The following is a 52,615-nucleotide window of genomic DNA, read 5'->3' as shown; positions in this document are numbered from 1 at the left end:
TGCGGGTAGAAGCTTGGCTGCAAAACCGCGCATAAGCGGGCAAATCGGCTGTGAGCTAACTGGCCAGTCTGAATTCAGCGGTTTTGCAGAGGATCCCTAAGATAGATTTCCAAAAATTACTCCGATGAAGACAATGGCTTTGTTCGGGTGCGTAATTTCAACAATGTGCATCAATACAACTTGCGGCTGCGCGCTGCTCCTATCCATACCACGCGGTGGGTTGGGTCCAACACTATCAGTCGACGAAGAAGCTGATTGCGGCTCTGGGCCCTTTCGAGACCTGTAAAAAAGCGACTCTAAGCCTTAGCCTCCCTGCCCGGCCCCCTCAGCGGGGTGTGGATCAATATCCACCACCAGCCGATCGGGCTCGACCAGCGCATCGAGGTGCTTGCAGGCCCATTTGCTGTGGCCATCGATGCCGGCCACCGTGTGGCCGTCGGCAATCACATTGCCGTGCTCGACCAGGTAGACGCTGGTATTGAACACAAAGCGTGAGACTTCGGCGGGGTCCATCTCGGAGAACAGCAGCTGCACATCGGGCACGCCAAAGGTGGCGCCGCCCAGGCTGTCCATCAGCATCTCGCCGGGGCGGTTGCTGATGTTGAAAAAGCGCACATTGACGACGCCGTAGTAGACAAAGCCTTCGGCATGGGCCTGCAGATAGCGCTGCGGGTTCAGCAGGCAGCCGGCATTGGTCTGGCTGATGGCAGTGACGCCCCCGTTCTCGATCAGCACATGCATGACCGCTTGCAGGATCTCCAGCCGCTCGGGCACAGAAAGGCCTCTACCCATGAACTCGCTCACCAGCACGCAGTGCTGGCACTGGGCCAGCGCGCTTTCCTTTTCGGGCCAGTCCCAGGTCTGCTCCAGCGCGCTGGCGTAGTCGGTGGGCGCCATCGGCTCGCCTGCGCGGATGATTGCGACCTCGCTGGGCACACCCTTTTTGTCGCTGTAGTCCACACAGTAGTCGCGCAGCGCCAGCAAGATGGTGTCGCCATCTGCGACCAGGTCCACCGCCCCCAGGCGCTCGGCCAGCGCGGCGCGCAGGGTTTCGCCATCCAGCATCGCGGGGTGGGCGTAGAGAGCCTCAAAGGCCCACATATCGGGGGCCATGCGGAGCTCGGGATTCGGTGGTGCCATGGTGCGCTCTCGGGCAGTGAAGATAGCCTGCATCTTGCCATGGCGCGCCCAGGTCTTGTCACCTCGGCTTTACCGGACAGGCCTAAGATGGCGCCACTCAGTGGAGCAAAAAATGGATAACAGCGATCTGGAATATGTCGGCTTTTGGGCGCGCGTCGGGGCAGCTTTGATCGACACGGTGGTGTTGCTCGTCATCATCACACCGGCCCTGGTGGCGATATACGGCTGGGACTACTTCATGGCCGAAGGCCTGGTGCAGGGCCCCGCCGATGTGCTGATCAGCTGGGTGCTGCCCGCAGTGGCCTGCATCTGGCTGTGGCACAAGCTGCGGGCCACGCCGGGCAAGATGCTGATAGGGGCCGAGATAGTGGATGCCGAGACGGGAGAGGCGATGGGCCTGGGCCAATCGGTGGTCCGCTACCTCGGCTATTTTGTGTCCATCGTGCCGCTGTGCCTCGGCCTCATCTGGGTGGCCTTTGACCCGCGCAAGCAGGGCTGGCACGACAAGATCGCCGGCACCGTGGTGGTGCGCCGCAAGGGTGGGCGCACCCAGCCCGTGCAGTTCAAGGGATCACCTCGCGAGCAAGGCTGACCCGCATCTGGGGCCAGCCCCTGGTCTTAGTCCAGGTGGGTCAGCAGATGCAACCAGAAGCGCGCCCGCATCTCCAGGGTGGACACCAGGATGTGCTCATACACCGTGTGCGCGCCGTCGCCATCGGCTCCCAGGCCATCGAGTGATGGCACGCCCATGGCCGAGGTGAAGTTGGCATCGCTGCCGCCGCCGGTAGGGGGCGCTTCTTCCAGCGCAAAGCCGGCTTCGCGGGCTGATTGCTGGGCCTTGGCCAGCAGCGCTTCGGCGCGGGCGTCCTTGACCATCGGGGGGCGGTTCACTTCGACATCGATATCGAGCGTCATGCCCTCGCCCACGGGGCGCAGCGCACGCATCTTGCCCACCAGCTCATCGGCCGCCTGCAGATCGGGCAGGCGGAAATCGACCACGCATTTGCAGAAGGCCGGCACGGTGTTGGTGGTGGTGCCGCCTTCGATGGTGCCCACGCTCACGGTCACACCCCTCTGGTAGTCGGTCATCGCTTCGAGCGCCAGGATCTGGTGCGCCATCTCGCGGATCGCGCTGCGGCCCTTGTCATGGGCCACACCCGCATGCGATGCCAGGCCCTTGACGCCCAGGCGCAGCATGCCGGTGCCCTTGCGGGCGGTGACGCAGCGGCCACCGTTGGCGCGGGCAGGTTCGGCCACCAGGCAGTAGCGGGCATGGCGGGCAAAGGCCTCGATGTGCTTGCGCGATGCGTGGCTGCCGGTTTCCTCGTCGGGCACGACCAGCAGGTCCACCGGCAGCGGCGTGCTGCCCGGCGTGGCCACGGCGCTCATCGCGGTCAGTGCCAGGTAGATGCCAGCCTTCATGTCGTAGCCGCCGGGGCCATAGAGGCGGTCGCCTTCGATGCGGATCGGGTTGTCGGCCAGCATGCCGATGGGGTGCACGGTGTCCGAGTGGCCCAGGATCAGCAGGCCTTCACGGGTGTCGCCCTCGGCGCGGTTGGTGATGTGCAGCACGGGCAGCACCGGGCCCAGCCCTTGCTTGCCTTCGGCCTGGGTCTCGATCACCGTGGCGCGCAGGCCAGCGGCGGCGGCCTGGGCACGCATCATCTCGACCATGCGGGCGATCGAGGCGGGGTTGTTCGATGGCGATTCGCAGCGCATCCATTCCGAGATGCCATCCACCAGTTGTTGCGTTGTTGCTTGCATCGTTGTTCCTTGGGTCTTGTCGAAAAGTGATAGGAGATCAGGCGGTGACCCGGCCGGCCCAGGGGGCCAGCCAGTCCGCATCGGGCATGCGCCCTTCAAACCATAGGTGGGCGCAGACATGGCTCATGGCCTCGCCGTCATGGCCGATGCCGGCGACCTCATGCAGTTGCCAGGCCAGCGGCAGCCCCAGCCGGTCTGCCGCCTGCTGGCCCGCTGCGTAGTAGTGGTGGGCGCGGGCAAAGCGGTGCGGGCCCTGGCGCAGTGCGGCGGGCTCGGCCGGCAGGTTCGGGTCCTGGGTATCGGTGTCGCGGTCGCCCGCCAAAATGACCAGTGGGATGCGCAGCAGCTGGGCCAGCGCCCCATCGGCCAGGCCAATGCCGGCCAGGCCTTGCGGAAAGTCCTGCTGGGCATCGGGCAAGGTGTACCAGCCCGGGTTGCCCGCCGCCACGCCGGCAAAGCCGGCAGCACCCAAGGTGCTGGCCAGCCGGTGCACAAACTGGCCGCCGGCCGAATGGCCAAACAGGTAGAGCGGCTGCTGCTGCACCACCCCGGCATCGCGCAGCTGCTGGGCCAGGTTCATCACCGCCTGGTAGGCCCAGTAGTCACGCGGCTGCAGGTCGCCCTCTTCGCTCCAGACGCTGCCGTTGTTGTAGCTCTCCACGCCCGGCCAGTGCTCGTTGCCAAAGGTCGGCGCAATGATCTGCAGGCCGTAGCGGTCGGCCGCAGGCATCCAGAAGTCGCGGTAGTCGTCGCCATTGCGCAGCACGCCATGCTGCACCAGCACCACCGGTGCATCGGCGGCCAGGCCCTCGGGGCGGTAGCAGTTCAGGGTGATCGGCAGGTAGAGCGCGCCGTCGCCGGCTTGCCAGTCGATGGCAAAACGGCCGTGCTGCTGGGTAAAGCGTTGCCAGTCCATGCGGTGGTTTCCTCTGTGCGCGTCCAACGGGTCAGTCCAACAAATGGCAGGCGGTCACATGGCCGGCTGACGTCTCGCGCAGGCGGGGCACCTCCTGCTTGCAGCGCTCCATTGCATGCGGGCAGCGCGGGTGAAAGGTGCAGCCCGGTGGCGGGTTCAGCGGTGAGGGGATCTCGCCCTTGATCGGCGTGAAAACGCGCTTGCGCCGGCCCACATCGGGCACCTCGGCCAGCAGCGCCTGGGTGTAGGGGTGCTGGGCCTGGCCAAAGATCTCGGCCGTGGGCGCCATCTCCACAATCTTGCCCAGGTACATGATGGCCACCTTGTCGGAGATGTGGCGCACCACGCCCAGGTCATGGCTGATGAAGAGGTAGGTCAAGCCGCGCTGGGCGCGCAGGTCCATGAACAGGTTGATTACCTGGGCCTGGATGGACACATCGAGCGCGGCCACCGGCTCATCGCAGACCAGGAACTCCGGCGTCACCATCAGCGCACGGGCAATGCCGATGCGCTGGCGCTGGCCGCCCGAGATCTGGTGCGGCAGGCGCGCGCGGTACTCACTGGCCAGGCCCACCTCGGCCAGCGCGGCATCGACGCGGCCGGGCACCTCGGCCGCAGGGGCTAGCTTGTGCACATGCAGTGCCTCGCCCAGGATCTGGTGCAGCTTCTGGCGCGGGTTGAGCGAGGCCTGCGGGTCCTGGAACACCATTTGCACGCCCAGGGTGTAGGCGAGCTTGTCCTGGCCGCCCAGGCCGCTCACATCCTGGCCCTTGTAGAGCAGTTGGCCTTCGGTGGCGGGGTGCAGGCCGGCCACCACGCGGCCCAGCGTGGATTTGCCGCAACCGGATTCGCCCACCAGGCCCAGCACCTCGCCCTTGGCGATCTGCAGGTTGACGCCGTTGACGGCATGCACAGTGCGCGTCTGCGCGGGCTGCCGGGCGACGGCGCCGACGATTTTCTGCAGCAGATCGGGCGCGCTGACAAAGCGCTTGTGCACATCGCGCAGTTCAATCACAGGGGTAGTCATCGCGGTCATGCGGCAGGTGCCTCCAGCGGTACAAAGCAGCGGAATGCGCGGCCGGGAATGGTAGTGACGGGGGGCTGCTCATCAACGCAACGCGGGGTGGCGCGGCCGCAGCGCGGCGCAAAGGCGCAGCCGGGCACGCGGCCCGACAGGCTGGGCGCCATGCCATTGATCTGCGTAAGCCGCTCGCCCGGTGTGGCCTGGGCCGGCAGCGAATTGAGCAGGCCCTGGGTGTAGGGGTGGCGCGGTGCATCGAGCACCTCGGCGACGGTGCCGGTCTCGACAATGCGGCCGCCATACATCACGGCCACCCGGTCGGCCAGCTCGGCGATCACGCCCAGGTCGTGGGTGATCCAGATCAGTGCCGTGCCCTGGGCCTGGCAGATCTGCTGCATGCGGTAGAGGATCTGGCCCTGGATGGTGACATCCAGCGCCGTCGTGGGCTCGTCGCAGATGATCAGGTCGGGGCGGTTGAGCATCGCAATCGCAATCGCCACGCGCTGGCGCATGCCGCCCGAGAACTCATGCGGGTAGCTGCGCAGGCGCTTCTCCGGCGCGGGGATGCCGACCATCGCCAGCGCCTCCACGCAGCGCTGCAAGGCCTGCGCCTTGGGCAGCTTCTGGTGCGCGTCGATGGCTTCGAGCATCTGCTCTTCGATGCGCAGCACCGGGTTGAGCGTCATCAGCGGGTCCTGGAAGATCATCGCGATGCGGTCGCCGCGCAGCTTGCGCATGGACTCGGCTGACAACTCGCGCAGGTCCTGGCCCTTGAACAGCACCCGGCCTTGGGTGACTTCACCGGGGGCATCGATCATGCCGAAGATGGAGAAACCGGTGACCGACTTGCCCGAGCCGGATTCACCGACCAGGCCCAGAATCTCACCCGCCTCCAGGCGGATATCGATGTCGCTGACGGCGGGCCAGGCGCCCTCTTCGGTGTGGAACACCGTCTGCAGATCTTGTACTTCAAGCAAAGGGATAGTCATTACTTCCTCGGGTCCAGAGCTTCACGCAGGCGGTCGCCGATCAGGTTGATCGACAGGATCAGGGCCAGCAGCGCCAGGCCGGGGAACATGCTGATCCAGTAGTCACCCGACATCAGGTACTGAAAGCCGTTGGCAATCAGCAGGCCCAGGGAGGGTTCGGTAATCGGCACCCCCACTCCCAGGAAGGACAGGGTGGCTTCGAGCACGATGGCATTGGCAATCTGGATGGTGGCGAACACCATCACCGGGCCCATGCAGTTGGGCAGCAGGTGGCGCGTCATGATGCGCCAGCCGGGAAAGCCCAGGTTCTTGGCCGCCTCGATGTATTCCTTCTTGCGCTCCTGCAAGGCACGGCCGCGCATGATGCGGGCGTAATGCGCCCACTGCACCATCACGATGGCGATCACCACCTTGTCCACGCCCCGGCCCAGAATGGCCAGCAGCACCAGCGCCACCAGGATGGTGGGAAAGCCGAGGATGAAGTCGACGATGCGCATCAGCACGGTATCGACCCAGCCGCCAAAATAGGCCGCGACCAGGCCGACGAGACTGCCGATGATGGTGGCGAGCACCACGGCGCTCAGGCCCACCATCAGGCTGATGCGCAGGCCGTGCAGGATGGCCGAGAGCATGTCACGGCCCTGGTCGTCGGTGCCCAGCCAGTAGGTCATGCCCGAAGCAGCTTCGGACATCGGCTTGAGGCGGCCGTCCATCAGGTCGAGCGCGCCCAGGTCATAGGGGTTTTGTGGCGACAGAAACGGCGCCAGCAGCACCACGGCCAGCAGCAGCACGAGGGCGATCACAGCCCCTTTGACGGACGGTTTGCTGCGCAGTTTCTTCAAAATGGCACGCCGCTGGGGCGTGTCTTGCAGGGGCTGAGCCCGCTTGCTGGGATCGATGGTCATCAGGGGTTTGTCGGGCTGCATCATGGGGCCTCCTGCAGCTGTACGCGCGGATCGAGCACCGCATAGGCCAGGTCCACCAGGAGGTTGATCATCACGAAGATGAAGGTGACCAGCATCACATAGGCCACCACCACCGGGCGGTCGAGCTTGTAGATGCTGTCAATCAAAAGCTTGCCCATGCCGGGCCAGGCGAACACGGTCTCGGTGATGGTCGAGTAGGCGATCAGGGTGCCGAACTCCATGCCGATCACGGTGACCACGGGGATCAGGATGTTGCGCAGGATGTGGCGGGTCAGGATGCGGCGCTCGCTGATGCCCTTGGCGCGCGCGAACTTCACATACTCCTGGGTCTTGGCCTCCATCACGCCGGTGGCGGTGAGCCGCAGCACCAGCGCGATATTGCCCAGCGCCAGGTTGATGGCCGGCAGCATCACATGGCTCCAGCCATCGGCGGTGAACAGCGACAGCGGCACGCCCAGCACATTGACCGTGTCACCCCGGCCCGAAGAGGGCAGCCACTGCAGCCAGACGGCGAACATCAGTATCAGCATCATGCCCTGCCAGAAGTTGGGCAGCGAAAAGCCCAGCACCGAGCCGCCCATCAGGCCCCGGCCCAGCGGCCTGTCGTTGAACAGGCCGGCAATCAGGCCCAGCGGAATGCCGAGCAGGCAGGTCAGGCCGATGGCGACCACGACCAGCTCGAAGGTGGCCGGAAAGCGCTGCACGATCAGCTCGATCGCGGGGATGCCATGCACAAAGGAGGTGCCCAGGTCACCCTGGAAGGCGCGGGTGAGAAAACTCCAGTACTGCAGCCAGACCGGCAGGTCCAGCCCCAGGCGCTTGATCATCGCCTGGCGGTCTGCATCGCTGGCCTCGGCGCTCACCAGCAGCTCGATGGGGTCGCCCACCGCGTAGACCGCCATGAACACCACCAGCGAGACCGCCAGCAGCACCAGAAAACTTTGCACCATGCGGCGCAGGATATAGACGATCACATTACGTCCTCAAAATTAGAATGCCATGCGCTGTCACCTGCATGGTTGCCGCCCTCTGTGGAGTCTTTTCATCGTGGGGCGTACAAAATCACAAAGCCCGCATGGCCCCACCACTGGAGCTGGATGCGGGCCCTGCCAGGGACCGGGCCTGTTTGGCGCCCGGTGTGGCACCAGCTGTCTATTTCGGTTTGACCGACATCGCCAGCGTGTACTGGTCGCGTCGGCCTTCGTAGCTCAACCCTTTCTTGAATGCCCAGATGCTGCTCTCGAAGTGCAGCGGAATCAGCGGTACGTTGGCCAGCGCAATCTGCGTGGCCTGCTGGTAGGCGGCCTTGCGCGCGCTCGCATCCATCTGCGCCATTGCGGGCACAAACACCTGGTCAAACGCGGGCAGGCTAAAGCCGCCGTAGTTGCTGGTGCCCAGGCCCTTGTCCTTGTCGGTGGTGGCCACCCAGTACTGGAACAGGCCCGAGGCCTCGCCGTTCTCCGACGGCCAGCCGCCCATCGCAAAGCTGAACTCGCGCTTGGCCCGCTTGGGGAAATAGATGGCAGCGGCTTGCGCATCCACCGTGGTCTTGATGCCAATGCGCGTCAGGTACTGGGCCACCGCCTGCGCGATCTGGCCGTCGTTGATGTAGCGGTCGTTGGTGGTGGTCAAGGTCAGCTCAAAGCCTTGCGGGTAACCGGCCTCGGCCAGCAGCTTCTTGGCGCCTTCGGGATCGAACTTGATCTCGGCGGGCTTGTCGAGGCTGCCGAACATGCCCGTTGGCATGTACTGGTTGGCCACGGTGGCCATGCCATCCATCAGCCGCTGCACGATGGCCTTGCGGTCAATGGCCATGTTGATGGCCTGGCGCACGCGCAAATCCTGCAGCGGGTTCTTGCCATCGGCGGCCTTGGCAAACGGGCTTTGTGCGCGGCCGGCGTCCGGCTGGAAGAAGATCAGGCGGGTGGACGGCGTCGCGACAAAGTCGAGCTTGCTGTTGTCCTTGATGCGTGGCAGGTCGCGCGCAGCCGGGCTTTCGATGACATCGTAGTCCCCGGACATCAGCCCGGTCAGGCGCGGGCCGGCATTGGGCACCGGCACCATCTTGACGCTCTTCCAGTGCGGCTTGCTGCCCCAGTAGGCTTCGTTGCGCTCCATCTCGATACCGGTTCCCTTGACATAGGACTTGAGCTTGTACGGGCCCGTGCCGATGGACAGCTTGCCGGTGTTGAAATCGGCCACCGTGGGCCAGGGCGAAGTGACGCCGCAGCCCTCCTTGGGGGCAAAGCGCAGCTTGTCGAACTTGGCGATGCCGCTCCAGATGATGGGCAGCGAACGCGCCAGCTCATTGGGCATCGTCGGGATGGGCCGCTCGCTCTTGATGATGACGGTGTAGTCATCGGGCGTCTGCACATCGCTGAAGCTCTGGGCCGGCTCCATGTAGGAGCGCGAGACATTGGTCTCGTTGTTCAGCACGCGGCACAGGGTGAACAGCACGTCCTTGGAGGTGAAGGGCTCGCCATTGGAGAACTTCACGCCCTGGCGCAGTTTGAGCTCCCAGGTGTTGTCATCGACGGCGCGCCAGGACTGGGCCAGGCCCGGGATCAGCTCCATCTGCGCATTGCGGTTGATCAGCGACTCGAAGATATGGGCCGAGAACGCGTCGTTGGTGGTGACCTTGTGGTAATGCGGGTCAGCGGCGGTGGGCTCGGAGGCGAGGCCGATGGTCAGCGACTGGGCGGCCGCCATGCCCGCAGGCAGAGCGAGCGCAGCCAGACTGGCCAGCGACAAGGGTGTGCGGCGCGAGATCTTCTTGGTAGACACAGGTCGTTCCTCCTTGGTTAAAAGCCTCGTAGGGCAATGCAAGTGCCGTGCCACTACGTATTTCTCATCGCCCACGCCGGGGTGCAGGACCCCGGCTGCCGCAAGCACTTTGCTTACTTGGCGGGCTTGACCGATGTGGCCAGCGTGTACTGGTCGCGGCGGCCTTCGTAGCTCAGCTCTTTCTTGAAGGCCCAGATGCTGCTCTCGAAGTGCAGCGGGATCAGCGGCACGTTGTCCAGCGCGATCTGCGTGGCCTGCTCCAGCATGGCCTTGCGCTTGACCGGGTCCACCGTCTTCGCAGCCGGGATGTAGACCTTGTCGAAATCGGTGTTGCTGAAAGCGCCGTAGTTGCTGGTGCCCAGGCCCTTGGGCGAATCGGTGCTGGTCACCCACAGCTGGAACAGGCCCGAGGCTTCGCCGTTTTCCGACGGCCAGCCACCCATCGGGAAGCTGAACTCACGCTTGGCGCGCTTGGGGAAGTAGATCGAGGCGGTCATCGCATCGACCTTGGTCTTGATGCCGATGCGGGTCAGGTACTGCGCGACGGCCTGCGAGATCTGCGCATCGTTCATGTAGCGGTCGTTCGTCGACGACAAGGTCATCTCGAAGCCATTGGGGTAGCCGGCTTCGGCCAGCAGCTTCTTGGCGCCTTCGGGGTCGAACTTGATCTCGGGGGCCTTGGCCAGGCCGCCAAACATGCCATCGGGCATGTACTGGTAGGCGGGGGTGGCCATGCCGTCCATCAAGCGCTGCACGATGGCCTTGCGGTCGATCGCCATGTTGATGGCCTTGCGCACGCGCAGGTCCTGCAGCGGATTCTTGCCGTCGGGGGCGGTCACGAACGGCGACTTGTCGCGGCCGATATCGGGCTGGAAGAACACCAGGCGGGTGGACGGCGTGGCCACAAAGGCCAGCTTCTTGTCTTCCTTGATGCGGGCCAGGTCGCGGGCGGCCGGGTTCTCGATCAGGTCGTAGTCACCGGACATCAGGCCGGTCAGGCGCGGGCCGGCGTTGGGCACGGCCACCATCTTGACGGTCTGCCAGGCAGGCTTGGGACCCCAGTAGCCGTCATTGCGCTCCAAGGTGATGGCATTGCCCTTCACATAGGACTTGAGCTTGAAGGGGCCCGTGCCAATCGCCATCTTGCCGCTGTTGAAGTCGGCCACCGTGGGCCATGGGCCTTTGTAGCCGCAGCCTTCCTTGGGGGCGAACTTGAGCTTGTCGTGCTTGATGATGCTGCTGGAGATGATGGGCAGGTTGCGCGCAAACTCGGCCGGAATCAGTGGCACGGGCTCGGCGGTCTTGACGATCACGGTCAGGTCATCGGGGGTCTGCACATCGGTGATCAGCTTGGTCGTATCCATGTACGACTGCGAGACATTGGTCTCGTTGTTCAACGTGCGGCAGATGGTGAACAGCACGTCCTGCGAGGTGAAGGGCGCACCGTTGGAGAACTTCACATCCTTGCGCAGCTTGAACTCCCAGGTCAGGTCGTCCAGGTTCTTCCACGAGGTGGCCAGCGAGGGCACCAGCTCCATGCTGGCGGTACGGCCCACCAGCGAGTCATAGACATGCGCCGAGAACGAGTCGTTCGTCGTCATCTTGTGGTAGTGGGGATCGGCCGCTGTGGGCTCGGAGGCCAGCGCAATGGTCAGGTGTTGGGCGTGGGCTGCGCCAATGAGCGAGGCACCCACCAGCGCCAGGGCGCGCTTGTTCAATGCGAAATTCATGTCTGTCCTTGGGATCTTGGCTAGCGCTGCCAGCAGGCAGCGCTTTCGAACCGGGAAGCAAGACCATCGCGCACCAGCGCGCGCCATCGTCCGCAGCCGGAAAGCCTGCGAATTCTCACACGAAATGACATCTGCTCACGCTCACGCAGCCCGTGAAAAGTGGGCATTTACCCCAATAAAACAAGGAGATGGGCGATCTTTTGCTGACATTGTTCGTGCAGCACACAATGTTATGCAAGCTGCGCAACAATGCGATCCCTGCGGGTGGGAAAATCCAGCACGCGCACTGCCCTCTGATCGGTACGATGCGCATCCACCCGCCCCCTGCCAATACGCTTTCCAACCCCTATGCGCCGCCGCCTTTTTTTGGCCTCCAGCCTGTTTGCCGCCAGCCTGCTGGCCGCCTGCTCCTTGCTTGCCCCACCCAGCTACACCCTGTCTGCCGCTGAGCTGCAGACCATCGTGGCCAAGTCCTTCCCCCGCTCCTATCCGCTGCTCGGCCTCTTGCAGCTCGATGTGCAGGCGCCCAGCCTGCAGCTGCTGCCCGAGACCAACCGCATCCAGGCGACGATGCGCGCCGAGATGTCGGGCAAGGTGCTGCCCCACCGCCTGGACGGCACCATGGTGCTGGACTTTGCACTGCGCTACTCGCCGGCCGACCACAGCCTGCGTGCCACCCAGGTGCAGGTGCAGTCGCTGCAGATGACCGGCCTGCCCGAGGCGATGGAGGTGATGCTGCAGGCCTACGCGCCGCGCGCGGCCGAGCATGCGATGGAGGATGTGGTGGTGCACACCTTGCGCCAGGAGGACCTGGAGCGCCTGGACAATGCCGCCGAGCTGCCTGCCACCTTCCAGGTGACGGCCGAGGGCCTGCGCATCGAATTTGTGAAGCCCCAGGACGCGAAGTAGGCCGACAGGCCCGCGCCCAATCTGCTTTATGCTGCTGGCAAGGCGCATACCTGCAAGCCGCCTGCATATCGTCTGGAGATTCCCATGAGCACCCTCGCCGATTTCAGTATTACCCGCAAATGGCCGGCCACCCGGCCTGATCTGCTGCAGCTGTATTCGCTGCCCACGCCCAATGGCGTCAAGGTCTCCATCCTGCTCGAAGAGCTGGGCATGCCCTATGAAGTGCACAAGATCAGCTTCGAGAGCAACGACCAGACCTCGCCGGAATTTGTCGGCACCTTCCCGAACAACAAGATCCCGGCCATCATCGACCCCAATGGTCCCGGCGGCCAGGCGATTGCACTGTTCGAGTCCGGCGCCATCATGGTCTACCTGGCCGAGAAGACCGGCATGTTCCTGCCGCAGGACCCCGTCAAGCGCTACGAGACCCTGCAGTGGCTGATGTTCCAGATGGGCGGCATCGGCCCGATGTTTGGCCAGGTCGGTTTCTTCAACATCTTTGCCGGCAAGGATTTTGAGGACAAGCGCCCCCTGACCCGCTATGTGGACGAATCCAAGCGCCTGCTGACCGTGCTGAACAAGCACCTGGCCGGCAAGGAATGGGTGGCCGGTGACACCTACACGATTGCCGATATCGCCATCTTCCCCTGGATTCGAAACATGATCGTGCGCTACAACGCCGAGGCCCTGATCGGCTGGGGCCAGTACCCCGAAGTCAGCCGCGTGCTCAGCCACTGGCTGCAGCGCCCGGCCGTGCAGCGCGGTTTGCTGATCCCCTGATCGGCTGAATCTTTAAGCAAAAAATGCCAGCCCGAGGGCTGGCATTTTGCTGGGTGGCCGATGCTTAGAGGGCGGCGCTGACGATGATTTCGACCAGCAACTCTGGGCGCGCCAGCTTGGCTTCGCAGGTCGCGCGGGTGGGCATATTGGCCTTGTCGGCCCATTCGCCCCAGACCTGGTTCATGCCGGCAAAATCCTTGTCGATGTCCTTGAGCCAGATCTGCACGGTGAGCAGGCGCGACTTGCTGGTGCCGGCTGTTTTCAAGTAGCCGTCGATCTTGGCCAGCACGTCGCGGGTCTGGGCGCCAATGTCGCCCGAGATGTCGCCAGCGGTGACGCCGGCCACATAGACCACGCCGCCGTGTACAACGATGCGGCTGAGGCGTTCATTGCTGTCGATACGTTGGATGTCGTTGCTCATCATTTACTCCCTGAGATAAAAATACGACCGCCGCGCTGCTAGGCAGCGGCAAAACGGTCCACACGAAACGCCGAAATCGGCAAGCTGCTGGTGCCCTTAGTCACCAGCTCGGCCACAATGCAGCCGGTCATCGGACTGAGCTCAAAGCCATGGGCAGAGAAGCCAAAGGCATGCACCAGGTTATCAGCACTGGCACTGGGGCTGATGACCGGAATCTCGTCGGGCATAAAGCCCTCGATACCGGTCCAGGCCCGTGCAATGCTCACATCGCGCAGATGCGGGAACAGGTCGATCACCGTCTGCGCGCTCTTGGGCATGCGGTTGAGGTCGACCATCGCATGGCGTTGGCTGGCATCGGCCTCGCAGCGCAGGCCGCCGCCAATCAACACCGTGCCATTGTCGAACTGCTTGAACGACAGCGGCCGGCCCATGGCGCCCAGCACCGGTTTGACAAAGGGCGCCACGCGCTGGGTCACCATCAGCATCAGACCGCCCGCCACCATCGGCACCGGGTCGCCCACCTGCGCGGCAAAATCTGCCGCCCAGGCACCCGCGGTGTTGACCAGCCAGGGCGCATGGAACGCGCCCTGCGCGGTGCTCGCCTGCCACATTCCGGCCTGGTGGTCCACCTGCAACACTGGGGCCTGCTCGACGATCTGCACGCCCAGCTTCTCTGCCGCCAGGCGGTAGGCCGTCGCCACCTTGTAGGGCAGCGCATAGCCATCGCGGTCGGCCCAGATGCCGCCCACCACATGGGGCGAGATGCTGGGCACCAACTCGCGCACCTGCTGCTGGTCCACCCATTGCTCATGGAAAAAGCCCAGGCCGTTGAGCATGGCCACGCGCGCCTTGGCCTTGATCTCGTCGGCCTCGTTCTCGGCGACCTGCAGCTGGCCCGAGGGCACAAAGCCGCCATCGCTGCCGATGATGTCGGCCAGGCGATGCCAGAGCTGCTCGCGTGCCGCCAGCGCCAGCGGGATCTCGGCCACATGGCGGCCCAAGGTGCGCACGCCGCCGGCATTGACGCCCGAGGCATGGCGGCCGCAGTACTCGGCCTCGATCAGGCGCACACGCAGGCCTGCCTTGGCCAACTGGAAGGCGCTGGACAGGCCCTGCAGGCCGCCCCCGATCACCAGCACATCGCTGCTGCCCGATGCCGGGTTTACCAGGGCAACCATGTCACACGCCTGCGGCCAGCTGGGCCAGCGACAGCGATTTGAGTGGCGGACGGATGCGGTAGTAGCCCACCTCCTGCGGCGGCAAATTGGCTTCCTTGGCGATGATCTCGGTCACCGTCAAACCGCATTGGCGGCCCTGGCAGGGGCCCATGCCACAGCGGCTGAAGGACTTGGTCTGGTTCGGGCCCACGCAGCCCAGCTGCACCTGCTCGCGGATCGCGCCTGCGGTTACCTCTTCGCAGCGGCAGACCACGACCTCGTCGGCCGGAATGCGGAACTCGTCCTTGGGCCGGTACTGCTGGTTCAGGAAGGGGCGGATGCGCAGATGCTGGGCGATCTGGGCGCGCTGCTGGGCACCGTCTTCGCTGGTGCCAAAGCCCAGGCTGTTGGCCACGCCAATACCGGCGAGCGCGCCCTGCATCTCGGCCACCAGCGCGCCGCCAATGCCGGCGCCGTCACCGGCGATATAGATGCCCGGCAGGCTGGTCTGGCCCCAGCTGTCGAGCACCGGCAGCCAGCACAGCTGCTCATCGTCCCAATGGTGCTCGGCGCGCAAGGACCAGGACACCTGGGTGTTGGGCACCACGCCCTGGTGCAGCAGCACCAGCTCGCAGTCGATCTGCTGGGAGTGGCCCGCGCTGGTAAAGCGCACCTGGCGCACCGCGTCTTCGCCCTCGATGCGCAAGCCGCCCACATCCTTGAAGAACGGAATGCCGGCCGACTTGATCTCGCGCAGCAGCCCCAGGCCCTTGCGCACATAGCCCCAGCCGGCCAGCAGCGACGAGGCATGGCGGATCGCCAGGCGCCAGTCGGTGCCCGCAGACGTATCGAGCACCGCACGGATCTCGACGCCCGCGCGCAGGTACTGCGCCGCCAGCAGGTAGAGCAAGGGGCCGCAGCCGGCCAGCACCACCGGTACCTGGGGCACGACGGCGGCGTTCTTGAGCAAAATCTGGCCGGCACCGGCGGTCATCACCCCGGGCAGGGTCCAGCCCGGCACGGGGAAGGGCCGCTCCATCGCGCCAGTGGCGATCACCAGCGACTTGGTCTCGATGCGTGTGGTGCGGTCATTGCGCAGCACATGCACGGTCTTCTCAGGGTCGATCTGCCAGACCGAAGCGCCGGCCCAGTGGGTCAGGCCACTGGCGCGGACCTGTTCGGCCAGCGATTTGCCGTAGACATAGTCCGCGCCCAGGATGCGCTCGCGCTGGGCATCGGTCTGGGTGATGCTGCGGTAGATCTGGCCGCCCACCTGGGGTTGTTCGTCCAGCAGCAGCACATCCAGGCCGCGCCGCTGGGCCGCCAGGGCCGCTGCCATGCCGGCCGGGCCGGCGCCAATCACGACCAGGTCACGCAGCTGGCTGGGCGCATCGTTCAAAGGGATAGCGGGATTAGACATGCTTGGCCTCCTGCGCATCCAGCACGCTGGGCGCCGCCTGCATGGTGGTCACCTCCATGCCGTCTTCGGGGGTGATCAGGCAGGCCTGCTGGTTGGGCCGGCCGTTGACGTCGACCATGCACTCAAAGCACACGCCCATCATGCAGTAAGGCGCGCGGGCGCCCTGGCCCACGGGCGAGACGCGCACCGCGGTGATGCCGGCTGCCAGCAGGCCAGCGGCCAGGCTGCTGGCGGGCGACATGCGTACCACCGCGCCGTTGACCAGCACCGACACCGTGCCAGCGGCCCCGGCCTGGTGGCCAGGGAGGTATTTGAAAAGGGCTTTAGATGCCATAGGGTTTCACTTCCGTTTCCGGCGTAAATCGTGTCGCGGGGAATGCCTCGATGGCGGCCGGCCGCAGGCCCGTGGCCACCCAGGGGGCGATGCAAAAGACGTGCTGGGCCGCCAGCGTGACGCCGCTGTGGCAGGTCACCGCAAAGGCGCCAGGGTGGCTGTCCGACTCCTGGTACATCGGAAAGCCATCGGGCGACATCACCCGCAGCGCCGCCCAGGTGCGCACCACGCGGGCGTTGGCCAGCACCGGGAAGCACTTGACCGCACGCGCGGCAATCCTGGCGTTCACCGGCACGCGCACCATGTCGTCAAAGCCCAGCTCCTCCATCGAGTCGCCAATCTGCACCGTGCCCTCATCGGTCTGGCGCACATAGTTGGTGGGGTGCGTCAAGAAGGGCTGAACCCGTTCGGTGATGAAGACCTGGCCCTTGTTGGGCCGCACCGGCACAAACATGCCCACCATGGCCGACAGCTGTTGCGTCGCGTGGCCGGCGGCAATCACGATGCGCGGCGCCTGCCAGGCACGCTCGCCGGCGCTGACGTGGAAGATGCCACCGTCTTTGCGGATCGCATCGACCTGCATGCGGTTGTGGATACGCGCGCCCTTGGCGATATTGGCGCTGTAGAGCGCGCGCAGCAGCTTCAAGGGGTTGCAGTGGCCGTCCATCGCCGAATAGGTGGCGCCCGCGACCTCGGGGCCCAGCCCCGGCAGGTGCTCGGCCGCCTCGTCGCGGCTGAGCACCGTGCTGCGGTAGGCGGGGTCGCCCACCTCAGACTCGAGCCAGCGCAGTTTGTCCACGCGCTGGGCCATCTCTTCCTCGCTCAGGCAGATGTGCAGGCCTCCGGGCTGCATCAGCTCGACGTCGATGCCGGTCTGCGCCTGCAGTTCATCGCGCAGCGCAGGCCACTGGCGGGCCGAGCCAAAGCTCCAGCGGGCGTAGTCGGCCATGCCGAAGCCCTTGCCCTGCACCCAGACCAGGCCGAAGTTGCCGCGTGAGGGACGAATCGTGTCGTCCGCACCATCGAGGATCGTGACCGACAGGCCCTGGCGCAGCAACCCGTAAGCCACGGAACTGCCAACCAAGCCTCCTCCAATCACAATGACATCGCTGCTATGTGTGTTGTTGTTCATTTTTTGCTCTCTCAACCTTTGCCAATCAGTACCTTCTCCAGGCCGACGAGCTTGTCCAGGATGACCATCAGCACCAGCGTGCCGACGATCAGCACAGTGGAGACCGAGGTCACCAGCGGATCAATGGTCTGGGCGATGTGGTTGTACATGGCCACGGGAAGGGTCATCGTGCCGGGCGTGGCCACGAACACCGTCATCGTCAGTTCGTCAAAACTCTGGATGAAGGACAGCATCCAGCCGCCGGCGATACCGGCCATCAGCATCGGCACGGTGATGCGCAGAAAGACGGTGCTGCGCGATGCGCCCAGCGACAGGCCGGCATGCTCGATCTCGCGGTTCATGCCGGTGGCAGCCGACAGCACCATGCGCAGCGCATAGGGCATGATGCAGATCACGTGGGTAAACATGAGCCAGAAGAACGAACCCGAGAGCCCCGCGATGTTGAAAAAGCGCAGGAAGGCCGCGCCCAGCACGACGTGGGGAATCATCAGCGGCGACATGAAAAAGGCCATCAGCACCTCGCGGCCGGCAAAGCGGTAGCGGGTGATGGCCAGCGCCGCCGGTACCGCCAGCGCGATCGCGATCGAGGCGGCAGCCAGGCCCAGCTTGGCCGAGAACCAGAAGGCCGACTTGATCTCGGTGGCATCGAGGATGGCACGGAACCAGCGCAGCGACAGGCCATCGGTGGGGAAGGAGATGAAGCCCTTGTCGGTAAAGGCCACCGCCACCACCACGGCCAGCGGCGCCAGGATGAAGGTGATGAAAAGCGCGTGGTAGACCAGCGCCAGAGGACTGTTTTTTTGCATGGCTCAACCCTCGAAAACAGCTTTGAAGCGGCGCTCGATCCAGCGATTGCAGCCCACGATGATGATGATGTTGGCGACCAGCAGTACCACGGCAATGGCAGCGCCCAGCGGCCAGTTCAGGGTGTTGAGGAACTCGTCATAGGCGGCCGTGGCCACCACCTTCAGGCGCCGCCCGCCCAGCAGTGCAGGTGTGGCAAAGGCCGATGCCGACAGCGCGAAGACGATGATGCTGCCCGAGAGGATGCCGGGCAGCAGCTGGGGCAGCACGACACGGCGGAACACGGTGCGCTGGCTGGCACCCAGTGACAGGCCGGCGTTCTCGACCTGGGGGTCGAGCTTTTGCAGCGAGGCCCAGACGGAGATCACCATGAACGGCACCATCACATGCACCATGGCAATCGTCACGCCCGTCATCGTGAAGGCCAGGCGCAGTGGTTCGTCGATGATGTTGAACAGCATCAGGCCCTTGTTGATCAGGCCGTTGTTGCCCATCAGGATGGACCAGCCCAGGGTGCGCACCACCACCGAGATCAGCAGGGGCGCGAGGATGATCAGCAGAAACACACCACGCCAGCGGCCCCGCATGCGCGAGATGATGAGGGTCTCGGGCACGCCCAGCACCACGCACAGCACGGTAACGATGGCCGACATCAGCGCAGTGCGGCCAAAGATCTCCAGGTAGTAGCTGTCGCTGAAGATCTCCAGGTAGTTCTTGAGCGAGTAGACGCTCTGGATGCCTTCCATGCCATTGAAGACATTGAGCGACAGGATGGCGGTCAAGGCCAGCGGCGCCAGCAGCATGGTCACAAAGACCAGCAGGCCGGGGCCGGACATGGCCCAGGGTTTCCAGCGGTTCTTGCTATCCACGGCTGGCCTCCTGCTGGGTCAGCACGCGCACATCGTCGGGGGCCCAGTTCAGCGTGACCTCGTCGCCCTCATGCAGCGCGGCACGCCGCGCATTGGGCAGGCTGATATGGATGTCGCCCAGCGCGGTGCCGACATTGACCACCCACTGGCTGCCCAAAAACAGCAAGGTCTTGATGGTGCCGGGCAGGCCGCCCTGGCCGGCCGGGGCCACCACGATGCGCTCGGGCCGCAGGTAGACCACGACCGGGCCACTGTCCACCGGGCTGGGCGCGCCCAGCACCATGTCGCCAATCTTCACGGTCTCGCGGCTGTGGGCCTGGCCTTCGAAGCGGTTGGTCTTGCCCAGGAACACCGAGGCAAAGTCACAGCTGGGCTTGTCATAGATCTGCTGGGGCGAATCGACCTGGGCGATCTGGCCGTTGTGCATCACCGCGATGCGGTCGCTCATCGTCATCGCCTCGACCTGGTCGTGCGTCACCAAGATGGTGGTGATGCCCAGCTGGCGCTGGATGGCGCGCATCTCGACGTGCATTTCCTGGCGCAGCTTGGCGTCCAGGTTGGACATGGGTTCATCGAGCAGCAGCACCTCGGGCTGGATCGCCAAGGCGCGGGCAATGGCCACGCGCTGGCGCTGGCCACCGGAGAGTTCACGCGGGTAACGGGCGCCGAGCCCATGCAGGCGCACCAGCGCCAGCGCATCCTGAATCCGCTGCTGCACGACATCGCGGCTGAGCTTGCGCATCTCCAGGCCAAAGGAGATGTTCTGCTCGACCGTCATGTGGGGAAAGAGCGCATAGCTCTGGAACACCACGCCCATGCCGCGCTGCTCGGGGCGCAGCTGGGTGATGTCCTTGCCGTCCAGCACAATGCGGCCCTGGCTGGGGTCCAGAAAGCCGGCGATCATCTGCAAGGTGGTTGTCTTGCCGCAGCCCGAAGGGCCCAGCAGCGACACAAACTCACCGCGCTCGACGTCCAGGTGGAAGTCCTTGACGGCAACAAAATCCCCGAACCTCTTGGCAAGGCCCTCGATACGTAGAAAACTCATGTGAAACTCCGGGGCCTGCGGCCCGCGTGGGGCGGCGCGGCAGGCCTGTGTAGGGCGGCTGGCGGCTTAGCACCTATCCATAGCGAAGATGTCGAGGCACCCTTAGCGTTCGACAGTGCGGTTCCAGCGATTGGTCCATTCGGAACGCTTGACGTTGACGATCTTGTAGTCCACGGTCTTCAGCTGGGCGATCTGCTCGGGGCCATAAGGCACTTGCTTGGCGACCTTGTCGTCCAACTTGACCTTGCTGTTCATGGGGCCCCAGGCCTGGGTCTCGGCGAGCGCCGTTTGCGATTCAGGCGTGTAGAGGAACTGCACGAACTTCTGCGCACCGGCCTTGGGCTGCTTCTTGGCAACGGGGCAGACGGAGGTGAACAGCGCAAACGCGCCTTCCTTGGGGTAGACGAACTTCACGGGAAAGCCGGTATCGGCCAGCGCCTTGACGCGGCCGCTGCCCCAGACGCCGATGACGGCATCGCCGTTCTGAAACAGCTCGGTCATCTTGCCCGGCGACGGCTCCCAGGCCAGCACATTGGGGCCCACTTCCTTGATCAGCGCCTGGAAACCGGGGTCGATATTGCTCGCGCTGCCGCCGTTCATCTCGGCAAACATCAGCAAGGTCTGCAGACCGTAGCCGTTGTTGATCGGCGGGATCACGGTCTTGCTCTTGAACTTCTTGTCCTTGAGGTCGTTCCACGACGTGGGTGCGGCCCAGCCGGCCTTCTTGAAGGCCTCTTCGTTGTAGAACAGGCCGGTGGCGATGACGCCCAGGTTCAGCGACTTGTTGCCCGCGGTCTTGGCCATCGGGTAGAGGTCGTTGTAGACCGGTGCGGATTCGATGTCGCCGCAGAAACCGAACTGCACCGCCTGCTCCATCGGGCCGTCATCCATCAGCGCCACGTCGTACTGCGGGTTGTTCTTTTCGGCCTGCAGCTTGGCCAGGGTGTCGGTGGAGTTGCCAGGCACATAGATGACCTTGTTGCCGGTCAGCTTCTCATAGGCGGGAATGATCTTTTGCTTGAAGGCGGTCTCGGTCGAGCCGCCATAGCCACCGACATAGATGTCTTCAGCATGGGCGATGCCAGTGGTGGCAGCAAAGGCAGCAGCCAGGGAGAGAGCCAGACGGGATGCGGTCATCGAAATTACCTCCAGAAAGTAGCGTGAAACCAAGTGGAATTCAATCTGTCTGGTCACCAATGATAGGCATCTGCAGGCAAAATTGAATCGGTGAATTCCTGCTTCAATGCCTTTATGAGATGGAAATTTCTTAATCAATAAGCCATTGAAATATTTACAAAATTAGTAATTTTGTAGACTATTCGATTGCATTAGGCCATTAACTCATGTCTTTACAACATGGATAAGAAAATCACACTGCGGCATCTGGAGGCCTTTCGGGCGCTGATGCTGCGCCGCTCGGTCACCGCAGCGGCCCAGTCGCTGGAGGTGACCCAGCCCGTGGTGACACGGCTGATTGCCGAGTTCGAGGCGCGCATCGGCATGCCGCTGTTCGAGCGCGTCAAAAGCCGGCTGCAGCCGACCTCGGCGGCGACCTTGCTGCTCGAAGACGTGCACCAGGCGCTGATGGGCATCGAGCGCATCCGCAACATCTCGGAGAACGTACGCTTTCGGCGCCTGCAGCGGCTGGAGGTGACGGCCGCGCCGGCGATGGCGACCTCGTTCCTGCCCAGCGCCATTGCCAAGTTCAGCGCCCAGTTCCCCGAGACCCTGGTCACCTTGCACATGCAGGCTTCGCCGGCCGCGCTGGACATGGTGCAGGCCGAGCGCTGCGATATCGGCTTTGTGATGCTCTCGCCCGACCACACCCGCTTCAAGGGGCTGGAGACCTTGGTGATCGGCAAATTGGTCGTCGCCGTGCCTGCCGGCCACAAGCTGGCGCGCAAGACCAGCCTGTCACCGATCGACTTTGTCGACGAGCCCTTGGTGTCGCTGCCCACGATGATGGAGACCCGCACCAAGCTCGACAGCCTGTTCCTCGTCAACCGGGTGCAGCGCCGCGTGAACATCGAGACCCAGATCTCGTACGCCGCCATCAAGCTGGTCGAGGCCGGCGCCGGCCTGGCGATCATCGACCCGCTGACGGCCTGCAGCTACCACGGCCCGGATGTGAAGTTTGTGCTGTTCGAGCCCGCCGTCCCTTGCGAGTACTCGATGGTGGTCTCCAACCGCCATGCCTCCACCCTGGTGCTCAAGCCCTTCATCGACCTGGCTAAGGCAGAGATCAAGCGCATGCTGCCCAAACGCTGGATCCTATAAGAACCTGTTCAAAGCGGCGCTTCACTCCGGCGTAATGCCCGCTGCCTTGATCACCTGCCCCCATTTGGTGGTCTCGGCCGCCTGGAACTGCGCCAGCTCGGCCTGGCTCGTCGTCCAGGGCTCGGATCCCGACATCTCGAAGAAGGACTTGGCAGCCGCACTGCCCACCGCCTGGCCCAGCAGCTGGTTGAGCTTGGCGCTGACGGCAGCGGGCACATTCGCTGGGGCATAGGCGGCAAACCAGTAGCCCATGTCATAGCCCTTCACACCGGCCTCGGCAATGGTGGGCACATCGGGCAGCTGGGCGCTGCGCTTTTGTGTGGAATAGCCCAGTGCGCGCAGCTTGCCCGCCTTGATTTGCGGCACGCCGGTGGAGACGTCGGTGATCATCAGATTGATCTGGCCGCCCAGCAGGTCGGTGATGGCCAAGGGGTTGCTCTTGTAGGGCACATGCAGGATGTCCACATGGGCCAGCTGCTTGAGCATCTCGCCGGCGACGCGGCTCGACGAGCTGCCGCTGCCAAAGCTGAGCTTGCCCGGGTTGGCCTTGGCGTAGGCGAGCAGATCGCCCACCGACTGGTGGGGCGCATTGGCCGGCACCACCAGCACCTGGCCGCCCTTGCCCAGACCGGTGATCGGCGTGAAGTCCTTGACCGGGTCATAGGACAGCTTGCGGTAGAGGTGGATATTGGCCGCATGCGTGGTGTTGGTGGTGATCAGCACCGTGTAGCCATCGGCCGGGGCCTTGGCCACCGCCTGCGCGGCGATCATGCCGCTGGCACCGGCCTTGTTCTCGACGATCACCGGCTGGCGCGTCTGCTCGGTCACCGCCTGGCCCAGCGCGCGCGCCAGCTGGTCGGTGGCACTGCCTGCGGCAAAGGGCACGACAAAGGTGATGGGCTTGGACGGGTAGTCGCCCTGCGCAAAGGCCAGGGGGCTGATGGCCAGCGCCGTGGCACAGGCCAGCAGGTGGCGGCGGGTGGAAAATGTCATCTCTTGTCTCCGGTTGGTTTTTTATTCAGGGGTGGATGGGGGTTCCGCATCGGCCGGACCCACCAGATGGGCCTGCAAATGCAGCGGCAGCGCGATCGGCATCTGCAGCACGCGAAAGCACAGGGTCTTGCCATGGCTGTCGAGGTTCAGCGCGTCGTTGACGCCGCCGTCCAGCACCTCGTCCAGCACCAGGTTCATCGCCTGCAGCTGGGGCAGCAGGTAGCGCTGCACACGGCTGGGCTGGCGGTCGGCAAACAGCGCGGCCACGGCCGCTTCGCTGACCTGCTCACAGATAACCTCCCACAGCGCGGGATGCCAGGCAATCACGCTGATGTTGGAGCGGTTGCCCTTGTCGCCGGTGCGCCCATGGGCCAGGCGGTACAGCGGGGTGGTAATGCTGTCGGTCATGCGGCGGCCTCCTCTTGCGCAGCCCAGGTAAAGCCCGTGGTAATCAGTGCCTGGGGCACCAGGCAGGACACCATGCCCAGGCGCTGGCGCATATGGCTGCGCACGCCACCGCCACCGGCGGGCCCGCAGCAGTACAGCGCATTGATCTCGCGCGGCAGGCGCGCTGCAGTGGCCTTGTCGGCATGCTGCCAGGCCATGCGCAGGCGCACATCCTGCGATGCGGCTGACAGGTCGGCACCGGCCAGCCAATCGCTGGCATCGTTGCCCCAGACGCTGGTGACACCGATCAGGTCGCTGCGCAGTGGCGCAATGCCCTCAAGGCGCTGGGCAACGGTCTGCGCCGCCAGGCGCGCACGCTCGGCCGCACGGGGGCCGGCATAGGAAATCTCGGCCTCGGCAAACCAGCCCGAGGCATAGCAGGTGTTGACCTTGAGCGCCTCGGGGCGCGGGTGGCCGATGACGCCCTCCAGGCGCACGCGGTTCTCGCCCTCGGCCCGCACCTGGGCCTGGCTGATGTCGGCCACCACATCGGGGGTCAGGTAGCAGCAGGGGTCGTGGATCTCGTAGAGCAACTGTTCCTTGACGGTGGCGGTCGTGATGCAGCCGCCCGTGCCCTCGGGTTTGAAGATGCTGCAGTTGCCGCTGTCGTCGATCTCCGCGATCGGGTAGCCCAGCCGGTCCATGCCTGGCACCTCTTTGTAGCCCGGGTCGGCAAAATAGCCGCCGCTCACCTGGGTGCCGCATTCGAGCAGGTGGCCGGCCATCGTCGCGCGGGCAAGGCGGTCCCAGTCATCCCAGGCCCAGCCAAAATGCGCCATCGCCGGGCCCAGCACCAATGATGGATCAGCCACCCGGCCGCAGACCACGATATCGGCGCCCGCCTGCAGCGCCTCGGCAATCGGCCGCGCGCCGATATAGGCATTGGCGCTGACCAGCGGCTGCTCGGGCATCTGCGCACCCAGCGCCTGGGCCAGCATGGGCCGGTGGGCCGGGCCGCTCAGGTCATCGCCCTGCACCACGGCGATACGGGGCGCGCGCAGGCCCAGGCTGCGCGCCAGCGCGGCAATGGCGCGGGCGGCGCCTTGCGGGTTGGCCGCGCCAAAATTGCTGACGATGCGGATGCGGTGCGCCAGGCAATCAGCCAGCACCGGGCGCAGCAGCTCCACCAGCAAGGGCTCGTAGCCGGCCTCGGGGTCGTCGCGCCGGGCCAGCTGGGCCAGCGCCAGGGTGCGCTCGGCCAGTGTTTCAAAAATCAGAAACGCGGGCTGCTGCAAGGCCACCAGCGCCTGCACCACCGGCGCTGCCGCATCCACCCGGTCGCCTGAAAAGCCAGCCGCGCAGCCAATCAGCATGGCTGCGGGCGGTGTCTTGTCTGTCTGCATAGCATCTCCTGCAGCCCACTATAGAAAAGAGGCTCTATGTTGTGAAATCGATAATTGAGATCGATTAATCTGTAATACAAATGAATCTATCCCAGCGCGACATCCAGGCCTTTTTGGCGCTGGCCAGCCAGAAGAACTTCACCCGAGCCGCCAGCCTGTGCCACCTGTCCCAGCCGGCTTTCAGCGCCCTCATCCGCGCGCTGGAGACCACCGTGGGCCTGCGCCTGTTCGAGCGCAGCACGCGGCATGTGCTGCTGACGCCCGAGGGCGAGCAGTTTCTGTTATCGGCCCAGCGCATCGCAGCCGAATTTGCCGCCTGTGAAAAAGCGATGCGCGCTACCGCCCAGCTTGTCCAGGGCCGGGTCGCCGTCGCGCTGCTCCCGTCGCTGGCCGCTGGCTGGCTGCCGCCGGTGCTGCGCAGCTTTGCCGGCCAGCACCCCGGTGTGCAGCTGCAGGTCTTCGATGTGCTGTCCGAGCCCTGCATTGCCGCGGTGGCCAATGGCGATGCCGACTTCGCACTGGCCGCCATCCGCGCCGACACGCCCGATCTGCGCGCCGAGCCCTTTTGCAGCGACCGCTTTCACCTGGTCTGCCCGGCCAACCACCCGCTGGCCGCGCTGGACGAGGTGCAGCTGCCCGATCTGGCGGCCTGGCCCTTTGTGCACCTGGCCCGGCACAGCAGCGTGCGCCAGTACCTCGATGCCGCCTTTTTCCCGCAGACCATGCAGACCCTGGTGGAGGTCGAGCAGCTGGCCACCGTGATGGGCCTGGTCAAGGCCGGTCTGGGCATCAGCGTGGTGCCGGCCCTGGCCTTGTTTCACTTTGCGCAGCCTGGCCTGGTCACCCGGCCGCTGCATCTGCCCGGCATGGACCGCCAGATCTACCTGGTGCGCAGGCGCGAGCCGCAGCTGTCGGTGGCGGCCCAGGCACTGTACCAATTAATGCAACAAAAACGCCCAGATTTCTCCCATATTGCTTGAGGCCCTCTACACTCCAGCGCTGATGTCCTTGCCTACGATGCCCCCGTTCGCACCGCCTGCACCCGCGATGCCGCTGCCCTACCTGGCGCTGCGCACGCGGGTCGTGTCGCTGTTGGCATGGGCTGCGCTGTTTGCGCTGCTGGCCTGCGCCATGCGCATGCTGCTGAACTACCCCCTGTGCGTCAACGACGAGAAGAACTGGATCGGCATCGCCCAGCAGCTCGACCAGGGCGTGGCCTGGCCGGTCTCGGGGCCTGCCTTTGTCAACACGCTGCGCCAGGCGGCCTGGGTGACCGGCTCCAGCCACGCCGAGGTGATGCCCTGGATGGGGGTCTGCGGCGTATTTATCGTTGTTGGGGGTCTGAGCTGGGGCTACTACCGCCTGGGGCTCAAGACCTTGGTGCCGGTGTTTGCAACGCTGGCGCTGTCGAGCTATTTCTGGGCGCCCTTGCTTGAGGCTCGCCCGCAGCAATGGGGGCAGCTGGCGGTATTTCTGGGCACCATCTCGGCCTGGCGCTGGCTACAGCACCGGGGCGGCCTGGCCTTTTTTGTCGCGCTGCCTGCCGTCGCCTTTACCCATATCCTGAGTCACGCGGTGCTGGTCTTTCTGTGCCTGGTGCTGGTGGCCACCCATGGCATTGCCCAGCGCCGCTGGAGCCTGCGCCACCTGGCCATCGCTCTGCTGTGCATCGCCAGCTTTGCGGTCTATGCCTGGCCCGGCGGTCCTTACACCGATATGCTGCGCGACCTGCGCCAGGCCCATTTCCAGCACTGGCCGCTGAGCCTGCCAGCCTCCTTGGCCCTGCTGGTGGCCGTGGCCGCCATGGCCTGGGCCAGCCGCCGCTGGTGGCATGGCGACATCCGCTGGCCCGCTGCAGCCCTGACCGGCTTGCTGCGCCACCAGCGTGCTGCCGGATGGTCGCTGTGCATCGCAGCGCTGCTGGTGCTCACGATGCAGGCCTATCTGCTGCCACCGGCGGCATGGGCGCCCTATGGCGGCTCCTGGATCCGGTTTATCGTGTTCCAGTCCGGCAACCTGCTGCTCGCGGGTTTTTTGCTGGTCGGTGCCGGGCGCTGGCTGGGGGGCTTTCACCACCAGCGGATCGATCCGGGCATGGCCCGTTTTCTGGTCTGTGTGCTGGGGGGCGTTGCGCTGCTGGGCCTGCTGGCCGTTGCCGCGTCGTGGTGGCTGCTGGACACCAACTGGATGCTGCGCGTGCTGAACTACGGCATCTTCTTTGCCGCCGCACCTGCGGCACTGGGCATGGAGCATGTCACCCGCCACTGGCCGCGCTGGCGCCGGGGCTTGCTGCTGGGCGCGGGCATGGCCGCCAGTGTGCTGGCAGTGGTGCGCCCGCCCATGCTGCTGGGCTGCTGAGCCAGCCGCCCTGGCAAGAACCTATGCGCTAGACAAGCGCTGGCCAAATGCTGGCTAGGCGCTACGCATGAACAAATGCCCCCCTACCAGGGCGTGGCGTGCACCGGCCCAGGCAGCCATCTCATCGCCCCGCAAGAGCAAGGCATGGCGGCCCAGCTGCAGATGGCGGACACCACGCCGCGCCAGCCAGCGTTGCCACCAGCCCGCAGGCGGCGCTGGCAGTGGCTCGGCACCCGTCTCGCTCAGCAGATCGGCGGCAGAGCGGATGGACAGGGCGCTAAGCGCCTGCTCAGCGGCGAGCCGCTGGACCAGCGCGATCACCTCGGACCAGCCCAGGTCGGCCAGCGACACCTGCGCCAAGCCGCCCAGAGCCTGCAGATCGGGACTGCGCTGGCCGCTGGCATCGACGCAGAGCAGCAGGCTCTCGGGGTGGGCGGCCTGCCACTGCTGCAGCAGCGGCCATTGCGCGGCCTGCTGCACCACCGCAACCTGTAAGGGCCTGGCCGCTGCGGCCGCCTGGGGCTGGGCAGGTGCCCGCTCACTGGCGGGCAGAATGCTGTCGTAGACCTCGGCAATGCGCCGCTCGCACTGGCCAATGGTGAAATAGGCGTCAGCCGCCTGCTGCGCCGCCAGACCACGCCCGGCCAGCTGTGCCTTGGCGGCCAGCGCCTGGCGCATGGCCTCTTTCCAGGCCTGCACCTGGTCGGGGGCATAGCACTGGCCGCTGCCCGACTGCCCCACCACCCAGGACATGCCCGAGCCATCCAAGTCGGAGGCAATGCAGGGCTTGCCATGCTGCATGGCTTCGATCAGTACCAGGCCAAAGGCCTCGGTGCGCTCACGCGAGGCCAGCGCAAAGATATCGCAGCTGTTGAACAGCGCATGCTTTTGCGCCTCACTGACCTGGCCGAGCAGCTGGACGTTGGCGCAGCCTTGCTGGGCGCGCTCGCGCGCAATCAGCGCTTCGAGTTCCTTGCGCTGCTCACCTTCACCGGCAATGATCAGCTGCACATCGGCAAAGCCGGCCACGGCCGAGATGAGGGTGTCAAAGCCCTTGTAGTAGGTCAGCCGGCCGACCGACAGCACGCGCAGCCGGGCATCGCCCCAGAGCTGCAGGTGTGGGGCCTCGGCCTGCGCCTGCTCCAGCACCCCCTGGCCCAGCGGCTTCAGGCCCAGCGGGATCGCCAAGGTCTTGAACAGCCAGCGCTGCAGCGGAACGCTGGCGGCCATGTAAGGCGGCGAGGTGGCGAGGATGGCCGCGCTTTGCCGCAGCAGCTTGGTCTCGAAGGGCCGGTAGACCTGGTAGCACAGCTGCAGCAGGCTATCCCATTTGGAGATCAGCACATCCGAGTGCCAGTGCGTGACCCAGGCCACCCGGCGCGCGGCGGGCATGATGAGCGCCCAGAACGCCGCATTGTTGGGCATGTGCAGATGCAGCACATCGGGTTGGAAGCCGCGAATGGCCCGGTGCAGCGCCAGCGGAAAGCCCAGCGCAATCGGCGCGAACACCAGGGTGATCTGCACCGGCACGCGGATGAGCCAGGGCGGGTCCTCGGGCAGCGGATCGCCATGCACGACCGCGCGGGCGTCGATGCCGTTGGCGCGTTGCTGCTCGATCAGATCGGCCAGAAACGATTCCATGCCGCCCCGGTACGGCGGGTAGAACTTGCCCACATGCAGCACGCGCTGCGGCGTATGGCCCGCCTGTGCATGCAAGGGCGCAGCCTGGGGCCGGCCCAGCCAATGGCGCAGCATGTTATTGGCCGCCGTGCAATTGCTGCAGCAGGCGCTGGTAGACCGGGTTGGCCGGGTCCATGGCGCTGGCGCGTTGCAGGTTGGCAATGGCCTGGGCCCGGTCGCCCTGCTCGCGGTAGGCCAGGGCCTTGCCGTAGTAGGCGGGGGGGTTGGGCTGGCGCGAGAGCGATGCATCAAAGATCTGCAAGGCCTGCGCAAAATCGCGCTTGCCAATGAACGCAATGCCCAGGCCCACCTCCAGGCGGGTGTTGCCCGGCGACATCTGCAGCAGGCGCTGGTAGTTCGCAATGGCCACGTCGTAGTGGCCCGAGGGGATGGCAACCTCGGCCTGCTCCAGCAAGATCTTGGGCAGCAGGACGTCTTCGGGCTTCATCGCCAGGGCCTTGGCATAGCTTTGGAACGCCGGCTCCATCTGCTGCGTCATCTTGTAGGCCGTGGCCTGGTGGTAGGCCAGCGCCGCATTGTCAAAGCCTTGCTTTTGGGCGCTGTCAAACGCGGCCAGCGCCTCGGGGTAGCGCTTGAGCAGCTCCAGGGTCATGCCGCGGTTGAACTGTGCCGAGCCCAGGGGTTCTTGCAGCGCAACCGCTTTGTCAAAGTCCTGCAGCGCCTGCTCGTAGATCAGGTTTTCCAGCAGCGACGCACCCCGGTTGATAAAGGGGCGCCAGCGGCCAAAGGCGTTGAAGGGGGCCTGCTCGTCCACCTTCTGGGCGGCATCGCTCCAGGCGCTGTACTCAGACTTGAGGCTCAGGCTGCGCTCCGTGGCCAGGGCCGTCAGCACCAGGCCAGCGGCGCAGGCGATGGCCACCATCAGCTTGCGCGGAAACAGCAGCAGCACCAGCGCGAGCAAGGCCGGCAGCAGCATCGCCCAGATATAGCTGCGGTAGAGCACAAAGGGGTCTTGCAACCAGCTGGTGACAAACTCGGTGCTGAACAGCAGCGCCGTGCAAAGCAGCACCAGGCCCACCAGGCCCCAGGCATCACGTTTGCGCAGCAGCAGGACCGCGCTGCCAATCACCAGTGCCACATAGCCCAGGCCACCCAGCAGATGGGGCAGGCTGACAAAGCTCAGCGGGAAGACCGGGCGCAGGTCCAGCGCCATCCACTGCACATTGGGCAGCAGCCACAGCAGGCCGTACTGGAAAAACAGCTTGCCCTGGTTGAGCAGGCTGAGCGGGTAGATCGACGAGGTGATGCCTGGCTGCAGTTGCTCGAGCTGGCGCACATAGGCCCAGGAGGTGTCATCGGTGGCGACAGCGCCGACAAAGGCGCCCAGCTGCGTCCACAGCAGCGCGGTGAACAGGCCGATCAGCACGGCAATCGCCACGGCGATCGCCAGCAGCTTCTTCCACGACGGCCGTTTGACAAACACATACAGCGGCAAGGCGAGTGCCGGCAGCACCACCGCATGCTCTTTGCTCATCAACGCGCAGAGCAGGAAAACCACGGCCAGCGCCGCCCATTGCAGCCCCGCACCCGCCAAGGCGCGGATATACGCCCAGCAGGCCAGCGCGGAAAACAGGGTCATCATCACCATGCTGCGCTGGATCAGATAACCGACGGCATATACGCCCACCGGGTGCACGGCAAACAGCGCCACTGCGGCAAATATCGCCATCCGGATATTGGTGTCAAAACCCGGCTCTGCCCGCGCCTCGTCCGAAAACTGGGTGTGTTTGAACAGTGCCGACACCAGCAGCCATATTGCATAGCAAGTGGCCAGGTGCAGCACGATATTGACGACCCGCTGCACGGCCATACTCTCGCCAAAGAGCGACTGCACCCAGACAAAGCTGCCATAGGACAGCATGCGCACCTTGGGCTCGAGCAAGCTGCCATAACGGCCAAAAATGGTGCCGTCCGACAGCCGGCCATCGTCGAACACCAGGCCGTTGTGCAGGCCCAGGCCATAAATCGTGAGGACGGCGGCCAGGAGCGCCAGCACGCCCAACGACCAGAAAATTTTTGATTTTTGCATCGGCTAGTTGGCTTGAGAAAATGCCCTCGCCCTGCGTTTTCAGGGCCCGGACCACACCTGCAGCAGGTGCGCGAGCCATTCTAGAGGACTATTTACCCTCTGTATAAAGCGCTCGGGGCGCTGAGCCAACAGGTCGGCCAGAGCGGCCCCCGATAATCGGCCCAGGATTTATTGCAAATCTTTGTGCCCATAGGCACAAAACCCTGGCTTGGGCCCTTTTTTGGGGTGTAGGCGGCAGGTTTCGGGCCGCTTGTCATACACGGTGCAGCGCCGCGCCACCGGGTCGAGAAACTGGCAGTCGCCACTGGCGCGGCGCGCCATCGTGAAGATATTGTGCTTGGGGTTGTAGTGGTCGATCAGCCGGGCCTTGAGCAGGCGCTTGGCGATCAGCTTGTGCGCGATGTTGTCCACTTCAAAGGCGTCCACCAGGCCCAGGCGCACCAGATCGGGCAGTTGCACCTCCAGCGGCATCGTGCAGCAGTTGGCCGCGCAGCTGTCGCACAGACCGGCCTTGTACTTGGTCCAGGTCTCCAGGCGGTCAACATCAACAATTCGGATCGGGGATTTCATGGCGGGGCGCTGCGCAAGCGGCCTGGCAGGAGTGGCCGCTTATTTTGAAGGGCGCCAGTATCGCGCCAAAAGGATGCCGTGGGAGCGCACTGGGGCTTGGCGAGCCGGGCAGAGGTTCAACCGTGCTTGAGCCACACCGCGCCATCGCGCTCTTCGACCGCCACCGCATCCAGGCTGGCGCCCCGGCAGGGGCCGCCCACGCATTTGCCGGTATCGGGCTGGTAGATGGCGCCGTGGTAGGGGCAGAGGATGAACTGGCGGCCGCTCTCCAGAATGTCGCCATCAAAGTCCATGGGCACGCTGGCGTGCTGGCACTCGTTGATCCAGCCGTGCAGCTGGCCCTGCCAGCGGATCACAAAGGCCTTCTGGCCGTTGGGCAGCTGAAAGAAAAAGGGCTTGCCGTTGTCCTGCAGGTCGGCGCTGGCACCCAGGGGTTCGGTGCCGTCAAACAAGATCGTGGGCGTGGGGGCGGTGGGCTCGGTCATGGCGGGCGCGTAGTCTTTATGGTCAAAAACAAAAGGCAGCCGCCCCGTGCGCATCGGCACGCGGCGGCTGCCCGGGGGCTGGCTGTATTTATGCGCTGGCAGCCGTGGTGGGCATGCAGGCAATCACCTGCGCCACAGCGGCGGTCAGCTTCTTGGCATAAGGCACATGCAGGAACTCATTGGGTCCGTGTGCATTGCTCTTGGGGCCCAGCACGCCGCAGACCATCATCTGCGCCTTGGGGAAGCCGGCGCTGAGCATACCCATCAGCGGGATCGAGCCGCCCTGACCGATAAAGCCGCAGTCGGCGCCAAAGTGCGCGCGGCTCGATTGGTTGAGCGCGTTCAGGAACCAGTCGCTGGTGTTGGGCGCATTCCAGCCATTGGCGCCGCTGGCCCCTTCCCAGGTGACCTTGGCTTGGTAGGGTGCATTGTCTTCGAGCAAGGTCTTGAGCTCTTGCATGCACTGCGTGGCATCGACCAGCGGGGGCAGACGCAAGCTCAGCTTGAACGCGGTATAGGGGCGCAGCACATTGCCGGCATCCTGCAGCGCAGGCAGCCCTTCGGCGCCGGTGACGGACAAGGTCGGCTCCCAGGTGCGCTTGAGCAGCGCCTGCGTGGGGTCGGTGGTGGTGGGCAGCGCAAACAGGCTCGAGCCATTGCAGTCAAAATGCGCCCAGGGGAAACGCTTGTACAGCTCGTCACCCAGAATGCCGGCCGTGGCCTGCGCCTGGGCCAGGCGCTCAGCCGGTACCGCGCAGTGAAAGCTGTCTGGCAGCAGGCGGCCGGTCTTGCTGTCTTCGAGGCGGTCGAGCACCTGGCGCATGATGCGGAAAGACGAGGGCACAACGCCCGAGGCATCGCCCGAGTGCACGCCTTCGGTGAGGATCTCCACCTTCAAGGTGCCCGCCACCATGCCGCGCAGGCTGGTGGTCAGCCACAGCTGGTCGTAGTTGCCCGCGCCGCTATCGAGGCAGATGACCAGGCCCACATCGCCCAGGCGGGGCTTGAGCATGTCGATATAGACCGGCAGGTCGCCCGAGCCACTTTCCTCGCAGGTCTCGATCAGGCCGACAATGCGCGGGTGCGGCACATTCTGGCGCTTGAGCTCCTGGATGGCGGCCACGCTGGCGTAGGTGGCATAGCCGTCATCGGCGCCGCCCCGGCCATAGAGCTTTCCGTCTTCGTATTTGGGGGTCCAGGGGCCCAGGTCATTGCGCCAGCCGGAGAACTCGGGCTGCTTGTCCAGGTGGCCATACATCAGCACGGTCTGCGTGCTCTGGGCCTGGGTGGCAGGCACTTCAAAGAACAGCACCGGCGTGCGGCCCGGCACGCGCACCACTTCCAGGGTCAGCCCCTCGACCTTCTGCGCCTCGATCCAGGTGGCGGCATTGCGCACCACCGTGTCGATGAAACCATGCTGCTCCCAGTTGCCATCAAAGCCCGGCGACTTGGCGGGGATGGCGATGTAGTCGGTCAGCTGGCGAAGGATATCGCGGTCCCACTGCTGGCTGATGTGGCTCAAGGCCGCATCGGCTTGCAGATGGGCGGCGTCTAGGCGGGCGTTCATGGGTGAATCTCCTGGAGGTGCTGCCACGACAAGGGCAGCCGCAGGCATAAGCGTACCAGCGCCAGCGCCGCCCGGCTATCGCCTCGGGCAAAGCCCTGCTGCCGCCATCCAGCGCAGGGCCCGGCCGGGCAAGGCCCGCAGTGCGGCTCAGGCGTGCTCGAAGTGGAACACCGCCGTGCCCGCGCGGGCATTGGGCAGCCAGCGCCGCACCTCACCATTTTGCAGGCCAAAGCTGTCCAGAATACGCAGCTTGTTCTTGAGCGCCAGCACCTCGAAATCCTTGAAGGTGCCCACACGGATATTGGGCGTGTCGTACCACTGGTAAGGCAGGCGCTTGGTCACCGGCATGCGGCCTTGCAGGATGGACAAGCGATTGGGCCAGTGCGCAAAGTTGGGAAAGGCGACGACGCCCTGCTTGCCGATGCGCGCGGTCTCGCGCAGCATCACCTCGGCATTGCGCAGATGCTGCAAGGTGTCGATTTGCAGCACCATATCAAAGCTGTTGTCCTCGAAGATAGCCAGGCCGTCTTCCAGGTTCAGCTGCAGCACATTCACGCCCCGGCGCACGCAGGCGAGCACATTGGCATCGTCAAACTCGATGCCATAGCCGCTGCACTGGCGCTCGCGCTGCAGGTAGGCCAGCAAGCTGCCATCGCCGCAGCCCAGGTCCAGCACGCGTGCGCCCAGCGGCACCAGGTTGGCAATGGCTTGAAAGGTGGAAGAAGCTTCGGTCATGCGGCCTCCTGGGCGCTGGGCTGGCCAGCCGTCAGTTCGCGGGCCATGTTCTCGAAATAGGAGCGCATCACGCCCATGTAGCGCGCGTCGTCCAGTAAAAAGGCGTCATGCCCATGGGGCGCGTCAATCTCGGCGTAGCTGACGGTGCGGCGGTTGTCGAGCAAGGCCTTGACGATCTCGCGGCTGCGCGCCGGCGAAAAGCGCCAATCGGTGCTGAAGCTCACCAGCATGAAGCGGGCCTTGGCGCCGGCCAGCGCCTGGGTCAGGTCGCCGCCAAAAGGCTTGGCCGGGTCAAAGTAGTCGAGCGCACGGGTGATCAGCAAATAGGTATTGGCGTCGAAGTAGTCGCTGAACTTGTCGCCCTGGTAGCGCAGATAGCTCTCGATCTGGAACTCCACATCCTGGGTGCTGTATTTGAGATCCATGCCTTCGCGCAGCTGGCGGCCGAACTTCTGGTTCATCACATCGTCACTCAGGTAGGTGATGTGGCCGATCATGCGGGCAATGCGCAGGCCGCGCTTGGGGATCACGCCGTGGCGGTAGAAGTGGCCGCCGTGGAAGTCCGGGTCGGTCACGATGGCGCGGCGGGCCACCTCGTTGAACGCAATGTTCTCGGCCGACAGACAGGGCGCGCTGGCCACCACCACCGCATGGCGCATGCGGTCGGGGTACTGCAAGGTCCAGGACAGTGCCTGCATGCCGCCCAGGCTGCCGCCCAGCACGGCGGCCAGTTGCGTTATGCCCAGGCGGTCGAGAAGCAGCGCCTGGGCATTGACCCAGTCCTCCACCGTCACCACCGGGAAATCGGCGCCATAGACCTGGTCCATGTCCTTGTCTGCATCCGGATTGCGGTGCATGGGCCCAGTGGAGCCAAAGCAGGAGCCCAGGTTGTTGACGCCGATGACAAAGAACTGGTTGGTATCGACCGGCTTGCCCGGGCCGATCATGTTGTCCCACCAGCCCTCGCTCTTGGGCTGGCCCTCGTAGTAGCCGGCCACATGGTGCGAGGCGTTGAGCGCATGGCACACCAGGATGGCGTTGGAGCGGTCGGCATTGAGCTGGCCGTAGGTCTCGTAGGCCAGGTGGTAGTCGCGGATGGAGGCGCCACTTTGGAGCGGGAGCGCCTCCGGGAAATGCATTGATTGGGGTGTCGCAACGAATGACATAAAAAACCCGGCAACGCTAAAAACGAGGCCGGGTCGATGGAATGCAGTCGCCTACCGAGTCTTTAGCTGGATTTATAAAGCGCCCGCAAGCTGAAGCAAATCGGCGCCGTGAAATCTCAGTGTACTGCAAATCGGCCGCGCATGGGCTGCATCAACTGCCGCCCAGGTAGAGCCGGTTGGAGCTTTTGACCTCTTCCATCACCGCGTAGGTGCGGGTCTCGCGCACGCCGGGCAGCTGCCACAAAACCTCGCCGGCAAAGTGGCGGTAGTGGTTCATGTCGGCCACGCGGATCTTGACCAGGTAGTCAAAGCCGCCAGCCACCATATGGCACTCCATGATCTCGGGCCGCACCTGCACCGCCGCCTTGAACTCGTCAAACACATTGGGGGTCGTGCGGTCGAGCAGCACCTCGATGAAGACCAGCATCGCCGCGCCCAGCTTTTGCGGGTTCAAGCGCGCCTCGTAGCCGGTGATATAGCCTTCCTTGGTCAGGCGCTGCACGCGGGCCAGCACCGCCGTGGCCGACAGCGACACCGCCTCGGCCAGCTTCAGGTTGGAGATGCGGCCGTCGCGCTGCAGCACAGCCAGAATACGCAGATCGATGCGGTCCAGGTCCTCCGGTGGGTCGATGATGGCGGTCATGGGCTGAATTTTTCACTAAGAATGGGCCACATTATGGAGAGAAATTCAAACCATAAACGATCACACTGGCGGCATTCACTATCTACTTGCTAACCGAGCCCGCCATGACTGCCAACGCCGTTGTTGACAACCAGCCCACCACCACCTCGTCCCTTTCGGCCGCAGACAGCAGCCCATCTGGCGCAAGCGCTCCTGTTTTTAATGAGCTGGTGTCGGCACTGCAGCCCGCCTCGGCGCTGCGCGCGGCCATCACCGCCGCCTACCGCAAGCCCGAGCCCGAGGCCCTGCAAGCGCTGCTGCCCCAGGCTACACCGCCCGCCGCCATCGCCCAGGCGGGCGACGCGCTGGCGCTGCAGCTGGCCCGCAGCCTGCGCGAGCGCAAGGCCGACAGCGGCCGCTCCGGCCTGGTGCAAGGCCTGCTGCAGGAGTTTGCGCTGTCGTCGCAAGAAGGCATTGCGCTGATGTGCCTGGCCGAGGCGCTGCTGCGCATCCCGGACACGGCCACCCGCGATGTGCTGATCCGCGACAAGATCGCCCACGGCCAGTGGAAGGCCCATGTGGGCAAGAGCCCGTCGATGTTCGTCAACGCCGCCGCCTGGGGCCTGGTGCTGACCGGCAAGCTGGTCGCCACGCACAGCGAAGGCTCGCTGGGCCAGTCGCTCACCCGCCTCATTGGCCGGGGCGGCGAGCCGCTGATCCGCAAGGGTGTGGACATGGCCATGCGCATGATGGGCGAGCAGTTCGTCACCGGCGAGACGATTGGCGAGGCGCTGAAGAACGCCGAGCGCCTGGAGGCCAAGGGCTTCCGCTACTCCTACGACATGCTGGGCGAAGCGGCGATGACCAGCGATGACGCCAAGCGCTACCTGCGCGACTATGAAAACGCCATCCATGCGATCGGCAAGGCCAGCCATGGCCGGGGCGTCTACGAAGGCCCGGGCATCTCGATCAAGCTGTCGGCGCTGCACCCGCGCTACAGCCGCGCCCAGTACGACCGCGTGATGACCGAGCTCTACCCGGTGGTGCTGCAGCTGGCCGTGCTGGCCAAGGGCTACAACATCGGCCTCAATATCGATGCCGAAGAAGCCGACCGCCTGGAGCTGTCGCTGGACCTGCTGGAAAAGCTCTGCTTTGCGCCCGAGCTGGCCGGCTTTGCCGGCATCGGCTTTGTCGTGCAGGCCTACCAAAAGCGCTGCCCCTATGTGCTGGACTTCATCATCGACCTGGCCCGCCGCAGCCAGCACCGGCTGATGGTGCGCCTGGTCAAGGGCGCCTACTGGGACAGCGAGATCAAGCGCGCCCAGATCGACGGCCTGGAAGGCTACCCGGTCTACACCCGCAAGGCCTATACCGATGTGTCCTACCTGGCCTGCGCGCGCCAGCTGCTGGCCGCACCCGATGCGGTCTACCCCCAGTTCGCCACGCACAACGCCCACACCTTGGCCACCATCTACCACCTGGCCGACCCGGCCCGCTACCAGCCCGGGCAGTACGAGTTCCAGTGCCTGCACGGCATGGGCGAGCCGCTGTACGAGCAGGTCGTGGGCCGCAACGCCAGCGAGAACCTGGGCCGCCCCTGCCGCATCTATGCACCCGTGGGCACGCATGAAACCCTGCTGGCCTACCTGGTGCGCCGCCTGCTGGAGAACGGCGCCAACACCAGCTTTGTGAACCGCATCGCCGACCAGGACATCCCCCTGGCCAAGCTGGTGGAAAACCCCGTGACCACCGCCCAGCAGTGGGCGCAGAGCGAAGGCCAACTGGGCCTGCCCAACCCGCACATTGCCCAGCCGCGCGCGCTGTATGGCGCAAGCCGCAGCAATTCGGCAGGGCTCGACCTGTCCAACGACGACCGCCTGCGCGCGCTGCAGAACGAGCTGCAGGCCAGCGCCCAGATGGCCTGGCATGCCCAGCCGATGCTGGCCGATGGCGCGCCCGCATCCACCCAGGCCAGCGAGCCGGTGCTGAACCCGGCTGACCACGGCGACCAGGTCGGCAGCGTCACGCAGGCGTCGACCGAGCAGGTGGAATTTGCGCTGGCCGCCGCCCAGGCCGCCGCTGCCCGCTGGAAGGCCACCCCGCCCGCCCAGCGCGCCGACTGCCTGGCCCAGGCCGGTGACCTGCTCGAAGCGCATATGCCCACCTTGATGGGCGTGCTGGTGCGCGAGGCCGGCAAGACCTGCTCCAACGCGATTGCCGAAGTGCGTGAGGCCGTGGACTTTCTGCGCTTTTACGCCGCCCAGGTGCGCAGCTGGGGCCAGGCGGATTACCAGGCGCTGGGCCCGGTGGTCTGCATCAGCCCCTGGAACTTCCCGCTGGCCATCTTCAGCGGCCAGATTGCCGCCGCGCTGGCTGCCGGCAACACCGTGCTGGCCAAGCCGGCCGAGCAGACCCCGCTGATCGCGGCTGCCGCCGTGCAGGCGCTGTGGCAGGCCGGCGTGCCGCGCGATGTGCTGCAGCTGCTGCCGGGCACCGGCGAGACCGTGGGCGCCCGCCTGGTGGCCGACCACCGCGTGCAGGCCGTCATGTTCACCGGCTCGACCGAAGTGGCCCGCATTCTGCAAAAGACGCTGGCCCAGCGCCTCGACGCCCAAGGCCAGCCCGTCACCCTGGTGGCCGAGACCGGCGGCCAGAACGCGATGATCGTGGACTCGTCCGCGCTGGCCGAGCAGGTCGTGGTCGATGTGCTGTCCTCGGCCTTTGACTCGGCCGGCCAGCGCTGCTCGGCGCTGCGCGTGCTGTGCGTGCAGGAAGAAGCGGCCGACCGCCTGCTGCACATGCTGCGCGGCGCGATGCAGGAGCTCCAGCTGGGCAACCCCTGCCAGCTCAAGACCGATGTCGGCCCCGTCATCGATGCCGAGGCCAAGGGCGTCATCGACCAGCACATTGCCCGCATGCAGGCCGCTGGCCACCAGGTCTGGCAAAACAGCGGCGCCAGCGCGCAAGGCACCTTTGTGCCGCCCACGGTGATCGCCATCGGCCAGCTCTCCGAGCTCAAGCGCGAAGTCTTCGGCCCGGTGCTGCATGTGCTGCGCTACCGCCGCGAGAACCTGCCCCAGCTGCTGGCCGACATCAATGCCACCGGCTACGCCCTCACCCTGGGCCTGCACACCCGCATTGACGAGACCATTGCCCAGGTGGTCAACGCCGCGCATGCCGGCAATATCTATGTGAACCGCAATATCGTCGGCGCCGTCGTCGGTGTGCAGCCTTTTGGCGGCGAAGGCCTGTCGGGCACGGGCCCCAAGGCCGGCGGCCCGCTGTACATGCTGCGCCTGCTCAGCCGCATGCCGGCCACGGCCACCGTGGATGCGCTCGCCCACCTACCGCGCATGGCCGGTAGCGAGGCCCCGGCCGCCAGCACCGGCCAGCGCGGTAATGCCCATGGCCTGGAACAGGCCGATGCCGCCCCCGCCGCTGGGCTGGAGGCGCTGCAAAGCTGGGCCAGCCAGCAAGGCCAGGGCGATCTGGCAGCGCTGTGCCAGCGCTATGCCGCCCATACCGGCAACGGCTTTGCGGCCGAGCTGCCCGGCCCCACCGGTGAGCGCAATCTGTATGTGCTGAGTGGCCGTGCGCGCGTAGCCTGCGTGGCCAGCACCAGCAGCCTGCTGCTGGCCCAGCTCGCCGCCGTGCTCGCCGCGGGCTCCACCGCCGTGTGGCCCGCAGGCAGCAGCCAAGCCAGCCTGCTGGCCCAATTGCCCGCCTCGGTGCGTGCCTCGGTGCAACTGTCTGCGCACAGCGAGCAGGCCTTTGTGCAGTCCGAAGCCTTTGATGCGCTGATCGTTGATGCCGCCAGCGGCTGGCTGCCCACGGCCAGCACCTTGGCGGGCCGCGCCGGCGCCATCGTGCCGATCACCGCCCAGGCTGCCGACGGCAGCGTGCCGCTGTTCCGCCTGCTGGCCGAGCATGCCATCAGCATCAACACGGCTGCGGCTGGCGGCAATGCCAGCCTGATGACCTTGGACTAACGCTGAGGCTTGGGGGGGGGCGCCCCATGGAAAAAGGGCTGGAGATCGCAAGATCCCAGCCCTTTGAGTTGGTGCGTTGCTAGTGTTGCTAGCGCAGCCAGCGCTATCAGTCCATCGTCGTGAACAGCGCGGCCACACCCAGCACCAGGAAGATCACCGCGCAGACGCGGTGGATCCAGCGGATCGGCAGCCTCTTGGTGATCTTGTCGCCAAACCAGACCACCGGCGCATTGGCCAGCATCATGCCGATCGTGGTGCCTGCGACCACCCAGTAATAAGAAGCGGGGTACTTGGCGGCCAGGCCCACGGTGGCCAGCTGGGTCTTGTCGCCCATCTCGGCCAGGAAGAACAGCAGCACGGTGGTGCCGAACACACCCCAGCGGCCGCTGCTCTTGCCCGCTTCGTCCTCGTCGATCTTGTCGGGGATCAGCATCCAGCCGGCCATCAGGATAAAGGACACGCCCAGAATCCAGCGCAGCACATCGGGGCCCAGCATCGTGGTGATCCAGGCGCCAACGGCACCGGCCAGCGCATGGTTGACCAGGGTCGAGACGAAGATGCCCAGCGCAATGGGCCAGGGTTTGCGGTATTTGGCAGCGAGGACGAGGGACAGCAACTGCGTCTTGTCGCCCATTTCGGCAAGGGCGACGACGGCGGTCGAGAGGAGAAAGGCTTCCATGGAGTGGGGATCGTTATTGCAGCCGGATATCGCAAGACAGCATTGACCGCATCGCGACTCCGGCATGGGATCGCAACGTGGTCAATGGTCTCGCCCAGCATCCTCATCACCAGATGCCGTGTACGCCATAGGCCGCGAAGGCCCAAGTTTGTTGACGCACACTCTGCGGCGCATTGCGCGCCCAGCAGGCTACTCCCCAAAGACTGGCGCATCATACGCCCAAAAGCGATGTTGCGCCGCAACACCCACGCCCTCCAGGGAAAATACCAAGGGCTGGTTGCAGCAACTGTCAACACAGCGTAAGGCGATTCACCCATAATGGTGAAGCTCAATGTGCCCCCGGGTACACTAGAGCGCGCGGTGATCCGTCTTGGAAGTTGTCACAGGTTTGTTGATTGCATCAGGCTCCATCGCTTTTTTTACTTTTTTCGGAGTCCTCAAATGGGCAACAAACTTTACGTGGGCAACCTGCCTTACTCTTTCCGTGACAGCGATCTGGAAAGCACTTTCAGCCAATTCGGTACCGTCTCCAGCGCCAAGGTCATGATGGAACGTGACACCGGCCGTTCCAAGGGCTTCGGCTTTGTGGAAATGGGTTCGGACGCTGAAGCACAAGCTGCTATCGAAGGCGTGAACGGCCAAGGCTTTGGCGGTCGTAACCTGGTCGTGAACGAAGCACGTCCAATGGAAGCCCGTCCTCCACGCAGCGGCGGCTTCGGCGGCGGTGGTGGTGGTGGCCGTGGTTTCGGCGGTGGTGACCGTGGCGGCTTCGGCGGCGGCGATCGCGGTGGCTTCGGCGGCGGTGGCCGTGGCGGCTACGGTGGCGGCAGCTACTAAGCACATCACATCCAAAACCTCTTAGAGGTTTTGACAGTGAGATGACGGGTTTTCCCGGAAAAAAGGCCTCTTTGAGGCCTTTTTTGCATCTGGTTGCAGCTTCTGCGCCACAACAGAGGGGCACAACTATCCCATTCCCGGTTTTTATGCCAGAAAATAAAGGATGGAGCATTCCTCCATTGGGCTACTGCGATAGATGACCGGTGTTCTACAGGGCGCGATCGCATTATTTAAGAGTTATCAGGAGTCCCTCAAATGGGCAACAAGCTTTACGTCGGTAATTTGCCATACCAGGTTCGCGACAACGATCTGGAACAGGCCTTTGGTCAGTTTGGCAGCGTAACCAGCGCCAAGGTGATGATGGAACGCGACACCGGTCGCTCCAAAGGTTTTGGTTTTGTAGAAATGGGCAGCGATGAAGAAGCCCAAGCTTCGGTCAACGGTCTGAACGGTCAGCCCCTGGGCGGTCGCAATCTGGTCGTGAACGAAGCACGTCCCATGGAGCCCCGTCCTCCCCGCAGCGGCGGTGGTGGTTTTGGCGGCCCCCGTGGTGGTGGCTTTGGCGGCGGAGGCGGTAACCGTGGCGGCTTTGGCGGCGGCGGCGGCGGTGGTGGTGGCTACGGCGGCGGTGGTGGCGGCGGCTACGGCGGCGGTGGTGGTGGTGGATACGGCGGCGGCGGAGACCGTGGCGGCTACGGTGGTGGCGGCGGCGGTGGCTATGGCGGCCGTGGCGGCAATGACCGCGGCTTTGGTGGTGGCGATCGTGGCGGTGAGCGCGATGGCGGCTTCCGCAGCCCCTACGGCAATGGTTCGCGCAACCGCGGCGGCAACCAAGGCTACGACAACAACGACGATTATTGATGCCTGCAGGCACCGCCCAGCGCTGTGCCGCACCGCAACGACAAAGCCCCGCCAGGGGCTTTTTTCATGCCTGGCTTAGGACCTGCTTTCAGTCTTGACCCGGTGGCGCCTCTTGCACCCGCTCGCGGTGGCGGTGCTTGCGCGGGCGGTTGGCCAGCGCGCGGTCATAGAGGGCATTGGGCAGGCAGCGCAACAGCCGCGCCACCCAGCCCATCTGCCAGGGGATCACGGCATAGCTGCGCGCCTTGGCAATCACTGCAAAGGCCTTGTCGGCAAAGGCCTCTGGCTGCATCAAGAAGGGCATGCCGTAGCGGTTGTGGCGGGTGAGCGGCGTGGCCACAAAGCCCGGGCAGATGGTGACCACCTGCACGCCGCTACGCTTAAGCTCCACCCGCAGGCTCTCGCAGTAGCTGATGACGGCGGCCTTGCTGGCGCAGTAGGCGCCGTGGCCGGGCAGGCCGCGTATGCCGGCCACGCTGGCAATGCCCACCAGCTTGCCGCTGCCGCGCGCCTGCATGGGGCGCACAAAGGCATGGAAGGTCGCGGCCATGCCGATCACATTGGTCGCATAGGTCTGGGCCATGACCTCCAGGTCCTCGCGCTCGGCCGTGTCGATGCCGTAGCTCACCCCGGCATTGGCCACCACCACATCGGGCAGGCCCTGCTGCTGCAGGCATTGCGTGCAGGCAGCAATGGTCTGGTCCTGGTCAGCCACGTCGGCGCCATAGACCGCGTAGCGGCTGGCATCCATCGCCTGCGCCTGGGCCCAGTCCGCAATCAGCGCGGTACGGCGGGCCACCAGCGCGAGGCGGTAGCCGGCCTGGTAGTAGCGCCAGGCCAGCGCCTGGCCGATGCCGCTGGAGGCGCCGGTGATCAGCACCAGCGGTGCATCGCTCAGGGGGGTGGACATGCGGCGCTCAGCGTGCGGGTTGCAGCACGCCCTTGACCCGGCCCTTGAGCTCTGCGACCTGGGTGATGTTGTTGAAGACCATCGAGTCGGCCGTGAACCGGTCCTGGCCCCGGATGATCTCGACGGGCTTGTTCGAGCTCACCCGCTCTTCGTTGACAAAGGCGTGCAGAAACTCGCCCCGGAACTCCATCTGCGGCGCGCCCGGCTTGTTGCTGCTGCGCACCACCTTGGCATTGCCAAACAGCTGCACTTCGGAGCCATCGGCATTGGACAAGGCGCGGTTGGCGGTGGCCACTGTCGTCGAGCCATCCTGGCGGATGGAACGCATCGTGGCCGTGTCGATCTCCAGCGTGTCGGTGTCCATGTAGTGGCGCATCTTGTTGCCCTGGATCTCGCTGGTCAGCACGCCGGTGCCGTCAAAGCTGCGCACCGAAAAATCGTTCATGTAGTAATCCACTTCGTGGCCGGCCACCGCTTGTTCGCGCACGCTCTGGGGCTTGGGGGCATTGCGCACCAGCCACCAGGTGCCCAGCGCCAGCAGGCCCATCAGGATCACCGGCAGGTAGATGGACGACAGGTCCATGAGGCGTCGCAGGCGAGATTTCATTGTCCGTACCGATCGAGCAGGTTGACATAGGCACCGCAGGCGGCCAGCACCGCGTCGCACAGCTCGCGCGCAGCACCTGCGCCGCCGTGGCGGGTGGTTACCCAGTGTGCCACGCCCAGCACTTCAGGGTGGGCATTGGCGGGCGCGCAGGCCAGCTGGCAGCGGCGCAGCACCGGCAGATCCGGCCAGTCATCGCCAATGGCTGCGGCCTGGTGCCAGTCCAGGCCCAGCGCCTCGAGCATGGCCTGGGCGGCAGGCAGCTTGTCCTCGGTGCCGTAGCGAACCTGCTCGATGCCCAGCGCCGCCAGGCGGTGGCGCAGCGGTGCCGAATCGCGCCCGGTGATGACGGCCGGCACAATGCCGGCCTCGCGCAGCATCTTGAGACCATGGCCGTCGAGCGTGTGGAAACGCTTGAGCGTCTCGCCCTGCTCGCTGATGTACAGGCCCCCGTCGGTGAGCACGCCATCCACATCGAAGAACACAATCTTGATACCCTGGGCGCGCAGCAGCAGCTCAGCGGGCCACTGCTGGGCGGGGGTGATGGCGGGCAAGGTTAATGTGCTGGCCATCAGATCACCTTGGCCCGCATCAGATCACCCACATGCACGATGCCCACCAGGCGCTGGTCCGCATCGGTCACCAGCACGCTGGTGATGCGGTGGGCCTCCATCAACGCAGCGGCGTCGGCCGCCAATGCGTCGGCCGAGATCTGGCGCGGCGTGGCATGCATCACCTCGGCAGCGGTCAGGCCGCGCAAGTCGGCACCAGCCTCAATACGGCGGCGCAGATCGCCATCGGTAAACACGCCCTGCAGCAGGCCATGCGCATCGACGATGGCAGCCGCGCCCATGCCCTTGGCACTCATCTCACGCATCAGGTCGCTGAAGCTGGCGCTGGGCAGCACCGTGGGCAGCGCATCGCCGCTGCGCATCACATCAGACACATGGGTGAGCAGGCGGCGGCCCAGCGCGCCACCGGGGTGGGAGCGGGCAAAATCCTCGGCCTTGAAGCCGCGCGCATCCAGCAGCGCCACGGCCAGCGCATCGCCCATCGCCATTTGCGCGGTGGTGCTGGCCGTGGGGGCCAGGTTCAGCGGGCAGGCCTCCTTGTCGACCTGGGTGTTGAGCACCCAGTCGGCATGGCGCGCCATCGAGGACTGCAGGTTGCCCGTCATCGCCACCACGGGCACGCCCAGGCGCTTGAGCACCGGCAGCAGCACGGAAATCTCGCCACTCTCGCCGCTGTTGGAGATGGCCAGCACCAGATCCTGGCCCGTGACCATGCCCAGATCGCCATGGCTGGCCTCGCCCGGGTGCACAAAGAATGCCGGCGTGCCGGTCGATGCCAGGGTGGCCGCAATCTTGCGCCCCACATGGCCGCTCTTGCCCATGCCAGTGACCACCACACGCCCGGGAATGTCCAGCATGCGCTGCACGACCTGGACAAAGTTGTCGTCCAGGCGCTGCGTCAGTGCCGCAATGGCCTCGGCCTCGATCGCAAAGGTAGACGCCGCCAGGCGCAGAATCTGCGCCGCTTCCACGGGGCGCTTGGGCTGTAGGGTGCTCATGGAGGCTGATTTTATCGGAGCGCCCGCGCCCCGGCCGGTGCGGGTCATTGCCAAACATGCTTAACCTGCGGCGGGTGCCGGTTGCAGCTGCCGCAGTTGGACTACCATGGCGGCTCCTCCCCTTTTCTGCCCGCCCACCATGCACGCTCCCGACGTCAACGCCTTTTTGCGTCACCACATCCGCACCGTTCCCGATTGGCCAGCGCCGGGCGTGCAGTTCCGGGACATCACCCCGCTGCTGCAGAACCCGCAGGTCTTCCATGTGCTGATCGATGCCTTTGTGCACCGCTACATGTCGCGCGACATGCGCCCCGATGTGGTGGCCGGGCTCGATGCGCGCGGCTTTATCCTCGGTGCCGTCATCGCCTACCAGCTCAAGGTGGGCTTTGTGCCCATCCGCAAAAAGGGCAAGCTGCCCTTCACCACGGTGGAGGAAACCTATGAGCTCGAATACGGCAGTGCCACGGTCGAGTTGCATGCCGATGCGGTCAAGCCCGGCGACAAGGTGCTGCTGGTCGATGACCTGATTGCCACTGGCGGCACGATGATGGCCGGCAAGAAGCTGCTGGAGAAGCTGGGCGCCCAGGTGATGGAGGGCGCTGCGATTGTCGACCTGCCGGAGCTCGGCGGCTCCAAGCGGCTGACCGATGCGGGTCTGCCGCTGTTCACGCTGGTGGATTTCGCAGGGCACTGAGCCCCAGTCACCGCCGCTGCGGTGCAGGCGCTCAGTGCAGGTCACCGTACTGGGTATTGCTCAGGCCGCCAAAGCTGGTGTCTGCCGTGGGCGCAGGCGCACCGCCGCGTTGCGCGGCCTCCCGAGCGATCTGGGCATTGTGCGCGGCGCTGCGCGCGGGCGGAACAATCGGCGCGGGCCGGGGCGCCGCACTGGAGGCAGCGCGGCTTGCGGGCGATGCGCCGTCGAGCGCAGGCACCGGGTTCAGCGCCGCCTCGAGCAAGGCTTTCTTGAAGGCGGCAATCTCCGCTTCATCGACCGGGTCCATGCCCAGCGGCACCGGCACCACGGCCGGCTGGGGCGCGGTGACCGCACTGGGGGCCTTGGTGCTGGCGACACCCAGCTGGGCATTGAGACGCCAGTAAACCGAGGTGATCACAATCTCGAAACGGGTTTTGGCCGAGTAGGCGATCAAGGCCTCGATCTGGGTGAGCTTGTCGGGCGAGGCGCAGTACTGCTGGGCCAGATCCACCATCACGATGAACTGCGTGGCGCGCTTGTCCAGCGCCAGCACCTTGAATTTGTAACCTGCCGACAGAATGCCCGAGCGCACCATCGATTCGCGCACGGCCGAATACACCATCTCCCGGCGGGCCGAACGCTCACCGGGACGCGGCGCGGCGCTGTCGTGCTGCGGTGCCGCAGCCATGGGCCTGGCGGCCACCAAGGGGCTCTGGACGGCCAGCATATCGTGCTGGCCCATACCCATTGGCTCGGCAAACATGGTTTGCGGCCCCAGGGGCGCAAAGGCCGATTTTTTTTCTGGTCGACTGAACCATTTGGCAAATATAGACATGCCACTCCCTACCCTGATCAGAATTTGTGCCCCAGACACAAGCCTTGCAACGTGGTTGCTCCGCCGTCAGCATCAAGCCTTGACGGCCAGACTTGGTGCCCACCGTATACCTGCGGTGTGCTGGGCGGTGTCCGCGACGCTCACATGGTCACCCGTTTCATCGCGCAACAGGCGTTTGTAATTGTAGGAAGGAGTATTGCATACACTTGTCAGAAAAGCGCGTGCGATTTGACCAATGCCAAGCTTTTATGTTGCGGCTACGCGGCGTTTGCGGTTGCCCAGGCGCTTGGCCAGCACCGATCCGGCCGCCATGGCCAGCGCGACGGCCACCGTGGGCTGGCGGTTGCACAGCTCGGTAAAGCGGATGCTAGACAGCCCCCAGAGGCGGCAGCCAGCCACGGCCTGCACGGTGGCATTGCGCGGTTGGTGCGAGAAGAACGCGCCTTCGCCGACAATGGAGCCCGCGCCGACGATCGCCAGGCGAATGCGCTGCTTTTCGTCCTCGAAATGCACGCTGAGGCTGCCGCTTTCGACGAAAAACAAGGTGCGCTCCTGCGTGCCTTGCTGAAACAGCACCTGCGATGCGGCCAGCTGGGTCTGCGTCAGGTACGGCGCGAGAATCTCCCACTGCGCAGCCGTCAGCGGGTTGATCATGCTTTCCTCGTCCTGGCAGTTGTTGATGGCCGCCACCAGGGGCTTGATGTCATTGGCGCTACTGAACATGAAATCCTCCTCCGCAATCCTGGCGGTGGGCCCACCAGTGATTTATCGAAATTCCTAATCCAATAAATCTAACCGAGTGGCTGCACAATGGCTGGGCGGCTGGGCAAAAATTTGTAAGAAGTATCGTCCAGTCCACAATTCCTGACCAAGCACGCCGCCTCCCACCTTCTCTCCTAGACGTTTTTCAGATTCCATGCATGCATTACTAGAGGCCATCGCCACCCTGCCCGCGAGCCAGCAGGCCCAACGCCTCTTCCACGGGCGAGGCGGCCTGTTTCCCGGTTGCGAACACCTGTCGCTGGACCTGTACCCACCGGCGGTGGTGCTGACCAGCTTTGCACCGCTGGCCGACGAGGCGCTGCAAAGCGTGGGCGATGCGCTGCAGCAGCGCTGGCAGCAGCTCTACCCGGGCGAGCCGCTGACCTGGGTGTACCAATGCCGGGCGCTGGGCGCGGCCGAAACCCGCCTGGTCCAGGGTAGCCTGCCCGAGCCCCATACGGTGCAGGAAGACGATGCCCGCTACCTGGTGCATGTGCTGCGCGGCCAAAACCATGGCCTGTTTCTGGACATGGCCGAAGGCCGGCGCTGGGTGCGCCAGTTCATCGCGCGCCAGCCCGATCCCGAGCGCTGCACCGTGCTCAACCTGTTTGCCTACACCTGCGCCTTTTCGGTGGCGGCGCTGCAGGCCGGCGCCGGCCAGGTGGTCAATATCGACATGAGCAAGGCGGCCTTGGCCAGCGGCCAGCAGAACCACCGCCTCAACCAGCTCGCCGGTGGCCAGTTCTGGGGCCATGACATTTTCAGCAGCTGGGGCAAGATCACCCGCACCGGCCCTTACCAGCTGGTGATCATGGACCCGCCCAGCTACCAAAAGGGCAGCTTTGTCGCCACCAAGGATTACGCGCGCCTGATCAAGCGCCTGCCCGACCTGCTGGCGCCGGGCGGCTTTGCGCTGCTCTGCCTGAACGCCCCCGAGCTGCCGCTGGCCTTTTTGCAAGACCAGATGGCCGCGCTGGCGCCGGAGCTGGAGTTCATCGAGCAGGTGGCCAACCCAGCCATCTTTGCCGATGTCTCGCCTGACCGGGCGCTCAAGGTGCTGGCCTACCGCATGCCCAGCTAAGCCTGGGCGGCAGGCTGGTCCGCTGAGTCGACAACCACCAGCTTGCCGCACAGCGCGAACGGGTGCTGAAGCCCTACTACCGCATGGAGCACTCCCGCAATGCCGCATCCGGCGGCGTGGGGCTGGGGCTGTCGATCGCGCAGACGGTGGCGCAGGCCCATGGGGGTGGGTTGGAGGCGGTGCTGGTGCTGCCTCGGGTGGCTGCAGACAGCGCCGCTAGCGCTGCAAGCTAAACGCGCGGCAAGGCTTATTTGCCAATACAAAAACTCGAAAAAATCACCCCCAGCAAATCATCCGATGTGAACTCGCCGGTGATCGCATTGAGTGATTGCTGGGCCAGGCGCAGCTCTTCGGCCAGCAGGTCGAGGGCGGGGCTGTCGACATGCAGCTGGGCATGGGCGATGTCCAGGTGCTCTTCGACCTGCTGCAGCGCCTGCACATGGCGGGCGCGGGCGATGTAGGTGCCTTCGGCGGCAGGCTGCCAGCCGGCCATGGCCAGCAGCTGCTGGCGCAGGGTGTCCAGGCCCGCGCCGGTTTTGGCCGACAGCACCAGCGGGGCCTGGTCGCCTGCAGCGGCAGCAGCAGCCAGGGTGCTGAACTGGGCGGCGGCCTCGGCGCTTTGGCGGTGCGCCTCATCGGGGGTCAGTGCGTCGGCCTTGTTCCAGACCTGCAGCACGGGCACCGTGGCAGGCAGTTGCTGCTGCAAGGTGGCGGCAATCTCGCGGTCGGCCTGGGCATAGTCGGCCTGGGCCATGCGGGTCAGGTCGTGCAAGAAGAGTACCGCGTCGGCGGCGGCGATTTCTTCCCATGCGCGGGCAATGCCGATGCGCTCGACCTCGTCACTGCTCTCGCGCAGGCCGGCGGTGTCGATCACATGCAGGGGCACGCCTTCGATCTGGATGGTTTGCGTGACCTTGTCGCGCGTAGTGCCGGCAATGGGGGTGACGATGGCCAGCTCGGCGCCAGCGAGCGCATTGAGCAAGGAGCTTTTGCCGGCATTGGGCTGGCCGGCAATCACCACTTTGATGCCCTCGCGCAGCAAGGCGCCCTGGCGGGTTCGCTGCATGACAGCCTGCACGGTGGCGCGCAGCTGGTCCAGCTGGCCATAGGCATCGGCTTTTTGTAAAAAATCGATCTCCTCCTCGGGGAAATCCAGGGTGGCCTCGACCAGCATGCGCAGGTGCACCAGCGCATCGCGCAGGCGGTGCACCTCTTGCGAGAAGGCGCCGGTCAGCGAGCGGCTGGCACTGCGCGCGGCCGCCTCGGTGCTGGCGTCGATCAAATCGGCAATCGCCTCGGCCTGGGCCAGGTCGATCTTGTCGTTCAGAAACGCGCGCTCGGTGAACTCCCCCGGCTCGGCCAGGCGCAGGCCGGGCAGCAGCGGCGTGCCACTGTCAGCCTCCGCCTGCGCGGCTTCCAGGCAGCGGGCCAGCAGCAGCTGCAGCACCACCGGGCCGCCGTGGGCCTGCAGCTCCAGCACGTCCTCACCGGTGTAGCTGTGCGGCGCGGGAAAGTACAGCGCCAGCCCCTGGTCGATGGCCTGGCCATCTGCTGCTTTAAAGGGCAGGTAGGTGGCTTCGCGCGGCTTCAAAGCCTTGCCGCAGAGGCGCTCAACCAGCGGCGCAATCGCCTTGCCCGATACGCGCACAATGCCCACCGCTCCGCGCCCGGGGGCAGTGGCAATGGCAACAATCGGATCGTGGTGGCGGGCAAGCATGGGCAGGTCTTTGGCGCGAGTGGGGCAAGCCCCACATTATCGTGGCGACCGGGCCGGCGCCATGTACTCCAGGCTATTGGCCTCGTTCACCGCGCTTGGCCCCGCCCCATGAAAAAAGCCTGCTGGCGCAGGCTTTGGGGTGGTTGGAGTGTGCAGCGAGACGCTTACTTGACCGTGGTCCAGGCGGGGATGGGGCGCGCATCGGCGCGGTAGACGGTCTCGATGCCCTTGCGCATCGCCCAGGGGAAGATCTGGTGGTGCACGGGGATCGTGTAGAAGTTGTCCTTGGTCATCTTCAAGGCATCGTTGATCAAGGCGTCGCGCTTGGCCGTGTCGGTCTCGGTCTTCATCGCGTCGATCTTGGCGTCCAGCTCCTTGTCGGCAATGCGGCCGCCGTTGTAGACGCCGCCGCCCGCGGCGCCCTTGCTGTGGATCAGCGCGTCAAGCGAGTAAAGCGCATCAAAGGTCGCCACGCCCCAGCCGAACAGGTAGGCGTTCGGGTCGGAGTTCATTACGCGGGTCACGAACTGCGCCATCGGCGTCGCCTGCAGGCTGGTCTTGATGCCGATGCGGGTCCACATTGCGGTGACGGCCTGGCAGATCGCCTCGTCGTTCACATAGCGGTCGTTCGGGCATTCGAGCTTGAGGTTGAAGCCATTGGGGTAACCCGCTTCGGCCAGCAGCTTCTTGGCGCCTTCGACGTCGTACTTGGCAGCACGCTCTTCGAGCTCCTTGCTCCAGCCATGCACCATCGGCGCCACCATCGTGCCGGCGGTGATCGACATGCCGCGCATCGTGCGCTTGTGCAGGCCGTCGGTGTCGATGGCCATGTACATGGCCTTGCGCACGCGCACATCCTTCATCGGGTTCTTGCCCGGCGTGCCAGCGCCTGGCAGCTCGTCGCGGAACACGTCCAGGCCCAGGTAGATGGTGCGGTTCTCGGTGCCCTCGAGCAGCTTCAACTCAGCGGTCTTCTTGATGCGCTCCTGGTCCTGGGGCGGCGGGTCGACCATGAAGTCGACCTGGTTGGAGATCAGTGCAGCGGTGCGGGTGGCGGCCGACTTGATGGGGGTGAAGACGATCTCGTCGACGTTGCCGGTGGGCTTGTCCCACCAGGCGGCGTTCTTCTTCAGGGTCAGCTTGACATCGGGCTGCCAGCTGACGGCCACAAAGGAGCCGGTGCCATTGGTGTTGCGGCTGGAGTAGCTTTCTTCCTTGCCGGCGTAGTCCTGGGTCTTGACGGCGTTGTTCTTCTCGGCCCAGGCCTTGTTCATGATGCGCGCCTCGGTCAGCTCGCGCAGCAAGATGGGGTTGGGGCCCTTGAGGATCAGATCGACGGTGAAGTCATCGACCTTCTTGACTTCCTTGATGCTCTGGGTGGCGCTCATCATGTTCGATGGCGGGGTCATGATGCGGGTCAGCGAGAACACCACGTCATCGGCGGTGAAGGGCGCGCCGTCGTGGAATTTGACGCCCTTGCGCAGCTCAAAGCGCCACTGGGTGGGGCTCACCTCGGTCCACTTGGTCGCCAGTGCGGGCTCCAGCTGGAAATCCTTGCCGTAGCGCACCAGCGGCTCATAGACCTGCTGCAGGAAAGCATGGGTGGTCTGGTGGTTCTGTGCGTGGGGGTCCAGGGTCAGGA

The 52,615-nt window shown here is 65.2% G+C and carries 50 protein-coding genes and 1 riboswitch (1 of these 51 cut by a window edge); of the genes, 12 read left to right on the top strand and 38 right to left on the bottom strand.

Translation table 11 applies throughout. The features are described from left to right. Positions 1-303: 303 nt before the first annotated feature. Positions 304-1,140: a DUF4261 domain-containing protein gene (locus tag DCO45_RS08985; RefSeq protein ID WP_165841162.1), complete on the bottom strand. Its 837-nt coding sequence runs from the start codon at positions 1,138-1,140 to the stop codon at positions 304-306. 112 nt (positions 1,141-1,252) lie between these two features. On the opposite strand from DCO45_RS08985, the gene DCO45_RS08980 reads away from it, so the two are divergent. Beyond that, on the top strand, positions 1,253-1,732 hold the full coding sequence (locus tag DCO45_RS08980) for an RDD family protein (protein WP_116925537.1): 480 nt from the start codon (positions 1,253-1,255) through the stop codon (positions 1,730-1,732). Between the two features lie 26 nt (positions 1,733-1,758). On the opposite strand, the gene DCO45_RS08975 is transcribed toward DCO45_RS08980, so the two are convergent. The 8 genes from DCO45_RS08975 to DCO45_RS08940 all read right to left on the bottom strand — a co-directional run bounded on the left by DCO45_RS08975 (position 1,759) and on the right by DCO45_RS08940 (position 11,270). After that, a complete protein-coding gene (locus DCO45_RS08975) occupies positions 1,759-2,904 on the bottom strand; it encodes a M20 family metallopeptidase (protein WP_116925507.1) in 1,146 nt (381 codons plus the stop codon). Between the two features lie 37 nt (positions 2,905-2,941). Continuing rightward, complete coding sequence (locus DCO45_RS08970) at positions 2,942-3,820, bottom strand: alpha/beta hydrolase (RefSeq protein ID WP_116925506.1); 879 nt, start codon at positions 3,818-3,820, stop codon at positions 2,942-2,944. Positions 3,821-3,851: 31 nt separating this feature from the next. After that, entirely contained in the window at positions 3,852-4,856 is a 1,005-nt protein-coding gene (locus DCO45_RS08965) for an oligopeptide/dipeptide ABC transporter ATP-binding protein (protein ID WP_116925505.1), read from the bottom strand. Then, positions 4,853-5,830, bottom strand: coding sequence for an ABC transporter ATP-binding protein (locus DCO45_RS08960; protein WP_021028176.1), 978 nt, complete (start codon positions 5,828-5,830; stop codon positions 4,853-4,855). The genes DCO45_RS08965 and DCO45_RS08960 overlap by 4 nt, the downstream gene beginning before the upstream one ends. Then, positions 5,830-6,756, bottom strand: coding sequence for an ABC transporter permease (locus DCO45_RS08955; RefSeq protein WP_232539496.1), 927 nt, complete (start codon positions 6,754-6,756; stop codon positions 5,830-5,832). Before DCO45_RS08955 ends, DCO45_RS08960 begins: the two co-directional genes overlap by 1 nt. Further along, positions 6,756-7,730 (bottom strand): ABC transporter permease, encoded by a 975-nt coding sequence (locus tag DCO45_RS08950; protein ID WP_116925504.1) that lies wholly within the window; start codon positions 7,728-7,730, stop codon positions 6,756-6,758. The genes DCO45_RS08955 and DCO45_RS08950 overlap by 1 nt, the downstream gene beginning before the upstream one ends. A gap of 178 nt (positions 7,731-7,908) precedes the next feature. After that, complete coding sequence (locus tag DCO45_RS08945) at positions 7,909-9,525, bottom strand: ABC transporter substrate-binding protein (protein WP_116925535.1); 1,617 nt, start codon at positions 9,523-9,525, stop codon at positions 7,909-7,911. 128 nt (positions 9,526-9,653) lie between these two features. Beyond that, complete coding sequence (locus tag DCO45_RS08940) at positions 9,654-11,270, bottom strand: ABC transporter substrate-binding protein (protein ID WP_116925503.1); 1,617 nt, start codon at positions 11,268-11,270, stop codon at positions 9,654-9,656. A 348-nt stretch (positions 11,271-11,618) separates the two neighbouring features. On the opposite strand from DCO45_RS08940, the gene DCO45_RS08935 reads away from it, so the two are divergent. Both DCO45_RS08935 and DCO45_RS08930 read left to right on the top strand, forming a co-directional pair. After that, entirely contained in the window at positions 11,619-12,179 is a 561-nt protein-coding gene (locus tag DCO45_RS08935; RefSeq protein WP_116925502.1) for a DUF1439 domain-containing protein, read from the top strand. Between the two features lie 84 nt (positions 12,180-12,263). Further along, positions 12,264-12,959, top strand: a complete 696-nt coding sequence (locus DCO45_RS08930; protein ID WP_116925501.1) for a glutathione binding-like protein — start codon at positions 12,264-12,266, stop codon at positions 12,957-12,959. A 64-nt stretch (positions 12,960-13,023) separates the two neighbouring features. Here DCO45_RS08930 and DCO45_RS08925 read toward each other — a convergent pair whose 3' ends face one another. From DCO45_RS08925 to DCO45_RS08885, 9 genes are all read right to left on the bottom strand, one after another. Next, a complete protein-coding gene (locus DCO45_RS08925; protein ID WP_116925534.1) occupies positions 13,024-13,380 on the bottom strand; it encodes a RidA family protein in 357 nt (118 codons plus the stop codon). A 38-nt stretch (positions 13,381-13,418) separates the two neighbouring features. Next, entirely contained in the window at positions 13,419-14,558 is a 1,140-nt protein-coding gene (locus DCO45_RS08920; protein ID WP_116925500.1) for an FAD-dependent oxidoreductase, read from the bottom strand. 1 nt (position 14,559) lies between these two features. After that, complete coding sequence (locus DCO45_RS08915) at positions 14,560-15,957, bottom strand: NAD(P)/FAD-dependent oxidoreductase (RefSeq protein WP_116925499.1); 1,398 nt, start codon at positions 15,955-15,957, stop codon at positions 14,560-14,562. Then, complete coding sequence (locus DCO45_RS08910; protein ID WP_116925498.1) at positions 15,950-16,291, bottom strand: (2Fe-2S)-binding protein; 342 nt, start codon at positions 16,289-16,291, stop codon at positions 15,950-15,952. Before DCO45_RS08910 ends, DCO45_RS08915 begins: the two co-directional genes overlap by 8 nt. Further along, positions 16,281-17,423, bottom strand: coding sequence for an FAD-dependent oxidoreductase (locus tag DCO45_RS08905; RefSeq protein ID WP_116925497.1), 1,143 nt, complete (start codon positions 17,421-17,423; stop codon positions 16,281-16,283). The genes DCO45_RS08910 and DCO45_RS08905 overlap by 11 nt, the downstream gene beginning before the upstream one ends. Before the next feature lie 11 nt (positions 17,424-17,434). Continuing rightward, positions 17,435-18,229, bottom strand: a complete 795-nt coding sequence (locus tag DCO45_RS08900) for an ABC transporter permease (protein WP_116925496.1) — start codon at positions 18,227-18,229, stop codon at positions 17,435-17,437. Positions 18,230-18,232: 3 nt separating this feature from the next. Continuing rightward, positions 18,233-19,063 (bottom strand): ABC transporter permease, encoded by an 831-nt coding sequence (locus tag DCO45_RS08895; protein ID WP_116925533.1) that lies wholly within the window; start codon positions 19,061-19,063, stop codon positions 18,233-18,235. 25 nt (positions 19,064-19,088) lie between these two features. After that, positions 19,089-20,141, bottom strand: coding sequence for an ABC transporter ATP-binding protein (locus DCO45_RS08890; protein WP_116925495.1), 1,053 nt, complete (start codon positions 20,139-20,141; stop codon positions 19,089-19,091). 102 nt (positions 20,142-20,243) lie between these two features. Beyond that, the gene (locus DCO45_RS08885; RefSeq protein WP_116925494.1) at positions 20,244-21,278 is read right to left on the bottom strand and encodes an ABC transporter substrate-binding protein; all 1,035 of its coding nucleotides are present in this window, start codon (positions 21,276-21,278) and stop codon (positions 20,244-20,246) included. Between the two features lie 219 nt (positions 21,279-21,497). Between DCO45_RS08885 and DCO45_RS08880 the strand changes: the two genes are divergently transcribed. Next, entirely contained in the window at positions 21,498-22,418 is a 921-nt protein-coding gene (locus tag DCO45_RS08880) for a LysR substrate-binding domain-containing protein (RefSeq protein WP_116925493.1), read from the top strand. 21 nt (positions 22,419-22,439) lie between these two features. Here the strand turns inward: DCO45_RS08880 and DCO45_RS08875 are convergent, their stop codons facing one another. The 3 genes from DCO45_RS08875 to DCO45_RS08865 are packed head-to-tail and all read right to left on the bottom strand — an operon-like array spanning position 22,440 to position 25,201. After that, complete coding sequence (locus tag DCO45_RS08875; protein WP_116925492.1) at positions 22,440-23,411, bottom strand: tripartite tricarboxylate transporter substrate binding protein; 972 nt, start codon at positions 23,409-23,411, stop codon at positions 22,440-22,442. Positions 23,412-23,432: 21 nt separating this feature from the next. Further along, positions 23,433-23,819 carry a hypothetical protein gene (locus DCO45_RS08870; RefSeq protein ID WP_116925491.1) on the bottom strand — a complete coding sequence of 129 codons (387 nt, stop codon included), beginning with the start codon at positions 23,817-23,819 and terminating at the stop codon, positions 23,433-23,435. Then, a complete protein-coding gene (locus DCO45_RS08865; RefSeq protein WP_116925490.1) occupies positions 23,816-25,201 on the bottom strand; it encodes an acyclic terpene utilization AtuA family protein in 1,386 nt (461 codons plus the stop codon). Before DCO45_RS08865 ends, DCO45_RS08870 begins: the two co-directional genes overlap by 4 nt. A gap of 80 nt (positions 25,202-25,281) precedes the next feature. Between DCO45_RS08865 and DCO45_RS08860 the strand changes: the two genes are divergently transcribed. Both DCO45_RS08860 and DCO45_RS08855 read left to right on the top strand, forming a co-directional pair. Continuing rightward, complete coding sequence (locus DCO45_RS08860; RefSeq protein WP_116925489.1) at positions 25,282-26,181, top strand: LysR family transcriptional regulator; 900 nt, start codon at positions 25,282-25,284, stop codon at positions 26,179-26,181. A gap of 22 nt (positions 26,182-26,203) precedes the next feature. After that, positions 26,204-27,559: a hypothetical protein gene (locus DCO45_RS08855; protein ID WP_133248111.1), complete on the top strand. Its 1,356-nt coding sequence runs from the start codon at positions 26,204-26,206 to the stop codon at positions 27,557-27,559. Positions 27,560-27,613: 54 nt separating this feature from the next. On the opposite strand, the gene DCO45_RS08850 is transcribed toward DCO45_RS08855, so the two are convergent. The 8 genes from DCO45_RS08850 to DCO45_RS08815 all read right to left on the bottom strand — a co-directional run bounded on the left by DCO45_RS08850 (position 27,614) and on the right by DCO45_RS08815 (position 36,455). Continuing rightward, a complete protein-coding gene (locus tag DCO45_RS08850) occupies positions 27,614-29,314 on the bottom strand; it encodes a glycosyltransferase (RefSeq protein ID WP_116925487.1) in 1,701 nt (566 codons plus the stop codon). Position 29,315: 1 nt separating this feature from the next. Then, positions 29,316-31,289, bottom strand: coding sequence for a tetratricopeptide repeat protein (locus DCO45_RS08845; protein ID WP_116925486.1), 1,974 nt, complete (start codon positions 31,287-31,289; stop codon positions 29,316-29,318). 168 nt (positions 31,290-31,457) lie between these two features. Further along, positions 31,458-31,859, bottom strand: coding sequence for a YkgJ family cysteine cluster protein (locus tag DCO45_RS08840; RefSeq protein WP_116925485.1), 402 nt, complete (start codon positions 31,857-31,859; stop codon positions 31,458-31,460). Positions 31,860-31,975: 116 nt separating this feature from the next. Further along, positions 31,976-32,344: a Rieske 2Fe-2S domain-containing protein gene (locus DCO45_RS08835; protein WP_116925484.1), complete on the bottom strand. Its 369-nt coding sequence runs from the start codon at positions 32,342-32,344 to the stop codon at positions 31,976-31,978. An 88-nt stretch (positions 32,345-32,432) separates the two neighbouring features. Then, positions 32,433-33,911, bottom strand: a complete 1,479-nt coding sequence (locus DCO45_RS08830) for a M20 family metallopeptidase (RefSeq protein ID WP_116925483.1) — start codon at positions 33,909-33,911, stop codon at positions 32,433-32,435. 147 nt (positions 33,912-34,058) lie between these two features. Next, positions 34,059-34,646, bottom strand: coding sequence for a methionine biosynthesis protein MetW (gene metW, locus DCO45_RS08825; RefSeq protein ID WP_021025655.1), 588 nt, complete (start codon positions 34,644-34,646; stop codon positions 34,059-34,061). Next, positions 34,643-35,812: a homoserine O-acetyltransferase gene (locus DCO45_RS08820; RefSeq protein WP_116925482.1), complete on the bottom strand. Its 1,170-nt coding sequence runs from the start codon at positions 35,810-35,812 to the stop codon at positions 34,643-34,645. The genes metW and DCO45_RS08820 overlap by 4 nt, the downstream gene beginning before the upstream one ends. A gap of 151 nt (positions 35,813-35,963) precedes the next feature. Then, positions 35,964-36,455: an Lrp/AsnC ligand binding domain-containing protein gene (locus DCO45_RS08815; protein WP_021025653.1), complete on the bottom strand. Its 492-nt coding sequence runs from the start codon at positions 36,453-36,455 to the stop codon at positions 35,964-35,966. 104 nt (positions 36,456-36,559) lie between these two features. Between DCO45_RS08815 and putA the strand changes: the two genes are divergently transcribed. Further along, on the top strand, positions 36,560-40,423 hold the full coding sequence (gene putA / locus DCO45_RS08810) for a trifunctional transcriptional regulator/proline dehydrogenase/L-glutamate gamma-semialdehyde dehydrogenase (RefSeq protein WP_116925481.1): 3,864 nt from the start codon (positions 36,560-36,562) through the stop codon (positions 40,421-40,423). Positions 40,424-40,529: 106 nt separating this feature from the next. Here putA and DCO45_RS08805 read toward each other — a convergent pair whose 3' ends face one another. Beyond that, positions 40,530-41,102 carry a TMEM165/GDT1 family protein gene (locus DCO45_RS08805; RefSeq protein ID WP_116925480.1) on the bottom strand — a complete coding sequence of 191 codons (573 nt, stop codon included), beginning with the start codon at positions 41,100-41,102 and terminating at the stop codon, positions 40,530-40,532. A 96-nt stretch (positions 41,103-41,198) separates the two neighbouring features. Next, a riboswitch (yybP-ykoY riboswitch) is annotated at positions 41,199-41,312 on the bottom strand. A 231-nt stretch (positions 41,313-41,543) separates the two neighbouring features. Here DCO45_RS08805 and DCO45_RS23345 point away from each other — a divergent pair. Together DCO45_RS23345 and DCO45_RS08795 are read left to right on the top strand one after the other, a co-directional pair. After that, positions 41,544-41,939: an RNA-binding protein gene (locus tag DCO45_RS23345; protein WP_116925479.1), complete on the top strand. Its 396-nt coding sequence runs from the start codon at positions 41,544-41,546 to the stop codon at positions 41,937-41,939. 255 nt (positions 41,940-42,194) lie between these two features. After that, a complete protein-coding gene (locus DCO45_RS08795; protein ID WP_116925478.1) occupies positions 42,195-42,800 on the top strand; it encodes an RNA-binding protein in 606 nt (201 codons plus the stop codon). Between the two features lie 88 nt (positions 42,801-42,888). Here DCO45_RS08795 and DCO45_RS08790 read toward each other — a convergent pair whose 3' ends face one another. From DCO45_RS08790 to DCO45_RS08775, 4 genes are read right to left on the bottom strand one after another with little or no spacing between them, the layout of a single operon-like run. Further along, a complete protein-coding gene (locus DCO45_RS08790) occupies positions 42,889-43,710 on the bottom strand; it encodes an SDR family oxidoreductase (protein ID WP_165841160.1) in 822 nt (273 codons plus the stop codon). A 7-nt stretch (positions 43,711-43,717) separates the two neighbouring features. Next, entirely contained in the window at positions 43,718-44,317 is a 600-nt protein-coding gene (gene lptC, locus DCO45_RS08785; RefSeq protein WP_116925477.1) for an LPS export ABC transporter periplasmic protein LptC, read from the bottom strand. Next, positions 44,314-44,886, bottom strand: coding sequence for an HAD hydrolase family protein (locus tag DCO45_RS08780; protein WP_116925476.1), 573 nt, complete (start codon positions 44,884-44,886; stop codon positions 44,314-44,316). The genes lptC and DCO45_RS08780 overlap by 4 nt, the downstream gene beginning before the upstream one ends. Beyond that, on the bottom strand, positions 44,886-45,884 hold the full coding sequence (locus DCO45_RS08775; RefSeq protein WP_116925475.1) for a KpsF/GutQ family sugar-phosphate isomerase: 999 nt from the start codon (positions 45,882-45,884) through the stop codon (positions 44,886-44,888). The genes DCO45_RS08780 and DCO45_RS08775 overlap by 1 nt, the downstream gene beginning before the upstream one ends. A gap of 139 nt (positions 45,885-46,023) precedes the next feature. Between DCO45_RS08775 and DCO45_RS08770 the strand changes: the two genes are divergently transcribed. After that, positions 46,024-46,578: an adenine phosphoribosyltransferase gene (locus DCO45_RS08770; RefSeq protein WP_021025692.1), complete on the top strand. Its 555-nt coding sequence runs from the start codon at positions 46,024-46,026 to the stop codon at positions 46,576-46,578. Between the two features lie 31 nt (positions 46,579-46,609). Here DCO45_RS08770 and DCO45_RS08765 read toward each other — a convergent pair whose 3' ends face one another. Then, entirely contained in the window at positions 46,610-47,413 is an 804-nt protein-coding gene (locus DCO45_RS08765; RefSeq protein ID WP_133248110.1) for a hypothetical protein, read from the bottom strand. Between the two features lie 246 nt (positions 47,414-47,659). Further along, a complete protein-coding gene (locus DCO45_RS08760; RefSeq protein WP_116925473.1) occupies positions 47,660-48,136 on the bottom strand; it encodes a cyclic nucleotide-binding domain-containing protein in 477 nt (158 codons plus the stop codon). 193 nt (positions 48,137-48,329) lie between these two features. Here DCO45_RS08760 and DCO45_RS08755 point away from each other — a divergent pair, with 193 nt between their 5' ends. Further along, the gene (locus tag DCO45_RS08755) at positions 48,330-49,256 is read left to right on the top strand and encodes a class I SAM-dependent methyltransferase (protein WP_116925472.1); all 927 of its coding nucleotides are present in this window, start codon (positions 48,330-48,332) and stop codon (positions 49,254-49,256) included. Positions 49,257-49,339: 83 nt separating this feature from the next. Continuing rightward, positions 49,340-49,489: a hypothetical protein gene (locus DCO45_RS08750; protein ID WP_347707643.1), complete on the top strand. Its 150-nt coding sequence runs from the start codon at positions 49,340-49,342 to the stop codon at positions 49,487-49,489. Between the two features lie 14 nt (positions 49,490-49,503). Here the strand turns inward: DCO45_RS08750 and mnmE are convergent, their stop codons facing one another. Then, on the bottom strand, positions 49,504-50,973 hold the full coding sequence (mnmE, locus tag DCO45_RS08745) for a tRNA uridine-5-carboxymethylaminomethyl(34) synthesis GTPase MnmE (protein WP_116925471.1): 1,470 nt from the start codon (positions 50,971-50,973) through the stop codon (positions 49,504-49,506). A gap of 164 nt (positions 50,974-51,137) precedes the next feature. Continuing rightward, positions 51,138-52,615, bottom strand: the 3' portion of a protein-coding gene (locus tag DCO45_RS08740) for an ABC transporter substrate-binding protein (RefSeq protein ID WP_116925470.1). 106 nt of this gene lie beyond the right edge of the window; only the last 1,478 of its 1,584 coding nucleotides appear in the window; its start codon lies off the right edge, out of view; it ends in the stop codon at positions 51,138-51,140.

Source organism: Comamonas sp. JNW (genome assembly GCF_003105075.1).
GTDB classification, from domain to species: Bacteria; Pseudomonadota; Gammaproteobacteria; order Burkholderiales; family Burkholderiaceae_C; genus Comamonas; species Comamonas squillarum.
This window is presented reverse-complemented; position numbering and strand designations above follow the sequence as displayed.

What these genes read in the sequence shown, in the direction of transcription:
- DCO45_RS08985 (WP_165841162.1), bottom strand. Translation starts at nt 1,140, where the DNA reads ATGGCACCACCGAATCCCGAGCTCCGCATGGCCCCCGATATGTGGGCC.
- DCO45_RS08980 (WP_116925537.1), top strand. Translation starts at nt 1,253, where the DNA reads ATGGATAACAGCGATCTGGAATATGTCGGCTTTTGGGCGCGCGTCGGG.
- DCO45_RS08975 (WP_116925507.1), bottom strand. Translation starts at nt 2,904, where the DNA reads ATGCAAGCAACAACGCAACAACTGGTGGATGGCATCTCGGAATGGATG.
- DCO45_RS08970 (WP_116925506.1), bottom strand. Translation starts at nt 3,820, where the DNA reads ATGGACTGGCAACGCTTTACCCAGCAGCACGGCCGTTTTGCCATCGAC.
- DCO45_RS08965 (WP_116925505.1), bottom strand. Translation starts at nt 4,856, where the DNA reads ATGACCGCGATGACTACCCCTGTGATTGAACTGCGCGATGTGCACAAG.
- DCO45_RS08960 (WP_021028176.1), bottom strand. Translation starts at nt 5,830, where the DNA reads ATGACTATCCCTTTGCTTGAAGTACAAGATCTGCAGACGGTGTTCCAC.
- DCO45_RS08955 (WP_232539496.1), bottom strand. Translation starts at nt 6,756, where the DNA reads ATGCAGCCCGACAAACCCCTGATGACCATCGATCCCAGCAAGCGGGCT.
- DCO45_RS08940 (WP_116925503.1), bottom strand. Translation starts at nt 11,270, where the DNA reads ATGAATTTCGCATTGAACAAGCGCGCCCTGGCGCTGGTGGGTGCCTCG.
- DCO45_RS08935 (WP_116925502.1), top strand. Translation starts at nt 11,619, where the DNA reads ATGCGCCGCCGCCTTTTTTTGGCCTCCAGCCTGTTTGCCGCCAGCCTG.
- DCO45_RS08930 (WP_116925501.1), top strand. Translation starts at nt 12,264, where the DNA reads ATGAGCACCCTCGCCGATTTCAGTATTACCCGCAAATGGCCGGCCACC.
- DCO45_RS08925 (WP_116925534.1), bottom strand. Translation starts at nt 13,380, where the DNA reads ATGAGCAACGACATCCAACGTATCGACAGCAATGAACGCCTCAGCCGC.
- DCO45_RS08920 (WP_116925500.1), bottom strand. Translation starts at nt 14,558, where the DNA reads ATGGTTGCCCTGGTAAACCCGGCATCGGGCAGCAGCGATGTGCTGGTG.
- DCO45_RS08915 (WP_116925499.1), bottom strand. Translation starts at nt 15,957, where the DNA reads ATGTCTAATCCCGCTATCCCTTTGAACGATGCGCCCAGCCAGCTGCGT.
- DCO45_RS08910 (WP_116925498.1), bottom strand. Translation starts at nt 16,291, where the DNA reads ATGGCATCTAAAGCCCTTTTCAAATACCTCCCTGGCCACCAGGCCGGG.
- DCO45_RS08905 (WP_116925497.1), bottom strand. Translation starts at nt 17,423, where the DNA reads ATGAACAACAACACACATAGCAGCGATGTCATTGTGATTGGAGGAGGC.
- DCO45_RS08900 (WP_116925496.1), bottom strand. Translation starts at nt 18,229, where the DNA reads ATGCAAAAAAACAGTCCTCTGGCGCTGGTCTACCACGCGCTTTTCATC.
- DCO45_RS08895 (WP_116925533.1), bottom strand. Translation starts at nt 19,063, where the DNA reads ATGTCCGGCCCCGGCCTGCTGGTCTTTGTGACCATGCTGCTGGCGCCG.
- DCO45_RS08890 (WP_116925495.1), bottom strand. Translation starts at nt 20,141, where the DNA reads ATGAGTTTTCTACGTATCGAGGGCCTTGCCAAGAGGTTCGGGGATTTT.
- DCO45_RS08885 (WP_116925494.1), bottom strand. Translation starts at nt 21,278, where the DNA reads ATGACCGCATCCCGTCTGGCTCTCTCCCTGGCTGCTGCCTTTGCTGCC.
- DCO45_RS08880 (WP_116925493.1), top strand. Translation starts at nt 21,498, where the DNA reads ATGGATAAGAAAATCACACTGCGGCATCTGGAGGCCTTTCGGGCGCTG.
- DCO45_RS08875 (WP_116925492.1), bottom strand. Translation starts at nt 23,411, where the DNA reads ATGACATTTTCCACCCGCCGCCACCTGCTGGCCTGTGCCACGGCGCTG.
- DCO45_RS08870 (WP_116925491.1), bottom strand. Translation starts at nt 23,819, where the DNA reads ATGACCGACAGCATTACCACCCCGCTGTACCGCCTGGCCCATGGGCGC.
- DCO45_RS08865 (WP_116925490.1), bottom strand. Translation starts at nt 25,201, where the DNA reads ATGCAGACAGACAAGACACCGCCCGCAGCCATGCTGATTGGCTGCGCG.
- DCO45_RS08860 (WP_116925489.1), top strand. Translation starts at nt 25,282, where the DNA reads ATGAATCTATCCCAGCGCGACATCCAGGCCTTTTTGGCGCTGGCCAGC.
- DCO45_RS08855 (WP_133248111.1), top strand. Translation starts at nt 26,204, where the DNA reads ATGTCCTTGCCTACGATGCCCCCGTTCGCACCGCCTGCACCCGCGATG.
- DCO45_RS08850 (WP_116925487.1), bottom strand. Translation starts at nt 29,314, where the DNA reads ATGCTGCGCCATTGGCTGGGCCGGCCCCAGGCTGCGCCCTTGCATGCA.
- DCO45_RS08845 (WP_116925486.1), bottom strand. Translation starts at nt 31,289, where the DNA reads ATGCAAAAATCAAAAATTTTCTGGTCGTTGGGCGTGCTGGCGCTCCTG.
- DCO45_RS08840 (WP_116925485.1), bottom strand. Translation starts at nt 31,859, where the DNA reads ATGAAATCCCCGATCCGAATTGTTGATGTTGACCGCCTGGAGACCTGG.
- DCO45_RS08835 (WP_116925484.1), bottom strand. Translation starts at nt 32,344, where the DNA reads ATGACCGAGCCCACCGCCCCCACGCCCACGATCTTGTTTGACGGCACC.
- DCO45_RS08830 (WP_116925483.1), bottom strand. Translation starts at nt 33,911, where the DNA reads ATGAACGCCCGCCTAGACGCCGCCCATCTGCAAGCCGATGCGGCCTTG.
- metW (WP_021025655.1), bottom strand. Translation starts at nt 34,646, where the DNA reads ATGACCGAAGCTTCTTCCACCTTTCAAGCCATTGCCAACCTGGTGCCG.
- DCO45_RS08820 (WP_116925482.1), bottom strand. Translation starts at nt 35,812, where the DNA reads ATGTCATTCGTTGCGACACCCCAATCAATGCATTTCCCGGAGGCGCTC.
- DCO45_RS08815 (WP_021025653.1), bottom strand. Translation starts at nt 36,455, where the DNA reads ATGACCGCCATCATCGACCCACCGGAGGACCTGGACCGCATCGATCTG.
- putA (WP_116925481.1), top strand. Translation starts at nt 36,560, where the DNA reads ATGACTGCCAACGCCGTTGTTGACAACCAGCCCACCACCACCTCGTCC.
- DCO45_RS08805 (WP_116925480.1), bottom strand. Translation starts at nt 41,102, where the DNA reads ATGGAAGCCTTTCTCCTCTCGACCGCCGTCGTCGCCCTTGCCGAAATG.
- DCO45_RS23345 (WP_116925479.1), top strand. Translation starts at nt 41,544, where the DNA reads ATGGGCAACAAACTTTACGTGGGCAACCTGCCTTACTCTTTCCGTGAC.
- DCO45_RS08795 (WP_116925478.1), top strand. Translation starts at nt 42,195, where the DNA reads ATGGGCAACAAGCTTTACGTCGGTAATTTGCCATACCAGGTTCGCGAC.
- DCO45_RS08790 (WP_165841160.1), bottom strand. Translation starts at nt 43,710, where the DNA reads ATGTCCACCCCCCTGAGCGATGCACCGCTGGTGCTGATCACCGGCGCC.
- lptC (WP_116925477.1), bottom strand. Translation starts at nt 44,317, where the DNA reads ATGAAATCTCGCCTGCGACGCCTCATGGACCTGTCGTCCATCTACCTG.
- DCO45_RS08780 (WP_116925476.1), bottom strand. Translation starts at nt 44,886, where the DNA reads ATGGCCAGCACATTAACCTTGCCCGCCATCACCCCCGCCCAGCAGTGG.
- DCO45_RS08775 (WP_116925475.1), bottom strand. Translation starts at nt 45,884, where the DNA reads ATGAGCACCCTACAGCCCAAGCGCCCCGTGGAAGCGGCGCAGATTCTG.
- DCO45_RS08770 (WP_021025692.1), top strand. Translation starts at nt 46,024, where the DNA reads ATGCACGCTCCCGACGTCAACGCCTTTTTGCGTCACCACATCCGCACC.
- DCO45_RS08765 (WP_133248110.1), bottom strand. Translation starts at nt 47,413, where the DNA reads ATGTCTATATTTGCCAAATGGTTCAGTCGACCAGAAAAAAAATCGGCC.
- DCO45_RS08760 (WP_116925473.1), bottom strand. Translation starts at nt 48,136, where the DNA reads ATGTTCAGTAGCGCCAATGACATCAAGCCCCTGGTGGCGGCCATCAAC.
- DCO45_RS08755 (WP_116925472.1), top strand. Translation starts at nt 48,330, where the DNA reads ATGCATGCATTACTAGAGGCCATCGCCACCCTGCCCGCGAGCCAGCAG.
- DCO45_RS08750 (WP_347707643.1), top strand. Translation starts at nt 49,340, where the DNA reads ATGGAGCACTCCCGCAATGCCGCATCCGGCGGCGTGGGGCTGGGGCTG.
- mnmE (WP_116925471.1), bottom strand. Translation starts at nt 50,973, where the DNA reads ATGCTTGCCCGCCACCACGATCCGATTGTTGCCATTGCCACTGCCCCC.